Annotated in this window: 63 protein-coding genes, 2 tRNA genes, 1 other RNA gene and 1 pseudogene (1 of these 67 cut by a window edge); 9 read left to right on the forward strand and 58 right to left on the reverse strand. The window is 46.5% G+C overall.

Annotated elements, in window-relative coordinates; genetic code table 11:
* The 3 genes and pseudogenes from WBM30_RS05420 to WBM30_RS05430 form a co-directional block, all read right to left on the reverse strand.
* Positions 1-197 (reverse strand): annotated as a pseudogene (locus WBM30_RS05420) (PhoH family protein); the annotation flags it as partial.
* A 202-nt stretch (positions 198-399) separates the two neighbouring features.
* Positions 400-573, reverse strand: coding sequence for a 30S ribosomal protein S21 (gene rpsU / locus WBM30_RS05425; RefSeq protein WP_424899737.1), 174 nt, complete (start codon positions 571-573; stop codon positions 400-402).
* 182 nt (positions 574-755) lie between these two features.
* On the reverse strand, positions 756-1187 hold the full coding sequence (locus tag WBM30_RS05430) for a Fur family transcriptional regulator (protein ID WP_424899738.1): 432 nt from the start codon (positions 1185-1187) through the stop codon (positions 756-758).
* 92 nt (positions 1188-1279) lie between these two features.
* On the opposite strand from WBM30_RS05430, the gene WBM30_RS05435 reads away from it, so the two are divergent.
* Positions 1280-2116, forward strand: coding sequence for a pyruvate, water dikinase regulatory protein (locus WBM30_RS05435; RefSeq protein ID WP_424899739.1), 837 nt, complete (start codon positions 1280-1282; stop codon positions 2114-2116).
* A 73-nt stretch (positions 2117-2189) separates the two neighbouring features.
* Here the strand turns inward: WBM30_RS05435 and WBM30_RS05440 are convergent, their stop codons facing one another.
* The 5 genes from WBM30_RS05440 to hisS form a co-directional block, all read right to left on the reverse strand.
* On the reverse strand, positions 2190-3038 hold the full coding sequence (locus WBM30_RS05440; protein ID WP_424899740.1) for a TPM domain-containing protein: 849 nt from the start codon (positions 3036-3038) through the stop codon (positions 2190-2192).
* 28 nt (positions 3039-3066) lie between these two features.
* Positions 3067-3648 (reverse strand): LemA family protein, encoded by a 582-nt coding sequence (locus tag WBM30_RS05445; protein WP_424899741.1) that lies wholly within the window; start codon positions 3646-3648, stop codon positions 3067-3069.
* 86 nt (positions 3649-3734) lie between these two features.
* On the reverse strand, positions 3735-4628 hold the full coding sequence (locus WBM30_RS05450) for a deoxyribonuclease IV (protein ID WP_424899742.1): 894 nt from the start codon (positions 4626-4628) through the stop codon (positions 3735-3737).
* Positions 4629-4782: 154 nt separating this feature from the next.
* Complete coding sequence (gene aspS / locus WBM30_RS05455; RefSeq protein WP_424899743.1) at positions 4783-6549, reverse strand: aspartate--tRNA ligase; 1767 nt, start codon at positions 6547-6549, stop codon at positions 4783-4785.
* A gap of 24 nt (positions 6550-6573) precedes the next feature.
* Entirely contained in the window at positions 6574-7896 is a 1323-nt protein-coding gene (hisS, locus tag WBM30_RS05460) for a histidine--tRNA ligase (RefSeq protein WP_424899744.1), read from the reverse strand.
* Between the two features lie 567 nt (positions 7897-8463).
* On the opposite strand from hisS, the gene WBM30_RS05465 reads away from it, so the two are divergent.
* Entirely contained in the window at positions 8464-9780 is a 1317-nt protein-coding gene (locus WBM30_RS05465; RefSeq protein WP_424899745.1) for an N-acetylmuramoyl-L-alanine amidase, read from the forward strand.
* Positions 9781-9840: 60 nt separating this feature from the next.
* Here WBM30_RS05465 and dtd read toward each other — a convergent pair whose 3' ends face one another.
* From dtd to WBM30_RS05495, 6 genes are all read right to left on the reverse strand, one after another.
* Positions 9841-10287: a D-aminoacyl-tRNA deacylase gene (dtd, locus tag WBM30_RS05470; protein ID WP_424899746.1), complete on the reverse strand. Its 447-nt coding sequence runs from the start codon at positions 10285-10287 to the stop codon at positions 9841-9843.
* Positions 10288-10309: 22 nt separating this feature from the next.
* On the reverse strand, positions 10310-12520 hold the full coding sequence (locus tag WBM30_RS05475) for a RelA/SpoT family protein (RefSeq protein ID WP_424899747.1): 2211 nt from the start codon (positions 12518-12520) through the stop codon (positions 10310-10312).
* Positions 12521-12794: 274 nt separating this feature from the next.
* On the reverse strand, positions 12795-13460 hold the full coding sequence (deoC, locus tag WBM30_RS05480) for a deoxyribose-phosphate aldolase (RefSeq protein ID WP_424899748.1): 666 nt from the start codon (positions 13458-13460) through the stop codon (positions 12795-12797).
* Positions 13453-14229 (reverse strand): 16S rRNA (uracil(1498)-N(3))-methyltransferase, encoded by a 777-nt coding sequence (locus tag WBM30_RS05485; protein ID WP_424899750.1) that lies wholly within the window; start codon positions 14227-14229, stop codon positions 13453-13455. The genes deoC and WBM30_RS05485 overlap by 8 nt, the downstream gene beginning before the upstream one ends.
* A gap of 3 nt (positions 14230-14232) precedes the next feature.
* Positions 14233-15183, reverse strand: coding sequence for a 50S ribosomal protein L11 methyltransferase (gene prmA / locus WBM30_RS05490; RefSeq protein ID WP_424899751.1), 951 nt, complete (start codon positions 15181-15183; stop codon positions 14233-14235).
* 21 nt (positions 15184-15204) lie between these two features.
* Entirely contained in the window at positions 15205-15687 is a 483-nt protein-coding gene (locus WBM30_RS05495; protein WP_424899752.1) for a DUF3013 family protein, read from the reverse strand.
* Positions 15688-15912: 225 nt separating this feature from the next.
* Here WBM30_RS05495 and WBM30_RS05500 point away from each other — a divergent pair, with 225 nt between their 5' ends.
* The 4 genes from WBM30_RS05500 (at position 15913) to WBM30_RS05515 (ending at position 18477) form a co-directional block, all read left to right on the forward strand.
* Positions 15913-16287, forward strand: a complete 375-nt coding sequence (locus WBM30_RS05500) for a hypothetical protein (protein WP_424899753.1) — start codon at positions 15913-15915, stop codon at positions 16285-16287.
* Between the two features lie 169 nt (positions 16288-16456).
* Complete coding sequence (gene gpsB / locus WBM30_RS05505; RefSeq protein ID WP_068559682.1) at positions 16457-16798, forward strand: cell division regulator GpsB; 342 nt, start codon at positions 16457-16459, stop codon at positions 16796-16798.
* Positions 16799-16816: 18 nt separating this feature from the next.
* Positions 16817-17182, forward strand: an RNA gene (gene rnpB / locus WBM30_RS05510) — RNase P RNA component class B.
* 122 nt (positions 17183-17304) lie between these two features.
* Complete coding sequence (locus tag WBM30_RS05515; protein WP_424899754.1) at positions 17305-18477, forward strand: THUMP domain-containing class I SAM-dependent RNA methyltransferase; 1173 nt, start codon at positions 17305-17307, stop codon at positions 18475-18477.
* Between the two features lie 104 nt (positions 18478-18581).
* Here WBM30_RS05515 and WBM30_RS05520 read toward each other — a convergent pair whose 3' ends face one another.
* From WBM30_RS05520 to WBM30_RS05530, 3 genes are all read right to left on the reverse strand, one after another.
* The gene (locus WBM30_RS05520) at positions 18582-19616 is read right to left on the reverse strand and encodes an alcohol dehydrogenase catalytic domain-containing protein (RefSeq protein ID WP_424899755.1); all 1035 of its coding nucleotides are present in this window, start codon (positions 19614-19616) and stop codon (positions 18582-18584) included.
* 142 nt (positions 19617-19758) lie between these two features.
* The gene (locus WBM30_RS05525) at positions 19759-20757 is read right to left on the reverse strand and encodes an aldo/keto reductase (protein ID WP_424899756.1); all 999 of its coding nucleotides are present in this window, start codon (positions 20755-20757) and stop codon (positions 19759-19761) included.
* Between the two features lie 41 nt (positions 20758-20798).
* On the reverse strand, positions 20799-21407 hold the full coding sequence (locus WBM30_RS05530; RefSeq protein ID WP_424899757.1) for an NAD(P)H-binding protein: 609 nt from the start codon (positions 21405-21407) through the stop codon (positions 20799-20801).
* A 252-nt stretch (positions 21408-21659) separates the two neighbouring features.
* Here WBM30_RS05530 and WBM30_RS05535 point away from each other — a divergent pair, with 252 nt between their 5' ends.
* Complete coding sequence (locus tag WBM30_RS05535) at positions 21660-22493, forward strand: SDR family oxidoreductase (protein WP_424899758.1); 834 nt, start codon at positions 21660-21662, stop codon at positions 22491-22493.
* A 136-nt stretch (positions 22494-22629) separates the two neighbouring features.
* Here WBM30_RS05535 and WBM30_RS05540 read toward each other — a convergent pair whose 3' ends face one another.
* The 18 genes from WBM30_RS05540 to WBM30_RS05625 all read right to left on the reverse strand — a co-directional run bounded on the left by WBM30_RS05540 (position 22630) and on the right by WBM30_RS05625 (position 36915).
* The gene (locus WBM30_RS05540; protein ID WP_424899759.1) at positions 22630-23607 is read right to left on the reverse strand and encodes an aldo/keto reductase; all 978 of its coding nucleotides are present in this window, start codon (positions 23605-23607) and stop codon (positions 22630-22632) included.
* A gap of 83 nt (positions 23608-23690) precedes the next feature.
* The gene (locus tag WBM30_RS05545) at positions 23691-24533 is read right to left on the reverse strand and encodes an aldo/keto reductase (protein WP_424899760.1); all 843 of its coding nucleotides are present in this window, start codon (positions 24531-24533) and stop codon (positions 23691-23693) included.
* A 227-nt stretch (positions 24534-24760) separates the two neighbouring features.
* Entirely contained in the window at positions 24761-25171 is a 411-nt protein-coding gene (locus WBM30_RS05550; protein WP_424899761.1) for a ribonuclease HI family protein, read from the reverse strand.
* An 80-nt stretch (positions 25172-25251) separates the two neighbouring features.
* Positions 25252-25464, reverse strand: a complete 213-nt coding sequence (locus WBM30_RS05555) for a cold-shock protein (RefSeq protein WP_424899762.1) — start codon at positions 25462-25464, stop codon at positions 25252-25254.
* 114 nt (positions 25465-25578) lie between these two features.
* The gene (locus WBM30_RS05560; RefSeq protein WP_424899763.1) at positions 25579-26508 is read right to left on the reverse strand and encodes a hypothetical protein; all 930 of its coding nucleotides are present in this window, start codon (positions 26506-26508) and stop codon (positions 25579-25581) included.
* Between the two features lie 159 nt (positions 26509-26667).
* Positions 26668-27450 carry an acetyl-CoA carboxylase carboxyl transferase subunit alpha gene (gene accA / locus WBM30_RS05565; protein WP_424899764.1) on the reverse strand — a complete coding sequence of 261 codons (783 nt, stop codon included), beginning with the start codon at positions 27448-27450 and terminating at the stop codon, positions 26668-26670.
* Positions 27447-28322 carry an acetyl-CoA carboxylase, carboxyltransferase subunit beta gene (gene accD, locus WBM30_RS05570; protein WP_107995160.1) on the reverse strand — a complete coding sequence of 292 codons (876 nt, stop codon included), beginning with the start codon at positions 28320-28322 and terminating at the stop codon, positions 27447-27449. Before accD ends, accA begins: the two co-directional genes overlap by 4 nt.
* A gap of 36 nt (positions 28323-28358) precedes the next feature.
* Positions 28359-29735: an acetyl-CoA carboxylase biotin carboxylase subunit gene (locus tag WBM30_RS05575; RefSeq protein ID WP_424899765.1), complete on the reverse strand. Its 1377-nt coding sequence runs from the start codon at positions 29733-29735 to the stop codon at positions 28359-28361.
* 1 nt (position 29736) lies between these two features.
* Positions 29737-30168 (reverse strand): 3-hydroxyacyl-ACP dehydratase FabZ, encoded by a 432-nt coding sequence (gene fabZ / locus WBM30_RS05580; protein ID WP_086984727.1) that lies wholly within the window; start codon positions 30166-30168, stop codon positions 29737-29739.
* An 18-nt stretch (positions 30169-30186) separates the two neighbouring features.
* On the reverse strand, positions 30187-30648 hold the full coding sequence (accB, locus tag WBM30_RS05585) for an acetyl-CoA carboxylase biotin carboxyl carrier protein (RefSeq protein ID WP_424899766.1): 462 nt from the start codon (positions 30646-30648) through the stop codon (positions 30187-30189).
* A gap of 3 nt (positions 30649-30651) precedes the next feature.
* Entirely contained in the window at positions 30652-31887 is a 1236-nt protein-coding gene (gene fabF, locus WBM30_RS05590) for a beta-ketoacyl-ACP synthase II (protein WP_424899767.1), read from the reverse strand.
* A 15-nt stretch (positions 31888-31902) separates the two neighbouring features.
* Positions 31903-32634, reverse strand: a complete 732-nt coding sequence (fabG, locus tag WBM30_RS05595) for a 3-oxoacyl-[acyl-carrier-protein] reductase (RefSeq protein WP_424899768.1) — start codon at positions 32632-32634, stop codon at positions 31903-31905.
* Between the two features lie 29 nt (positions 32635-32663).
* On the reverse strand, positions 32664-33590 hold the full coding sequence (fabD, locus tag WBM30_RS05600; protein ID WP_424899769.1) for an ACP S-malonyltransferase: 927 nt from the start codon (positions 33588-33590) through the stop codon (positions 32664-32666).
* 21 nt (positions 33591-33611) lie between these two features.
* The gene (fabK, locus tag WBM30_RS05605; RefSeq protein WP_424899771.1) at positions 33612-34571 is read right to left on the reverse strand and encodes an enoyl-[acyl-carrier-protein] reductase FabK; all 960 of its coding nucleotides are present in this window, start codon (positions 34569-34571) and stop codon (positions 33612-33614) included.
* Positions 34572-34596: 25 nt separating this feature from the next.
* Positions 34597-34824 carry an acyl carrier protein gene (locus WBM30_RS05610; protein ID WP_086984721.1) on the reverse strand — a complete coding sequence of 76 codons (228 nt, stop codon included), beginning with the start codon at positions 34822-34824 and terminating at the stop codon, positions 34597-34599.
* A gap of 24 nt (positions 34825-34848) precedes the next feature.
* Positions 34849-35832 carry a beta-ketoacyl-ACP synthase III gene (locus WBM30_RS05615; RefSeq protein ID WP_424899772.1) on the reverse strand — a complete coding sequence of 328 codons (984 nt, stop codon included), beginning with the start codon at positions 35830-35832 and terminating at the stop codon, positions 34849-34851.
* Positions 35832-36293, reverse strand: a complete 462-nt coding sequence (locus WBM30_RS05620) for a MarR family winged helix-turn-helix transcriptional regulator (RefSeq protein ID WP_176974100.1) — start codon at positions 36291-36293, stop codon at positions 35832-35834. Before WBM30_RS05620 ends, WBM30_RS05615 begins: the two co-directional genes overlap by 1 nt.
* Before the next feature lie 283 nt (positions 36294-36576).
* Entirely contained in the window at positions 36577-36915 is a 339-nt protein-coding gene (locus WBM30_RS05625) for a DUF2187 domain-containing protein (RefSeq protein WP_424899806.1), read from the reverse strand.
* A gap of 238 nt (positions 36916-37153) precedes the next feature.
* Between WBM30_RS05625 and WBM30_RS05630 the strand changes: the two genes are divergently transcribed.
* Positions 37154-37456 carry a hypothetical protein gene (locus WBM30_RS05630; RefSeq protein ID WP_424899773.1) on the forward strand — a complete coding sequence of 101 codons (303 nt, stop codon included), beginning with the start codon at positions 37154-37156 and terminating at the stop codon, positions 37454-37456.
* Positions 37457-37540: 84 nt separating this feature from the next.
* Here the strand turns inward: WBM30_RS05630 and WBM30_RS05635 are convergent.
* The 23 genes from WBM30_RS05635 to comGA all read right to left on the reverse strand — a co-directional run bounded on the left by WBM30_RS05635 (position 37541) and on the right by comGA (position 55262).
* Positions 37541-37614: transfer RNA gene (locus WBM30_RS05635), tRNA-Arg, on the reverse strand.
* A gap of 268 nt (positions 37615-37882) precedes the next feature.
* Positions 37883-37956: transfer RNA gene (locus WBM30_RS05640), tRNA-Arg, on the reverse strand.
* Positions 37957-38131: 175 nt separating this feature from the next.
* The gene (locus tag WBM30_RS05645) at positions 38132-39388 is read right to left on the reverse strand and encodes an aminotransferase class I/II-fold pyridoxal phosphate-dependent enzyme (RefSeq protein ID WP_424899774.1); all 1257 of its coding nucleotides are present in this window, start codon (positions 39386-39388) and stop codon (positions 38132-38134) included.
* Entirely contained in the window at positions 39372-40631 is a 1260-nt protein-coding gene (gene hflX, locus WBM30_RS05650) for a GTPase HflX (protein ID WP_424899775.1), read from the reverse strand. The genes WBM30_RS05645 and hflX overlap by 17 nt, the downstream gene beginning before the upstream one ends.
* Positions 40632-40668: 37 nt before the next feature.
* Positions 40669-41598 (reverse strand): tRNA (adenosine(37)-N6)-dimethylallyltransferase MiaA, encoded by a 930-nt coding sequence (gene miaA / locus WBM30_RS05655; protein ID WP_424899807.1) that lies wholly within the window; start codon positions 41596-41598, stop codon positions 40669-40671.
* A 13-nt stretch (positions 41599-41611) separates the two neighbouring features.
* Positions 41612-42403, reverse strand: coding sequence for a glycerophosphodiester phosphodiesterase (locus WBM30_RS05660; RefSeq protein WP_424899776.1), 792 nt, complete (start codon positions 42401-42403; stop codon positions 41612-41614).
* Between the two features lie 8 nt (positions 42404-42411).
* Positions 42412-44112: a DNA repair protein RecN gene (recN, locus tag WBM30_RS05665; protein ID WP_424899777.1), complete on the reverse strand. Its 1701-nt coding sequence runs from the start codon at positions 44110-44112 to the stop codon at positions 42412-42414.
* Between the two features lie 35 nt (positions 44113-44147).
* On the reverse strand, positions 44148-44990 hold the full coding sequence (locus tag WBM30_RS05670) for a TlyA family RNA methyltransferase (protein WP_424899778.1): 843 nt from the start codon (positions 44988-44990) through the stop codon (positions 44148-44150).
* Positions 44991-45002: 12 nt separating this feature from the next.
* Entirely contained in the window at positions 45003-45896 is an 894-nt protein-coding gene (locus tag WBM30_RS05675) for a polyprenyl synthetase family protein (protein ID WP_424899779.1), read from the reverse strand.
* A 5-nt stretch (positions 45897-45901) separates the two neighbouring features.
* The gene (locus WBM30_RS05680) at positions 45902-46147 is read right to left on the reverse strand and encodes an exodeoxyribonuclease VII small subunit (RefSeq protein WP_424899780.1); all 246 of its coding nucleotides are present in this window, start codon (positions 46145-46147) and stop codon (positions 45902-45904) included.
* On the reverse strand, positions 46147-47481 hold the full coding sequence (xseA, locus tag WBM30_RS05685; protein ID WP_424899781.1) for an exodeoxyribonuclease VII large subunit: 1335 nt from the start codon (positions 47479-47481) through the stop codon (positions 46147-46149). The genes WBM30_RS05680 and xseA overlap by 1 nt, the downstream gene beginning before the upstream one ends.
* Before the next feature lie 16 nt (positions 47482-47497).
* Entirely contained in the window at positions 47498-48337 is an 840-nt protein-coding gene (gene folD / locus WBM30_RS05690) for a bifunctional methylenetetrahydrofolate dehydrogenase/methenyltetrahydrofolate cyclohydrolase FolD (RefSeq protein WP_424899782.1), read from the reverse strand.
* Between the two features lie 126 nt (positions 48338-48463).
* Positions 48464-48919, reverse strand: coding sequence for a transcription antitermination factor NusB (gene nusB, locus WBM30_RS05695; protein WP_424899783.1), 456 nt, complete (start codon positions 48917-48919; stop codon positions 48464-48466).
* Complete coding sequence (locus WBM30_RS05700) at positions 48916-49341, reverse strand: Asp23/Gls24 family envelope stress response protein (protein WP_086984690.1); 426 nt, start codon at positions 49339-49341, stop codon at positions 48916-48918. The genes nusB and WBM30_RS05700 overlap by 4 nt, the downstream gene beginning before the upstream one ends.
* Before the next feature lie 26 nt (positions 49342-49367).
* Complete coding sequence (gene efp, locus WBM30_RS05705; protein ID WP_086984689.1) at positions 49368-49925, reverse strand: elongation factor P; 558 nt, start codon at positions 49923-49925, stop codon at positions 49368-49370.
* A 68-nt stretch (positions 49926-49993) separates the two neighbouring features.
* Complete coding sequence (locus tag WBM30_RS05710; protein ID WP_424899784.1) at positions 49994-51055, reverse strand: M24 family metallopeptidase; 1062 nt, start codon at positions 51053-51055, stop codon at positions 49994-49996.
* A 248-nt stretch (positions 51056-51303) separates the two neighbouring features.
* On the reverse strand, positions 51304-51624 hold the full coding sequence (locus WBM30_RS05715; RefSeq protein WP_424899785.1) for a hypothetical protein: 321 nt from the start codon (positions 51622-51624) through the stop codon (positions 51304-51306).
* Between the two features lie 34 nt (positions 51625-51658).
* Positions 51659-52126 (reverse strand): competence type IV pilus minor pilin ComGF, encoded by a 468-nt coding sequence (comGF, locus tag WBM30_RS05720; protein WP_424899786.1) that lies wholly within the window; start codon positions 52124-52126, stop codon positions 51659-51661.
* Positions 52095-52436, reverse strand: coding sequence for a hypothetical protein (locus WBM30_RS05725; protein ID WP_424899787.1), 342 nt, complete (start codon positions 52434-52436; stop codon positions 52095-52097). Before WBM30_RS05725 ends, comGF begins: the two co-directional genes overlap by 32 nt.
* A complete protein-coding gene (locus WBM30_RS05730) occupies positions 52411-52854 on the reverse strand; it encodes a prepilin-type N-terminal cleavage/methylation domain-containing protein (protein WP_424899788.1) in 444 nt (147 codons plus the stop codon). The genes WBM30_RS05725 and WBM30_RS05730 overlap by 26 nt, the downstream gene beginning before the upstream one ends.
* A 20-nt stretch (positions 52855-52874) precedes the next feature.
* Positions 52875-53195 carry a competence type IV pilus major pilin ComGC gene (gene comGC, locus WBM30_RS05735; protein WP_424899789.1) on the reverse strand — a complete coding sequence of 107 codons (321 nt, stop codon included), beginning with the start codon at positions 53193-53195 and terminating at the stop codon, positions 52875-52877.
* Positions 53195-54289, reverse strand: coding sequence for a competence type IV pilus assembly protein ComGB (gene comGB / locus WBM30_RS05740; protein ID WP_424899791.1), 1095 nt, complete (start codon positions 54287-54289; stop codon positions 53195-53197). The genes comGC and comGB overlap by 1 nt, the downstream gene beginning before the upstream one ends.
* Complete coding sequence (gene comGA / locus WBM30_RS05745; protein WP_424899792.1) at positions 54219-55262, reverse strand: competence type IV pilus ATPase ComGA; 1044 nt, start codon at positions 55260-55262, stop codon at positions 54219-54221. Before comGA ends, comGB begins: the two co-directional genes overlap by 71 nt.
* Before the next feature lie 166 nt (positions 55263-55428).
* Here comGA and WBM30_RS05750 point away from each other — a divergent pair, with 166 nt between their 5' ends.
* A protein-coding gene (locus WBM30_RS05750; RefSeq protein WP_424899793.1) for a YitT family protein crosses the window boundary here: on the forward strand, positions 55429-56119 show its 5' portion. 200 nt of this gene lie beyond the right edge of the window; the window shows 691 of its 891 coding nt (coding positions 1-691); it begins with the start codon at positions 55429-55431; its stop codon lies beyond the right edge, outside the window.

Consider the following 56119-nt stretch of genomic DNA (forward strand, 5'->3'; position numbering starts at 1 on the left):
TGCTTCAACAGGGAACGGGCCTTGTCGACAGCCGGCTCTTCGCCACTGATTTCGATTTTCATGCCGCGGCTTGTAATGGTCACATGCAAAGCATCTTCCAGCATCTTCAGATGCTTATCCTGTGATCCAAATAATTGAGGCAAAACGGATGCGTCCATCACTTCAATTTTCTCTGTTTTATTCACTTTATCGGTCAAACAAGCTACACTCCTCTTTTTGGGAATTTTTTTCACTGCTTATTGCCAATAGTATAACATAAAGAGGCGTGGCTTATGAAAATATTTATCCCCTTGCGTTCAACACGACATTTCTGGACGACAAAAAAATGGAATGATACGGAGATCATCCCATTCTTTATTGATTAGTCTCTAAGAATTTTAGAAAGTAAGCATCCGGCTATTAGAATTTACGCTTTCTAGCAGCTTCAGATTTCTTCTTACGTTTCACACTTGGCTTTTCATAAAATTCATGTTTACGAGCGTCTTGCATAGTTCCAGTTTTTGAAACAGTACGTTTAAAGCGACGAAGAGCATCATCAAGAGATTCGTTTTTACGAACAACTGTTTTTGACATTAAATATTCCCTCCCTCCGAGCATTAAAAGTAACGTTTCCTTTTGAAAGTCAAGAAATCAAAATGAAATTGTTCTTTTGATATTATATCATAGGGGGAAGCAATTGCAACGTTTTATTGCAAAACTAAAAAGTGTATCATCCGACTGAGCGAAACCTGCACTCCATTGGGCACAGGGAAGCCCTATGCATTTGCCAAACATTTCTTGCAGATTCCAAATATTTCGAAGCGATGGGACGAAATTTGGCACCCTTCCAACTGTTGCTCAAAGAAATCCATCGGACACATCTGCAAAGCAATTGTCATCCCGCATTGTTGACAAATAAAGTGATGATGATGGTGCCCCTCGTGCAAACAAGTTATTCGGAACAACTTTTCGTTGTTCAATTCTGTTTCTTCCAAGATACCAACTTCCACAAAAGTATACAGGTTACGATATATCGTGTCATAGCTGAGTGTTGGATATTCATCCTGTAACGCATGCAGAACAGCTTTTGCAGACAGATAGCGGTTAGCTTCCACAAAAACCGTAATGATATCTTCTCTTTTTTGGGTATATTTATAACCTTGTTTCTTTAATTGCTGCAATGCAATGGTTACGGTATCTACCGGCATCATTTTCCCTCCCGACTCTATCAATTTCAAATTGACTATAGTATATTATTAGTGAGATTGCAATCATTAAGATTTAGAAAGGACGAAATTATATGGAGCAACCAGAGCAACATGACCTGCATTTTGTCATCATATCCGATTCGGTAGGAGACACCGCCAGAAAAGTCCTTCAGGCTGTCTTAGCACAATTCCCATCGATAACTGTTCATATGTATCATTATCCGTTCATTCGAAAAATGAAAGACTTGGAGCCTGTATTAGTAGAGGCCAAAGAGCTGAAAGCATTTGTCATCCATACTTTGGTCGTCGAGGATTTGAGTGAGTACACGGACAGTTTCTGCGCTGCAGAGGACTTGCCGTGCTATAATATATTGAGAGCAATGGTCAGGGATATCAGCGAAATGACCGGGCAGCAACCCATACGGAGCGCAGGCGCACTACATCGCTTGGATGATGAATACTTTAACCGGATCAGTGCCATCGAGTTTGCCGTCAAGTACGATGACGGGAAAGATCCAAAGGGTTTTTTGGATGCCGACTTGGTCCTTCTTGGCGTTTCCCGCACTTCAAAGACGCCGCTCTCCATGTTTTTGGCGAACAAGACCATTAAAGTCGCAAACCTGCCGATTATGCCGGAAGCTTCAGTGCCTGACGAAATTTGGCAAGTGGATCCTAAGAAAATCGTCGGATTGACCAATGATGCAGAGGTATTGAATAATTTCCGCAAAGAGCGGATGATTGCCTACGGGTTGTCACCGGAAACCATCTATTCGGACATGGACCGCATCCGGGCTGAGTTGGAATACGCCTATGAATTGTACAACAAATTGGGTTGCATCGTCATCAACGTCTCCAAACGTTCTATAGAAGAAACAGCCGCCATCATCATGAGCAGCATCGAAATTTCCGATACAACCATTATAACCTGACATAAAAAGAAGAGGACCCGGATTAAAATCCGGGTCCTCTTCTTTTTTTATATTCATTGCAGCAAGAGGTGCGTTAGAACCCTCTGCTGGATCCACCGCCTCCGGAAGAACCTCCACCTCCGAAGCCACCCCCTCCGCCAAATCCACCGCCACCGAAACCGCCTCCGCCGTATCCTCCACGATGATTGTTGCCGCGATAACCGCCTCCGCCTCCGCTAAGAAGCAACCACCACAACGGATTCATTCCACCACCACGTCCACCGCGACCGCCCCTGCCTCTGCCGCCAAAAAAGAAGGACAACAGCAAAAGGATGAACAGGAATTGGACGAGTGATGCGAAGAACGATGAATCGCCTTCCGCGTATTGCGTTGTATCGACTGGATAGCCGGAGAAAATCACTTCGTCATCATATTGGTATTCCTGATTGACGACAACTGCCGTCTCAGTAAAGATTTCTTTCAGACCGCCATCGAAATCATTGGCCGAAAGATACTCCAGATGATTGTCCAGAATTCTACCGGTTCTACTGTCCGTTAGGGCACCTTCCAGACCGTAACCGATTTCGAAGCGGATTTCCCTTTCCTCCAGAGCCAACAAAATCAGCACACCATTATCAGCATCCGCCTGGCCAATTTTCCACTTTTCGAACAGATCGACAGAATACTCCTCGATTGTCTCACCCTGCAGTGAATCGACCACTGCCACGACAACTTGGGGTTTTTCTTCGGTCAATTCATACTGCTCATTCACGCTCATGATGAATGTTTTTGTTTCTTCGGAGAGCGTACCGCTTGGATCATAGACATAAAATTCGGTTGTCGGATCAGGTAACTCTTGCGCGTTTTTGGATGGCGCGAACACCAGCGAAAAGAAGAATGCTCCCAAAACCAAAAGTAGTTGCCATCGTGCCTTTTTCCTCATTTGAAACAAAGCATCATCAACCCCTCAATTATTCGTCGTCTGTATTCAAGTCTACACTAGGTGCGGTTTCAGCGCCGCTAACCGCTTCAAAATAAGATTTTTCATCAAATCCGAAAAGTCCTGCCATGAGCGATCCAGGGAACCGTTTGACTTTGTTGTTATATTGTTGCACAGATTCGTTGTAACGATCCCTTTCGACAGAAATCCTATTTTCGGTGCCGGCCAACTCATCCATAAGAGCCGTCACTTGTTCGTTTGATTTCAGTTCCGGGTAGTTCTCTACAATTACCAACAGACGCGAGAATGCGGATTCCATTTCGTTGCTGGCTGCAACCTGTTCTTCAGTCGTCTGAGCACTGCCGATTCTTGCGCGGGCATCAGCGATTGCACCGAATACTTCCTGTTCTTGTTCCATAGCGCCTTTTACCGATTCCACCAAGTTGGGGATCAGATCATAACGTCTTTGTAGTTTGGTTTCCACATTCGCCCATTGTACATCGACATTACTTTCCTCCGTCACCAAACCATTATAAGAGCTGATCAATGGCACGCCCAACAGCAACACCGCAATAAACACTCCAATTAAGCCTTTCAACCAACCTTTCATCATTCCATCTCCTTTATTCTTTCATTTTGTGCTTACATACAATTATCCCTGGTTTAAGGCAAAAGCGCATCCATCCAAAGATGTATTTCTTACTGGTTCAGTATGTCCTCCAATAAACTCGGATTGAATATCTGCGACTTCAGCATATCCAATTCGAATCTGTAAGGCGCCTTCTTGTTCTTTTTGTCCTCGCCCACAAACGGCGTTTCCAATATTTTCGGCAAATCCTGCAGTTGCGGATGGTGAACAATTTTATTTAAGGTTTCGAAGCCGATGGTGCCGAACCCGATATTCGCATGTCTGTCTTTGTGGGCCCCTCTCTCGTTTTTCGAGTCGTTGACATGGATCATTTTCAAACGTTCCAGTCCGATGATGCGATCGAATTCTTCCAAAACACCGTCGAAGTCCTCTTTGACATTGTAGCCTGCATCATTCGTATGACATGTATCCAGCGTTACGGACAACTTGTCGTTATAGATTACGCCATCCATGATGGCAGCCAACTCCTCAAACGTCCGGCCGATCTCCGTGCCTTTTCCGGCCATAGTCTCCAACGCAATCTGCGCTGTCTGACTGGGCTCCAGCACTTCATTCAGGCCCTTGATGATCTGTTTGATGCCTATCTCGGAACCTGCACCGACATGCGAACCTGGATGCAGCGTAATCTGTTTTGCGCCCAGCGCTTGCGCCCGCACGATTTCATCGCGCAAAAATCCGATTGCGAATTCAAAATGATCCGGTTTGGTTGTATTTGCCAAGTTGATGATGTAGGGTGCATGGACGACCAGTTCAACCAGACCATGCTTCGCCATGTAGTCCATGCCTTCCGGAATATTCATTTCATCGACGCTTTTTCTCCGGGTATTCTGCGGAGCGCCTGTGTAGATCATAAACACTGAAGAACCGTACGATGCTGCCTCCTCTGCGGAACCCAACAGCATTTTTTTCCCACCCATAGAAACATGTGAACCTAGCTTTAACATATCTTCACCCTTTTATTATGTATTATCCTAAAAAGCATTTCCGTCTCATACAAAACAAGAGACGAAAAACAAGCCTTATGATACGATTATTGTATCATAAGGCTTGTTTCCCTTACCATCAGATGCTCTTTTTAGTGCAATTGTTAGTCCAAGGTTAGTCTAATGAAGCGATTTTCAGGCTCAATTCTTTCAACTGAGCTGCGCTTACTTCACTTGGAGCGTTCGTCATCGGATCGAAAGCTTTCCCGTTTTTAGGGAACGCAATCACTTCGCGGATGTTCGATTCGCCAGCCAACAACATGACCAAACGATCCAGCCCTAAAGCGATGCCGCCATGCGGTGGGAACCCGTAATCGAATGCATCCAACAAGAAACCAAACTCCGCTTCCGCATCTTCTTTGCTGAAGCCAAGTGCCGCAAACATCTGCTCCTGTACTTCCCTTGTGTAGATACGCAGAGATCCGCCGCCGATTTCATAACCGTTCAAGACGATATCATAGGCTTGCGCATAGACTTCTTCCGGATGATCGACTAATTTGGCAAGATCTTCATCGTTAGGACGAGTGAACGGATGGTGCATTGCAGTGTAGCGTTTTGCGTCCGCATCGTACTCAAGCAATGGCCAATTCACAACCCAAACGAAAGAAAATTGGGATTTGTCGATCAGATCAAGATCGCGGCCGAATTTCAGGCGCAGCTCTCCTAATGCTTGATAGACGATCTCTTTTTTATCAGCAACGAACACCAGCAAGTCGCCAGGCTCCGCATCCATCAGTCTGATCAATTCTTCGCTGTCTTCGGTGAAGAATTTCGCTACTGCGCCTTTCAGTCCATCCTCTTCGACTTTCATCCAAGCCATGCCTTTTGCGCCGTATTGTTTGGCGTATTCGATCAGGTTATCCATATCTTTGCGCGAATAGGCATCGGCTTTGCCTTTGACGTTCAAGCCGCGGACTTGGCCGCCGTTTTCGCGGGTCGCTTTGAATACGTTGAATGAAGAAGTTTTCGCAAATTCATTCATGTCGATCAGTTCCAATGCGAAACGGGTATCCGGCTTATCGCTGCCGAAACGGTTCATCGCTTCATCGTAGGAAATACGAGGGAATGGAGCCGGAATGTCTTTGCCCAACACGTCCTTCATGACTTTCTGAAGCATGGTTTCGGTGATTTCCTGGATCTCAGCTGCAGACAGGAAACTGGTTTCGATATCGATTTGGGTGAATTCCGGCTGTCTGTCGCCACGCAGATCTTCGTCGCGGAAGCAACGCACGATCTGGTAATAGCGGTCAAAGCCAGCGCCCATAAGCATCTGTTTGAACAGTTGCGGTGATTGCGGCAGTGCGTAAAATTCGCCTTGGTGGACACGTGATGGAACAATATAGTCACGCGCACCTTCTGGAGTCGATTTGGTCAAATAAGGTGTTTCGATGTCCATGAAATTCAAGCCATCCAAATAATTGCGGACAGTACGCGTCGTTTGGTGGCGAATTTTCATGTTGTTCATCATCTTGTCTCTTCTTAAATCGATGTAACGGTATTTCATGCGTAATTCATCCGATACGTTCAGATCGCCTTCGATATAGAACGGCGGCGTTTTCGCTTTCGCCAAAATCTCCACGGATTCCGCTTCGATTTCGATCGTGCCTGTGCCGATGTTCGGGTTGATCTGATTTGCTTCACGAAGAACTACCTTACCTTTGACCTGCAGGACATATTCCCCACGGATCGTTTCCGCAATGCGGAATGCTTCTTCGTTGAACTCTGTGTTGAAAACGACTTGGACGATACCTTCGCGGTCACGCAGATGGATGAAGATCAATCCACCTAAGTCTCTTCTTTTGTTAACCCAACCATTGGCAACAACAGTCTGTCCAACGGATGCTTCCGTCAATAATCCGCAATACTCTGTTCTTCTATCCATTTTCACTACCCTTTTCTGTATGTTCTAGTCTTCTTTTCCGAAAAATTCATTAAAAGCCGTCATATCGGCTGTCTGTGTTTTGTATACTTTATCAAAATCCGCGTAAATCTCGGTCAACGCCACTTTCTGCTCTTTGCCGGTCGACATCACTTTGAATTGTACTTGTTTGTTGTTCAATTCATCCTCGCCGATTGTCAGCACTACTTTGGCCCCGTTTTTCGTCGCGGTCTTGAATTGCGCTTTGGCTTTGCGGTCATGGAAGTCCCGATCAGCCGAATACCCTGCTTGGCGTGCATTTTGGACCAATTTCAAGGATTCGATGTTCGTAGCTTCTCCCAAACCGACTACATAGACATCCAACTCGGATAGTTTCGGTACATCGACTTGCTGATCCTTCATCAAAAGAATCAATCTTTCCAAGCCCATCCCGAAGCCAAACCCTGGCACTTCCGGTCCGCCGATTTCCTGAACTAAGCCGTCATAGCGGCCACCGCCGCAGATGGTCGTTTCCGCCCCGAAAACTGCGGATGCACTCATGATTTCAAAGATGGTATCCTGATAATAATCGAGTCCGCGAACCATATTGCTGTTGATCGTGAAGGGGATTTCCAATGCCAGCAGCATTCCCTGGACCGATTCAAAATGCTTCTTCGAATCTTCCGAAAGGAACTCCAAGATGCTCGGTGCCTGGGCGACGATTTCCTTGTCGCGTTTGTCTTTGCTGTCCAACACGCGCAACGGATTCTTGTGGAGACGGGTCTGGGAATCTTTGCTCAATTCATCATGGAAAGGTTCCAAATAGGCAATCAAGGCTTCGCGGTATCTGATCCGATCTTCCGTCTTGCCCAACGAATTGATGACCAATTTCAAATCGCTCAATTCCAATTCCTTCAATATATCCCATGCCAATGCCATCGTTTCGACATCGGTCGCTGGATTGATGCTTCCGAAAACTTCGACACCCAGTTGGTGGAATTGACGCATTCTTCCGCCTTGCGGTCTTTCGTAGCGGAACATCGGGCTGATGTAATAGACTTTCAGCGGTTTCGGATGTTCAGGACCGAACAGCTTGTTTTCGACGTAAGCCCGGACCACGGGAGCGGTTCCTTCCGGCTTCAATGCGATGTGTCGTTCGCCTTTATCGTAGAAGTCATACATTTCCTTCGATACGATATCACTCGTATCGCCGACCCCTCTTGAGAACAGTTCATAACTTTCGAACATTGGGGTACGGATTTCTGAAAATTGATAGTCATGCAATAAAATCCGGGCTGTTTCTTCCACATATTGCCATATTTCTGCTTCTTGCAAAAATATGTCGGCAGTCCCTTTTGGTTTTTGAATCATTTTTATAACCATTCCTTTCGCTTCATACTGTCTTCTGTCTGAAAAAAAGCAAAAAAATAGCCCTCTTTCCATCATGGAAAAGGACGATTAGTCAGACGTGGTGCCACCTTTATTCGAAAGCATAGCTTTCCTTTAACGAGTAACGTTCGTGGCGTAATAGCTTTTCACTATTAATCCTCCAACCTGTCTTTCGAATAAACGTTCGGGAGTGCTCTCAGCCGCGGCAATCCTCTCTGAATCAAACCAATCTATTCTACTTCGATCTTCACTGGACATTTATAATTTCCTTAACGATACAAGATAAGCACCGAATTGTCAATACTGTTTTCATCATATTTCCACTTTCCGGGCTAACGCAGCGGCACGCCTGCTACTGTGATGGTTTCAGGAACAATTGCAAATGCAGCGTTGGAAGGTTACGATGCGGTTCTGTCTTGTTCATAAAAGCAACACAACTATAATTTCTGAAAAGGCTTTGCAATGGATACCGTATCTTTGCTATAATGATAGAAGAATTGAACAATTTTTGTAAATTTTATGCATCCCAAACCAGAAAGGAGACAATCAGTGAAGACTATCGCAAAAAATAGACACCTGTTCTTCTTGGCGCTTGTTTTGCTATTTGTCGGATTGGGCTCCTTCGGTACGGTAGCATTAGCCAACTATACTACAGTCAGCATCTCCGCCAGCATTGTAAATGTTCGATCCGGTCCAGGATTGTCCTATGACATTATGACGCAAATTCAAGGCGGTTCCTCAGTCAATGTTCTGGCCAATAAGAACGAATGGTATAAAGTTAGGCTAGCGGACGGAAGAATCGGATGGGTGGCCAGTTGGCTGATCAACAACACCGAGATCGCGGCAACATCCGAATTACTGGCAACAATACTGGTGCCCTCTGCCAACGTTCGAAAAGAGAACAATGAAACATCCGAAGTTGTCGGAACGGCCAGTGAAGGCGAAAAATTCGCTCTGCTATATGAGGAGAACGGTTGGAGCCAAATCCAATACAACAATAAAGTCGCTTGGATTCTGTCTGAACTGATCGAAATTTCTCCTGGCAGCATCCAGTTGGCGCCGGAAACAGTCGATACTACAGCGGTTGTTGCAGACGACGCCAATCCAAAAGTCCTCATCACGATGGATGGCGTAAATGTCCGCAGCGGGCCTTCTACCGGCAGTGACATCCTGTTCATTGCCGAAAAAGATGAAGAGTACGAATTGATCAGCGAATCCGGTGATTTCTATAAGATCCTTTATGAGGGAAACAAGGAAGGCTACGTCGCCTCCTGGTTGGTGGAAACATCCGAGTCGCTCAATACGCCCATCACTGCGTCATCCACCACCACACTTGCCGAAGCGACCATCGTGATTGATCCGGGCCACGGAGGAGAAGATCCCGGTGCGGAAGGAACTTATATTTACGAGAAGGAAGTAACACTCAAAACCGCTGAAGCGGTGGCTGATAAATTACGCAGTGCCGGAGCCAACGTCATATTGACGCGCACCTCCGATGTCTATGTAACTTTGGAAGATCGGGCAGAAATGAGCAATGTCAACAATGCCGATATGTTCATCAGTCTACACTATGATTCCACCGCAAGCGGTACTTCCGCGACAGGCTTCACGACTTATTATTATGATGATGCAGATATTCCATTGGCAAATTTGGTCGATGATCACCTGACTGACACTTTGCCGTTTCAGGACAATGGCTCCAAATTCGGCGATTTCTTGGTCACACGCGAAAATGATCAACCTGCTTTGTTACTGGAACTCGGCTATATGAACAATGATTCCGACGTCAAGACCTTCAATTCCGATTATTATCGCTCGCTGGTGGCAGAAAGCATCTACCAAGCACTGACTGAATATTTCCAATAAAAAAGCATAAAAAACAGAGTCGGCAGCTTGAACCTCGAATGGTTCAAGTTGCCGACTCTGTTATTTGTTTTTGGAATCGATGAGGATGGTTACGGGTCCATCGTTGTTCAAACGGACAGACATGTGCGCACCGAACTTACCCGATGACACCTGAAAGCCTTCTGCGCTTAACAACTCATTGAACGCTTGATAAAGCGCCTCTCCGATTTCCGGAGGGGCTGCATTAGTGAAGCTTGGGCGATTCCCTTTTTTGGTATCAGCGAACAAAGTGAATTGGGATATCGAAAGGATGGCTCCAGACACATCCTTCAGGGAGCGGTTCATTTTACCTTCCTCGTCCTCGAAAACCCTGAGATTCGAAACTTTACGGACGAGATAGTGGACATCGTCTTGGGTGTCGTCCTTGCCAATGCCGACCAAAAGCATGAAGCCCTCACCGATTTCCCCGATAATTTCATCATCAACAGAGACGGATGCTTCCGTCACTTTCTGTACAACAACACGCATAACTGCCCTCGATTCATTTTGATTAGGATGTGACCCTTCTGACTGTGTAAACATCCGGAATATTTTTGATTTTATCTACGATTTTATCCAGTTGACTCAAATTTTGAATCCCGATTTTCAACGTAATGACAGCGATTTTATTACTGTCGACCTTGCCGTTTACGCTGCTGAGATTTTTGGTCATCGTATTGACGACATGCAGGATCTCGTTCAACAAACCTGAACGATTATAGCCCTCGACCGTCAATTCGGTTTCGTAATCGATATTGGAGGTGCCGTTATCTTCCCACTCGACATCGATCAACCGGTCGCCGTGCTCTCCGGATACCTGAACATTCGGGCAATCTTTACGATGGACCGAGATGCCGCGCCCTTTTGTGATGTAGCCAACGATTTCATCCCCTGGGACCGGATTGCAGCAGTGGCTGATGCGGATGAGCAGATTGTCCACTCCTTGAATGACAACGCCGCCTTCATGGCGGATCTTCATTTTAGGATTGTCTTTTTTCGTTTTTTGCTCGATTGTGTCCAACTGTTGTTCCGCTTTGTGCTTATCGCGTTCACGACGGGCTTTTTCGGTCAAGCGATTGGAGACGATGAATGCAGACAGTTCGCCGAAGCCGATTGCCGCATAGAGGTCATCTTCCGAATTCACATTAAAGCGATTCAACAAATCTTTGATCGCTAGTTTGGTCAGGAACTCTTTTGGCGAAAATTCCATTTCCGTCAATTGTTTTTCCAGCATATCCCGGCCTTTGATTACATGTTCATCGCGGTCCTGCAGCTTGAAGTAGCGTTTAATTTTATTTTTTGCCTTGCTTGTGGAAACCAGGTTGACCCAATCCCTGCTTGGACCGAATGAGTTAGGGGATGTCATCACTTCGATGATATCGCCATTCTGAAGCTTGTAATTCAAAGGGACTATCTTTCCGTTGACTTTCGCCCCAATGGTTTTGTGGCCGATTTCGGTATGGATATTATAGGCAAAATCCAACGGGCCGGCACCCGATGGCAATTCAACGACATCACCTTTCGGAGTGAAGACATAGACTTTGTCCTTGAAGATATCCTCCTTGACACTTTCGACGAACTCACTGGCGTTTTTGGAATCATCCTGTAAGTCGATCAGATCGCGGAACCAATCGATCTGATGGGGCATTTTATCCGGTTCGATTTTTTTGGTGATGCCCTCTTTGTATGCCCAGTGAGCCGCAACCCCATATTCCGCGACTTGGTGCATTTCGATTGTCCGGATTTGGATCTCAATGGGCGTTCCCTGCGTCCCGATGACGGTCGTGTGCAGCGACTGATACATATTCGCTTTAGGCATGGCGATATAGTCTTTAAATCTGCCTGGCATAGGTTTCCATTTTGTATGGATGGCACCCAAAACGGCATAGCAATCTTTAATCGAATGGACAATGACGCGGATAGCCAGCAGATCATAGATTTCCGTGAATTGCTTCTTTTGGTCCTTCATTTTTCGGTAGATGGAGTTGATGTGCTTTGGTCTGCCGTAGATATCTGCCTCAATCTCCAATTCATCGATTGAATCTTTGATTTTGTTGATCGTATCTTTGATGTACAGTTCCCGTTCATCGCGTTTGCTGTTCATCAGATGAACAATCCGGTAATATTGTTGCGGATTCAGATATCTGAGCGATGTATCCTCCAGTTCCCATTTGATCCGGTTCATCCCTAGGCGGTGGGCTAAGGGTGCGTAAATTTCCATTGTCTCATTGGAAATGATCCGTTGTTTTTCCGGCGTATGGAATTTGAGGGTGCGCATGTTGTGCAGTCTGTCCGCCAGCTTCACCATGATGATCCGCAGATCCTTTGCCATGGCCATCAACATCTTGCGGTGGTTTTCGGCCTGTTGTTCTTCATGGGACTTGTACTTGATCTTCCCCAATTTTGTGACGCCATCCACTAAGATGGCTACGGTTTTGGAGAATTCACGTTCGATATCCTGTAAAGTATATTCTGTATCCTCCACAACATCATGCAAAAATCCTGTTGCAATCGTTTCTGGATCCAATTCCAAATCTGCCAATATCGCGGCGACTTGGGTCGGATGAACAAAGTACTCTTCACCGGACTTCCGCATCTGTCCGCTGTGAGCATCCCTGGCAAAGTCGCAAGCTTTTTGGACAAATGCCACATGGGTTTCATTCATATATTCCGCGCATAGCTGCACAACCTCTTCAGGCGAATAGTTTTTGATTTTCGGCATGTTGTCACTCCTGACTCTTAAGATTATGTATTTATTTACTGCGATTCCGTCTGCAAACGGAAAAGATGCTGAATATATCCTATTCTGCACACAAAAAAGTGAATATATTTCCCTTTATTATACTTTAAATCGTAACGATGCGCCATCAACATTTATCCTCTGTTTTCAACCTCAAACCTCAAAAAACCTTGAAGGACCGCTTCATAAAAAAGAAGTCACTCAAGGTTTCTTTGATCATTCGATTATTCGGATGCAGATGGAGCATCCTATGCATTTATTTTGCCGCAAGCCAACCTTCGACGATTTTCTTACCGCTGGAAGTGCCCAAGCGCGTTGCTCCGGCTGCGATGAAGGCCAGTGCATCTTCATACGAGCGCACACCGCCGCTTGCTTTTACGTCCATCACAGGTCCGACTGTCTTGCGCATCAGTGCGATATCCTCTAATGTTGCGCCACCTGTTGAAAAACCGGTGGAAGTCTTGACGAAGTCGGCGCCCGCCTTTTGAGCCAGTTGGCAAGCGATGACTTTTTCATCATCGGTCAATAGGCACGTCTCTATGATGACCTTCAGGATTGCCTTGTCTTTGACGGCTTCGACCAAAGCTGCGATTTCATGTTCGACTGTTTGATAATTGCCATCCTTCAAAGCTCCGATATTGATGACCATATCCACTTCATCGGCACCGTTCTGCACCGCCTGTTTTGCTTCGAAAGTCTTCACTTCTGCCGTATTGGCGCCATGCGGAAAACCGACGACGGTGCAGACAAGCACATCCGAACCCGTCAGGAAGGCTTCTACTTTTTTTACCCAGAAGGGTTGTACACAGACGGATTTGAAGTCGTATTCCCTTGCTTCTTCGCAAAGAGCTTTGATTTCCTCTTCTATCGCATCTTGTCTTAATAAAGTGTGATCAATATATTTGTTTAATTTTTCAACCATTATTATCCGCTCCCTTTCTTAATTCCATTTCATAAGATACTGCCGCCAATGCATATAAGGGCGCTGTTTCAGCCCGCAAAATCCTCGGCCCTAAGGCACAGCTCTTATGGCCGGCTTGTCTGAATGCCGCCAGTTCTTCCAACGTTAATCCGCCTTCAGGCCCGAACACAAACAACAACGAATCGCCTGGTTCAAGATTTTCAAGCGTGTTCACCAAGATGCTGCCCTCACCGGCCTTTGCATCCTCTTCATAGGCAATCAACACTTTGCTGTATTTTTCCGCTTCCGCCAGCAACTCTTTGAGATTGTGGACAGGGTGCACAAAAGGCTCTTTTTGGCGGTGCGATTGCTCCGCTGCCTCTTTCGCAATTTTTTGCAAGCGTTGCTGTTTTTTCGTACTTTTGTCCGCTGTCCACTTTACAACCGCATTTTTTGCTGCGAATGGGATGAAGGCAGCCGCACCCAACTCTGTGCCCTTCTGTACGATGTATTCCAGCTTGTCGCCCTTCGGTAATCCGCAGGCAATCGCTATCTTGACCGGAAGTTCCGTGGAGCGGTCTTCATCGGCCACCCACTTCAAACTGACCGTGTCTGCTGATATGTCGGTGATTTCCGCAACAAACGAAATGCCCGAGTTATCGGCTAAATAAACTTGTTCCCCTTGCTTCATGCGCATCACATGCACCATATGGTGATGGAAATCATCCGACAAAATAATCGCCTGCATTTGGTAATCTTTTGCTAGAGGCGGAATGATGTATCGTTGCATGCTTCAATCCTCCACATTTTTAGTGCAGATCAGGCAAACCCAATCTTTCATTTGCTTTTCTTGCTCGATCTCAAAACCATTGCTGACCAAAGCTGCGATCAGCTCTTCTTTCTTCGAATCGATGATCCCCGAAAGGATGAAATAACCATCATCCTTGAGGTTGTTGTAAGCATCGGGAAGCAACAGCATCAGGATTTCCGCCAGTATATTCGCAACGATGATGTCCGCTTGCTGATCGGCAATCCCTACCAAAAGGTTGTTCTCTTTGACGATGACATCCGAAGCATAGGCATTATAAGCGATGTTCTCTTTGGAAACGCGTGTGGCGATTTCATCGATATCGTAGGCATAGACAGTGTCTGCGCCCATTGCCTTGGCCGCGATGCTCAAAACGCCCGACCCGGTTCCGACATCGATTACTTTTTCGCCGCCCCGCATCACTGCTTCAAGCGCTTCGATGGACAGACGCGTCGTTGGATGCGTGCCGGTACCGAAAGCCATCCCGGGATCCAATTGAATCAGCATTTCTTTTTCATCTTCAGGCGTGTATTCTTCCCAATAAGGTACAATCGTCAAAAAGCGCGTCAGTCGGATCGGATGGAAATATTCTTTCCAAGAATTTTCCCAATCCTCTTCTTTCACTTGGTTGATCTGCAGCTCATTCTTCCCGATCTTCAGATCAATTTTTTCCAGTTCCGCCAGTTGTTCTTTGATGAACAACACAGTATCCTGGAAACCCGCGTTGTTCGGATAATAAGCCATAATGTAGACGGCATGCCCTTCTTCAGGCAACGCACGTTCCTCCTTTATCTGGCCGAAACCATCATCCTGCAGATTGACAAAGTCCAATTCGTCATCTATCGCGACGCCTTTCGCACCGGCTTCCATCAATATATTTGATACAGCCTCAACTGCTTCGGTAGCAGTCACAACCTTCACTTCATTCCATTCCATTTGCAATCACCTTTCCTATCATCAAGGGTAACGATAATACGTTTCATCATATCTTCCTATTTCCTTCAGTGTTTCGATTGTCTGAACAAAATTCTGCTCATTCCAATGCAATTCGAAGCTGGAGTCGCCTTCGTTATTCAGAAAGTCCCTGAGCTTGCTGTTAGCCTCACCAACAGTCAAGCGTATGTTCTTGACCGCTGCTTCGGCCAATCCGCCTTGAATCCCTTTTTTCCGATCAAAGGGAATACCGGTCAAGTACTCCTCTGTTTTGATTTTTGAAGAAGCACGATCATAGAACAAAACAGAATCTTCAAAAATGAACCGATCTTCGTGATTCGAATGGCCAAAAATATCAGAAATACTGTTGTCTGGAGGATAACTGACTTCTAATAATAACACAATTTCGACTGTATGGAAGGGTTTATGCCACTCCAATCGCCATTCGCAAGGCAAGTGCTGTTCTTCCAATTCCTCATGGATTTTGTCGATCATACTTTTGTCCATTTTCTTCCTCCTCGTATCTTCGTTTCGGCCTTGCCTATGCGGCTGTGTATCGCCTCCAGATGATGCTCTCAATCCATTGTAGCAAAAAACGGGAAAAAGATATATTCCGGGCTATTCAGCAGCTGGTCATTTCCCGTAAAAGGGATAATGACTTGCATGGAAGGATTTCTATAAGGGTTAGTCTGTGATATATTTAGGATAGGCAAAAAGTTGGAGGGATATTTCATGACAAAACAATCAGAGATCAGACAATCCATCGATTACTTAGTGACGCGCATCGCCCGTGATTACCAAAAAGAAGAATACCAAGACAGCTTAAAAGTCCAGATTCCATTCGGTAGAAGGGCTGAAATACTGTTGGTTGATGATTACCTCACAGCGGATGAAAAGATCATTTTCGAAGATAGCATCGATCCGGCCACAAAAAGCGAACTCTTCAAAGAGGTCCTGCAATCCAAAACGGATAAAGTCTTCAAGAGTTTTCTGTTGGAAATATTCGGCAAGCAGCCTGTTCTTAATGAAAATTTATCCATCACGACAACCAACTCCGGAAACAAGCACTACATCATCATCAATTTTCAAGGAGCCATGCCCTATTAGGCTTTCCAATCACTTAGGTCTTTCCTGAACAGCCACGGTGACAATAAAAAATTAGGTTGAGTTTATGCGAAAAGCCTGATATGATGTTGATTAGAATATTTGCTTATTAATATTACGGTTTTATGTTATACTGTTTAGGTAACAAGGACAACTAACGAGGTGTGCAAATATGGCAGATAAAAATCTAACAACTAAAGATATTCTGCAAAAAGAATTCAAAAGCGCTATGAGAGGCTATAATGTTGCAGAAGTCGATGAATATCTGGATATGATCATAAGAGATTATGAGTCTTATCAAAAAGACCTTTCTTATCTTCAAAGCGAAAATGAACGCTTGATGAGCCGTGTGGATGAGTTGACGAAGCAAGCAGTTTTAGCTAAGCCGACCCAATCGAATGTATCATCAGTCGGCAGCGGTGTAACGAATTTTGATATTCTGAAACGCCTTTCCAACTTGGAGAAACATGTATTCGGTTCAAAACTGGATGAAACCAACGAAGAAGCAAACTAGCATCAAAAAACATTTGTAAATTTCGGGTAATTGCGGTCTCCTTTATGGAGGCTGAGGAAAGTCCATGCTCGCACAAGCTGAGATGCTTGTAGTGTTCGTGCTTAGCGAAACAATAAGCTAAGGCAATCGATAGATTGACGGCAGAAAAAAAGGCTAAGGGCTCTGCCTATGCCTGAGTATTCTTGAAAGTGCCACAGTGACGAAGCAGACGGGGAAACCTTTCTGGTGGAACGCGGTAAACCCCTCGAGCGAGCAACCCAAACTTTGGTAGGGGCACTCTTTCCAAGGAAATGAACGAGGGAAAGAGGCAGAAATGCAGATAGATAATTACCTCCGCCATCAGAGGCCTGGCTCCGATGGCGCGACAGAACATGGCTTACAGAAATTTACAAATCAGGTTTTTTTTCTTCAAAAAGAATATGATCGAGGATGGGACAAGCTAATTTTTGTCCCATTTTTCGTGCATTATCCGGCAATTTCTAAGGCAAAACTATAAGGAGTTATCAATGAAAACATATCAATTAATGGCTACGGCCGCAAGCGGCATCGAAGCCATCACCGGCACCGAGCTGAAAAAAATGGGCTACAACGTCCAGGTCGAGAACGGCAAAGCCTACTTCTCCGGTACGGAAGCGGACATCATCACTACCAACCTGTGGCTGCGCACTGCTGACCGCATCAAAATCGTGTTCGGCAAATTCGAAGCAAAAACTTTCGATGACCTTTTCGAGCAAACGAAAGCTTTACCATGGGAACAAATCCTACCGATGGATGCGGAATTCCCTGTTTCCGGCAAATCGCAAAAATCGACCTTGTACAGTGTCCCCGATTGCCAAGCGATCGTCAAAAAGGCCATCGTCAACCGCCTGAGCGAATATTACCACCGTCGTACCCGTTTGCCTGAATCCGGCGCGCTCTATCCGATTGAAGTGGCCATCAATAAAGATGAAGTAATCCTGACGATCGATACGAGCGGTTCTAGCCTTTTCAAACGCGGTTACCGTTCCGAAAAAGGTGGTGCACCCTTGAAGGAAAATATGGCAGCAGCTTTAGTGATGTTGACCAATTGGTTCCCTGACCGTCCCTTCTATGACCCGACTTGCGGTTCCGGCACGATTCCGATCGAAGCGGCTTTGATTGGGCTGAACATCGCTCCTGGATTGAAGCGCTCCTTCCCTTCCGAAGAATGGAACATTTTCGAAGAAGGTTTATGGGATCGCATCCGCAATGAAGCAAAAGCTGCTGCGAACTTCGATGTTAAATTGGATATCGGCGGTTCGGACATCGATCCGCATGTCATCGCCATCGCAAAGAGCAATGCCGAAAAAGCGGGCGTTGCGGAATATGTCACTTTCAAACAACTGGCTTTGGCCGACTTCACCACAACCAAGGAATACGGCACGATCGTCTGCAACCCGCCATACGGTGAACGCCTTTCTGATCAGGATGAGATCGAGATACTCTACAAAGAGATGGGCCAAGTTTTCCGTCCGATGAAGACATGGAGCAAATACATCCTGACAAGCGAATTGCTTTTCGAAGAATTCTACGGCGAAAGAGCCACGAAAAAACGCAAACTCTACAACGGCAGATTGCGTACCGATTTCTTCCAATATTGGGGAACGCGCCCGCCAAGAATCAAAAAAGAGCTTGACGTTAACGAAACCAAAGAAAAATAATTTTTGTAAATAAAAAAAGCAGTCTGAACGCCCCGCATCAGCGAGGGAGTTCAGACTGCTTTTTTTGGGATAGTATGCTTTTTTTGTGAACAGTACCCAGTTGATTAAGGTCTGATCAACACTTTCAACGCTTCGCGATTATCCATGGCTCTGTAGCCATCCGGGACACCATCCAGGTCGACTGTCACGTCGAAGACACGGCCAGGTTCGAGCGTGCCGTCAAGGATATCGGGTAAAAGCTCTTCCATGTAGGCACGTGTTGGTGCCGGCCCTCCGGTAAGCGTGATGTTGCGGCCGAAAAGACTTGCAAAGCCGACTGGTGCTTCGACATACTGGGGAACACCGACACGGCTGATGACTCCGCCGGCACGGACAGCACCCAGGCTCATCTCGTAAGCGGGCATCAGGCCGACGCATTCGAGTACGACGTGCGTGCCTTCCCCGTTAGTCAATTCCTTGACCTTCGCGATCCCCTCTTCACCTCGTTCAGCGATGACATCCGTTGCGCCGAAGTCAATCCCAAGATCGGTACGATCTTTGTGGCGGCCCATTAGGATGATCTTCTTGGCACCGAGTTTCTTCGCCGAAAGGACTGCCAGCAGGCCTACAGCACCGTCTCCGATGACCGTCACCGTCGTATTCTCGTTGACGCCGCCCATGACGGCCGCATGATAACCGGTTCCGTATACATCGGACAAAGTCAACAATGAAGGCAACAGAGGCGAATTTTCGTCAATGTCGTCGGGTAATTTAAACATGCTGCCTTGCGCTTGAGGCACCCGAACGTATTCCGCTTGGCAACCGGTCATGAAGCCGCCGTTCACGCAGGAAGTCATCAATCCTTCTTTACAAAACGCACAAGTGTTGTCGCCGTATGCGAAAGGAACAACGACCAAATCGCCTTTTTTGAATCCAGAAACTTCAGAACCCATTGCGTCGATTCTGCCGAGTACTTCATGCCCCATCGCTTCGCCTTCACCGTGCTCGTGCGCATGCATTTTGTGGTATGGATGCAAGTCACTGCCGCAGATGCAGGCAGCCACTACTTTCAGGATCACATCCGTAGGTTTCTGTATTTCAGGTACTGGCAATTCTTTCACGCGCACGTCGCCGGCCGCGTACATTATGTTTGCTTTCATTTATATCTCCGCCTTTTCTTGATAGTCACTTGCGCTTGCATAAACCAATGGTAACACTTAAAGTCCACATTAAGGCAAGGATTTTCTGAAAATATTTTATCGAGCCAAGATTATCTGCACTATATTGAAATAACTACTGGGTTTACTTTTGCCACACGCCAAATTTACCAAGCGTTTTTTCTTCCGAACGCCCTGTTGCCGGTTCCGGAGCAAGGGAAAGCGAACTGATTTCTGCCCGCAACTCGGGCGTCATCTCAAAATCGGCTGCTGCCAGGGAATCCTCCAATTGGGCCAGATTCCGGGCACCGATGATTGGAGCGGTAACTGCTGGGTGGTTTTTTGCCCAAGCAACGGCTAAGGTCGCGGGGCTGACCCCCAGTTTTTTTGCAAAAGCGGTAAAGCGATCGGCTAGCTCCAGGTCATGTTGATAACGCAAACGGTTCAGTTCGCTCTCGACGAGACGTCCGGAATCCGGTTGTTTGGTCGAGCCGTATTTCCCCGTCAGCAAGCCTGCCCCCAGAGGGCTGTAAGGGATGACCCCGATGTTCTTAGCTTCAGCCAATGGCAGCAATTCCACTTCGGATTGTCGTTTCGCCAAGTTGTACAAAGGCTCCATAATCTCGAAACGACTGAGCAATTCCCTTTCCGAAATGCCAAGCGCATCCATGATCTGCCACGCAGCCCAGTTGCTGACGCCGGAGTAAAGTATTTTCCCCTGTTTCTGCAGATCATCCAACGTGCGCAAAGTCAATTCGATATCGGTAGTCGGATCGAAATAATGCAGGATATAGAAATCGATATAGTCCGTATCCAAACGTTTCAGACTGGCGTCGATGCTGGTCAGGATATGTTTGCGGGATAGGCCGCGGTCATTGACGTTCGGTGTTTTCGAAGTCGGGAAGAAGACTTTGCTCGTGATCACCAGCTCCTCCCGTTGCCCCTTCATCAATTTCCCGAGAATTTCTTCGGATCGGCCGTGCGAATACATATCAGCTGTATCAAAAAAATTTATTCCTGCATCCAGACAGCGGTTGTACAATGCTTTTGACGTTTCCTCATCCGCATCGCCGCCAAAAGACATGGCTCCAAAACACAATTCAGAAACTTTGATGCCGGTTCTGCCAACAGTTGTATATTTCATTGATTATCATCCTCTCATAGTTGAATAATGGACCCCGCTGATCATTCCGGACGATTGATGCCGACACTTTCACGGACATAAAGATTCGGATCGACAGCAAGGCGAACGACTAGATCCGCAATGCTTTTTCTAGATACATCGTGACCGCCGAAAGACTCGCCCTTGACGGTAATTTCATAATCCGTATCGTCGCTGCTGTCGAACCAACCCGGACGGATGATCGTATAATCCAGACCGGACGCTTCAATGACGTCAGCCGCTTCACGGTACGTCTGCAACACCAGATTGGAGCGAAGATTGCCGGAAGAGCCTACTGAAGCCGGGATTTCGTTATAGATTCCCATTGAAGAAATAAAAATCAAACGGTTGACCCCAACGCGTTTCATAGATTCCACAACCGCCGCGGCCATTTTCCCCAGGTTCCCTGTCAAAGAAGCAAAGACAACATCCTGGCCTGAAATGACTTTGTCAAGGTCGGCTACATTCATCACATCACCCGCAACAGCAACTTCTCTCGTTGAATCGAATGGCTTGAGCCTGTCCGGACGCCGTGAGAAAAGCGTCAGTTCATCTTTTGTTTTTTCAAGGAACAGTTGTCTCGCCACGCGACCGACTGAACCGGTTGCACCGATAATCACTATTTTTGTCATCATTACCACCTCATATTTCTTGTTGATAGGAGTATGGTATCACTTGGAGTTCACTCCAAGTCAACCATGAACCGACATCTTTATTTTTCCGAGCACGGAATCCAGCCTCTGAATGGTTAATCCAGCACCGTAAATGTATAATTAAATTAATCCATCAGACGTACCGCATTATTTTTTTATAAACAAAGCGCTTGACTTGGAGTCCACTCCAAGAGCTATAGTCTGAATATAAATGAAATGGAGGTAAGCATGATGAGAAAAACATGGTTGATTACAGGCGTGAGCAGTGGCTTCGGCTACGAGCTGACCAGGCAGTTGTTGGATAAAGGCGATACAGTGGTCGGTACGGTGCGCAATAAATCCAAAATTTCTGATCTGATTGCGGAGTACCCGACGCTGTTTGATTGCCAAATCCTTGATGTGACGGATACTCCAGCGGTCCACCAAGTGGTGAAGGAAGCTTTTGAAAAACACGGAGCAATCGATGTCATCATCAATAATGCGGGCTATGGCCTGTTCGGTGCTGCTGAAGAGTTGAGCGACGAGCAAGTGGATCTCATCATCGCAACCAATCTGACCGGCTCCATCCAGATGATCCGTTCCGCACTTCCGTTCTTACGCAAACAAGGCCATGGCCGCATCATCCAAATATCATCCTATGGCGGACAAGTCGCGTTCCCCGGCAATTCCATGTACCATGCCACGAAATTCGGGATCGAAGGCTTCTGCGAATCCGTCGCCCAGGAAGTGGCACCCTTCAATATCGGCGTGACTATTGTAGAGCCAGGCGGTGCCCGAACCGAATTCCGCTACGGCAGCGCACAAGTCGCTGACCTGATGCCTGAGTACGACGGCAACCCGGCACACAGCTTTCTTGCGATGCTTGATTCAACAAAAGTACAGGCTCCCGGAAATCCTGCGGAAATGGCAAAACGAATCATCGAAAGCGTGGATATCACACCCGCCCCGCTTCGCATGGTCCTCGGCTCGCAAGCGCTCGCCAGCACCATTGCTACGCTTGAGAACCGCTTAGCCGATTTCCGGACGCAAACAGAATTGGCCGCCTCAACGGACTATAAGGAATAATCCCTATGGCCTAAAATAAGGCAACGACTAGTAAGCATAGGCGTTTGTATAATAAAAGTAAGCCCGACTGGATCTCCTGGCAGCAGGAATCCATTCGGGCTTATTTTATGTTCAATGATTTATGCACAAGTGCTTTTTAGTTGTGCCCCATTATGTGATGAGGGATGTATGGTTCTTCCAGAGATAGGATATCCTCCGCAGAAAGCTTAAAATCGAGAGCCGAAATGGCGCTGGTCAGATGGCTTTCCTTGGTGGCTCCGATGATCGGCGCTACGACTTGATCCTTCTGCAGCAGCCAAGCCAGAGCGACTTGAACCCTCTCGACACCATATTTTTCGGCAATCGCTGCAACCCGCTCCACGATGACACGGTCCTGCGCTTCGGTCGTATCATACTTATGCTTCGCCACCTGGTCCATTTCGAAGCGTTTCGTAGTGGCCGACCAATCACGGGTGAGCCTGCCTGAAGCCAACGGGCCGTATGGCGTCACGGCAATCTTTTGATCTGCGCACAACGGCAGCATTTCCCGCTCTTCCTCGCGGTACAAAAGATTCAAGTGATTCTGCATCGAAACAAATTTCGTCAGGCCGTTTTTTTCGGCAACAGCTTGAGCTTTGGCGAATTGCCACGCAAACATGGCGGACGCTCCGATATAGCGGGCTTTGCCGGATTTCACGACATCATGCAGAGCTTCCATCGTTTCCTCGATCGGTGTGTTGTAGTCCCAACGGTGGATGATGTAAAGGTCCACATAGTCCATGCCCAATCTTTCCAGACTGTGATCGATTTCAGTCAGGATCGCTTTGCGGGAAAGGCCCCCTCCGTTTGGCGCCTGGCGCATCTTCTGATGTACTTTAGTCGCCACAACGATCTCATCCCGGTTGGCGTAATCGTTCAAGGCTTTCCCGAGTATGCTTTCACTGGCTCCGTATGAGTAGATGTTTGCCGTATCGAAGAAATTGATTCCCAAATCCAACGCACTTTTTATGACTTTTCTGCTATCTTCTTCCAGTACCCAATTATGGAAGCCGCTGTTCGGATCGCCGAAACCCATGGCTCCCAAACAAATCCTTGAAACATCCATCCCTGTATTGCCGAATTTCACATAATCCATCATCATCTCTCCATTTCTTTAGGATAGGACCACTGCCGGTTGATCGCAGTCCATGCCTGTTTCATTAGTTCATCTGCCTGGCATTAACCGCGGTTCACCAGCATTTCGACCAACTTCGGATCATAGTGCGAGAAGAAGGCGCTCTCTTTTTTGTCCAAGCCTTTGATCGTTTCCATATCCTTTTCAGTAAGGCTAAAGTCAAAGACATCCAAATTTTGGATCATCCGCTCTTTATGCGTCGTTTTCGGAATCACCACGACGTCACGCTGCAACAAATAGCGCAGCGCAACTTGAGCCGTCGTTTTGTTGTATTTGTCGCCGATCATTTGTAACGTTTCATTCGTGAACAGTTCATTTCTGCCTTCAGCAAAAGGACCCCAGGATTCGATTTGTGTGCCGTATTTTTTCATGATTTCATGCGCATCCAGCTGCTGATTGAATACATGGGTCTCCACTTGGTTGACGGCCGGTACGACATTTGTGAAACGAACCAAATCGATGTACCGGTCAGGATAAAAGTTGCTCACGCCGATGGCACGGATTTTGCCTTGCTCATACAGTTCTTCCATGGCGCGGTAAGTCCCGTAATAATCACCGAAGGGCTGATGTACCAGAACCAAATCCAGATAGTCCAATTGAAGTTTCTGCAGCGATTCTGTAATCGAAGCTTTGGCTTTCTCATAGCCGGCATTCGATATCCAGACTTTTGTCGTAATGAATAGTTCTTCGCGTGCAATACCGCTTTTTTTGATTGCATTGCCGACCGCTTCTTCGTTCCCATATGCTTGGGCGGTATCGATCGAGCGGTAGCCTACCTCGATCGCATCCAGCACACAGCGTTCGCATTCTGCGGCATCAGGTATCTGATACACGCCATAGCCCAAAATTGGCATCTTGACACCATTATTTAAAGTTACATATTCCATCAATATTTTCCTCCAGTTCAAATTTGATGACATAGAAATTCACTATGTTGCTGAAAGTATACTCCTTGAAGTGGACTCCAAGTCAAGCATAATCTATGACTCGTATATACTTAAAAGCGACTGACGGCTAACAAAAAAGCCATCCCCGTTTCAAATAAGAATGGAGAGAGCCTTTATTGTGTGATAAAAAATGCTTTTTTGGATTCCGGAAGACAGCCCATCCAGAATCATTTTTTCTTTTTGGTGAGCTGATAGAGTGCTTTTTTTGCGAGATTATCGGCTCCCTTGTTTTCCTTTTCCGGAATCCATTCCAAGTAAAAATTGGTGAATACAGCCAAATCCTGCAAGGCCTCCTCCAGATACAGTTTGTGTTCCGCTTTTTTTGTATATCTTTTTCTGATCGAGTCGGCAACGAGTTTACTGTCGGTGTAACAAAAAACGAGCTGATCCTGTTTGTTGCGTGCCTTCAGATGACGTAATCCGTACAGGAGCGCTTCGAATTCTGCCCGATGATTATCCATTCTGGCCTCTAAAGGCAAACCTATCTGCTCTTGTACCCCGTCCTCAACGATTAAAATTCCGATGGCAGCATATCCCTCTTTTCCGGTAGCTGCCCCATCCACAAATAATTTTATCACCTGATCCACATCCTAAAAAACAAAGGTGAAAGAAAATCCGGAACGGATTCCCTTCACCTTTGCGGTTTACTGTACTTTTTTTATGATTCTGCCAAGACCAACACATTAGTAGCCTGTGGTCCCCTGACGCCTTCTGCGATATCGAACTGAACGCGTTGCCCTTCTTCAAGTCTTTTGAAGCCTTCTCCAGCTATACCGGTAAAATGTACGAAAATGTCGTCATCCTGTTCATCGAGTTCAATAAAACCATACCCTTTATCATTATTGAACCACTTTACTTTGCCAAATTCCATTGTACATCCTCCTTCAACACTCATTTCTTTGGAACTGCTTTCACAAAGAAGGGTTACCCTCATTATAGAGAGGAAACCCTATAGAGTCAATTATTCTGATAGCCTCGTTGGCACTTATTCGAAAAATCCAAAAAAATCGGCCAGCTTATTTTCCAATTGTTCAATTTCATCGCGGATGTTCTTTTCGCTTGGTTCGTCCGTTGATTCGGCCCCGTTGTAAATGCGGTAGAGCACCTCCAACCATTCCGTCACGTCTGGGATCGTCCTGTCTTCGAACGGATAAAGAAGCGATAATTGCATGAAGAAGGCATTTTCCATTGTATCTGCCATAGTCGGATTTTTATTGGCAATTTCTTCCTGGATGTACGCCATTCCTTCTTTGTACGTTTTCGAGTCGATTAACGGGACCACTCCAGCTAGGTCCACTTTTTCCTCGGACCCTTCCAATCTGATAGTTACCGTTGGATGGAGCCCGCGCGCAAGAAATTGATGAATGATCTCTGTTTTGAGCATCCGGTGGAGATTATTATTCATGAGCAGGCGTTGCGCTATCTTGCCGAATTGGTCATCCTCCAATTCCTTCAATTGTTGCGCGTAAACTTGTTGCTTGTGGAACGGTTGCGTATCGATGGTTTTTTCGGCCTGGAGGATTTCCGAACTTTTTTTCAGCTTCTTCTCCAAATTCTTCAGTTCAACTTTTTCGACTTCAGCCTCCAATTGCTCCAAAGCGAATTGATGCTCCATCGACAGACCAAAAGTATTTTTGCGTGCGTTGATTTGTTCGCGGGCCATTTCGAATGCTCCGGAATGCAGCAAGCCTTTTAAGTATAGGAAATCGATGTCATCCACCGAAATGGCGGATGCAATATCCGGGCGCATTTCGGTTATCATTTCCAGACTCTTCTCTGCTTGATCGGTCTCCTGCAGCAACATGAGATACAGCGGCAGGATATCGTCCGCCTTTTTGATGGCAACAGCCTTGCCAATCCATTCTTCCGCAAGCTGCAGATTTCCCTCTTCAAATGCCAATAGTCCTTTTTTCAAGTATCCCTCGTAATTTAGTGGAAAAATAATTTTTTCTCCCATTTCCATCACCCCAATCTAAGCTGATTTTACTGTTAGGTCATTATATCATAAAAGCGAACGCGAAAAAAACCGCCCGCACAACTGCTGTTGTGCGGGCGGTACATAGCTGTTCTTGAATCAATAATTACGGAATCGTTTTTGGCGTTGCTCGACCAATTCTGCTGGAGTCAGTTGCTTCAGCTCTTTCAGCTTGGCACTTAATTCCCGCTTCAGTTCCAGCATCACATCATCCGATTTACGGGCCACTTTCCTGCGGGTTTCCATAATGATTTTGTCAATGACGTCCAATGAAAAAAGATCATCAGGCGTCAGCTTCATTACTTTGGCTGCTTCATCGGATCGCGAGGAATCTTTCCATAAAATGGAGGCAAAGCCTTCCGGGGACAGGACAGAATACATGGTATTCTCCAACATCCAAACCTCGTTGCCCATTGCCAACGCCAATGCACCGCCGCTGCCGCCCTCGCCGATGAAGATAGCGATGAAAGGAACCGTCAGTTGACTCATCACTAAAAGCGATTCAGCGATTGCTTCACCGATGCCTCGGTCCTCAGAATCGACATCGCAAAAAGCGCCTGAGGTATTGATGAAAGTAACGATCGGACGATTGAATTTCTCCGCCTGCTTCATCAAGCGAATTGCTTTACGATAGCCTTCCGGATGCGGTGACCCGAAATTCCGATAGACATTTTCGGTCACATCATGGCCCTTTTGGGTTCCGATGACGGTTACCGGCATGTCATCCAGCAATGCAATCCCACCGACGATAGCAGGGTCGTCACCGAACTTTCTGTCACCGTGAAATTCAACAAAACCATCACAGATGGCATGGATCATTTCTGTCGCTGTCAGACGGGAGATACTTCTTGCAGAGGTGATAATTTCTTTGACATCCTTCACTGCACTTCACCCGCCTTTTCTGCTGGAGCATGCAACAGCAATAGATGCTGCAATGCTCTTTTCAAATCTTTTCTGGCAACAATTTTATCGATAAAGCCGTTTTCCAGCACCTTTTCTGCTGTCTGGAAACCTTCAGGCAATTTCGCTTTGATTGTCTGTTCGATGACGCGCTTGCCGGCGAAACCGACAGTCGCCCCTGTTTCAGCCAGGATAATATCCCCTTGCATCGCAAAGCTGGCCGTTACGCCCCCAGTCGTCGGATCGGTCAAGACTGTGATGTACAATAGCCCTGCTTTACTGTGATTGGAGACTGCAACGCTGACTTTCGCCATCTGCATCAAGGACATGATGCCCTCTTGCATTCTGGCGCCGCCCGAAGCAGTGAAGACAATGATCGGGAGCTTTTCTGACGTTGCGCGTTCAAACGCGAGCGTCAGCTTCTCACCGACAACTTTCCCCATGCTTGCCATTATAAAGTTCGAATCCATCACACACAAAGCAACTTTATGCTTATTGATGAATGCCGCGCCGGTTACAACCGCCTCGTCAAGTCCCGTTTTTTCTTTGGCAATCTTCAGTTTGTTCTCATATCCCGGAAAAGCCAATGGATTTTCTTCGGGCATGAGCGCGTTCCATTCATCAAAAGAACCTTCATCAACGATATTGGAAATGCGTTCATATGCCGAAATCCTGAAATTATAGGCACAATGCGGGCATACTTTATCTTTCCCCAAATCCTTGCTGTAGATCGTCTTTTGACAATTCGGGCATTTTTCCCATAAGCCTTCAGGAACGATCGGTTTCTGATCGTCTGTTTTTGAAGCGGGAACTTGAGCTATCGGAATGTAAGGACGCTTACGAAATAATTTCATTTCCTCACCTCTAGTGTGACTTCTTGACTAATTGATTTATACACTTTCCTCTTCTTCAGGTGCCCACGTTTTCAGGAACACATTCTGAAGATATTCCGTATCGTAATCTCCGGAAATGAAATTAGGATCCTGCAGAATATCTTCCTGGAAGAATTGGTTCGTGTCGACTCCTTCGATGACCAGTTCCTGAAGCGCACGCCTCATTTTGGCGATTGCTTCGCTTCTGTCGTCGCCTTTTGTGATGATTTTGGCGATCATCGAGTCATAGAATGGCGGAATCACATATCCACCATACATGGCGCTTTCCACACGCAGTCCATTCCCGCCGCTAGGCAAGAACAGGTAGTCGATTTTCCCGGATGAAGGTCGGAAGCCCAAAGCCGGATTTTCAGCGTTGATACGGCACTCTATCGTGTGACCGGTGATGGCTACATCATCTTGCGTAAAGGACAAAGGCTCACCGCTCGCGATGCGCAATTGTTCTTTGACGATATCGATGCCAGTAGCCATTTCGGTCACCGGATGCTCCACTTGGATTCGCGTGTTCATTTCCATGAAATAGAAACGTTGTTCGGCATCAACAAGGAACTCGATTGTGCCTGCGTTCGTGTAGCCGACATGTTTAGCTGCTCGGATGGCGACGTCTCCCATAGCTTTGCGTGTCGCTTCGGTGATGAAGGTGGACGGGCTCTCTTCCAGCACTTTCTGATGATTGCGCTGAAGGGAGCAGTCTCGTTCACCCAGATGGACAACATTTCCGAATGAATCCCCTAAAATCTGCACTTCAATATGACGAGCCGGTGTGATGATCTTTTCAAGATACATGCGGTCGTCTCCGAAGGCTGCTTTAGCTTCCGCTTTCGCCTGGCTGAAGGCTGCCTCCAAACCGTTTTCTTGGTAGACTTTCCGCATCCCTTTACCGCCACCACCAGCGGCAGCTTTCAGGATGACCGGATAACCAATCTTCTCAGCTTGCGCCACGGCCTCTTCATACGAAGAGATATAGCCTTCGCTTCCCGGAGTGACAGGCACGCCTGCTGCGATCATCGTTTTACGGGCATTTGCTTTGTTGCCCATCAGGTCGATGATGGTGGAAGAAGGTCCGATGAATCGGATATTCATTTCTTCGCACATAGTGGCGAATGCACTGTTTTCCGAGAGGAAACCAAAGCCTGGGTGAATGGCTTGGGCACCTGTAACGACTGCCGCACTCAAAATGCTTGTCATATTCAAATAGGAATCGCTCGCTTTTGCAGGACCGATACAAATTGCCTGAGTGGCAAGTTGGGTATGCAACGCTTCGCGATCAGCTTCAGAATAGACCGCTACCGTCTGGATTCCTAACTCATGACAAGCCCGAATGATCCTGACAGCAATTTCTCCTCTGTTTGCGATCAATACCTTCGTAAACATATTATCTACCAATGATGAAGGTCATTTCAACTTCACAAACTTTTTTGTCTCCGACAAAAGCTTGTCCGTAACCGATACCCGCAAATTTCTTCAATTTGATGATATCCACTTGAAGACGCAAAACGTCGCCAGGAACAACTTTTTGACGGAATTTGACTTTATTCAATCCGCCCAGGTAAGCTGTTTGTCCCTCGAAATCCGGTAATGTCAACAATGGGATAGATCCTGCTTGAGCCAATGCTTCAACGATCAATACACCGGGCATTACTGGTTCGCCTGGGAAATGTCCTTGGAAGAATGGTTCGTTGATTGTTACGTTTTTGTAGCAGACGATGTGTTCGCCTGGTGTCAACTCTTCAACTTTGTCGATGAAGAAAATTGGGTAGCGGTTCGGGATGATAGCCATAACTTCTTGTGCGCTTAATAAACTCATTTTAATAGTCTCCTTTTTTTAGACGATGCGGAATAATGGTTGGTTGTATTCAACGATTTGTTCATTTTCAACCAACACTTCAACGATTTCCCCATCGAATTCGCTTTTGATTTCATTCATCAGTTTCATTGCTTCCACCAAGCAGACTACATCGCCTTTAGCGATGATTTGGCCTTTAGTGGCATAAGGTTTCGCATCCGGAGTCGGTGAAAGGTAAACAACGCCGACAATCGGAGAAGTAATGATCTGTCCTTCTTTTTTCGCAGTCGCTTCAGAAACGGCTTCTTTGATGTTTTGGACCGGAGCAGTCGCTGCTGGAGTTGGAGCTGCTGCCGGAACGCTGTCGCTTGACTGTTGGTTCGATTGGACCGACTTGTTCTTGGACAACAAAAGTTGAAAGTCGCCTGTCTGATAATGCAACTCAGTCAAGGTCGATTCATCGATCAAGGAAATGAGGCTCTTTACATCTTCAATATTCACGTATTAAGCCTCCCATTTTTTGAAACATAGTACGGCATTGTGGCCGCCGAAGCCCAAAGAGTTGCTCAATGTGTAAGTAACTTCTTTTTCACGACCGACATTCGGGATGTAATCCAAATCGCAGCCTTCATCAGCCACTTGGAACCCGATTGTTGGCGGCAGGAAGTCGTCTTGAATGGCTTTAACGCAGACAACAGCTTCAATACCGCCGGCAGCGCCCAATAGATGCCCAGTCATGCTCTTCGTGCTAGAGATAGCAACGTTGTATGCTTCTTCGCCGAAAGCGTATTTGATGGCAGCTGTTTCGCCTGAGTCATTTGCTGCTGTGCTTGTTCCGTGAGCGTTGATGTAATCAACTTGCTCCGGAGTGATGCCCGCTTCTTTCATAGCTTGAAGCATCGCCTTGCCAGCTCCGCTGCCATCAGCTGAAGGAGCCGTCATATGGTAAGCATCACAAGTGACACCGTATCCGACAACTTCAGCCAAGATGTTTGCACCGCGTTCCAATGCGTGATCAAGATTTTCAAGCATCAAGATGCCTGCTCCCTCACCCATTACAAAACCATTTCTTTCTTTATCGAAAGGAATGGAAGCGCGATCCGGATCAGTGCTTGTGGATAATGCTGTCAGTGCCGCAAAACCAGCAATGCCGATTTCGCAGACAGTTGCTTCAGCCCCCCCTGCAAGCATCAGGTCTGCATAACCATGTTTGATGCTGCGGAACGCTTCTCCGATTGAGTTTGTCGCGGAAGCACAAGCAGTAACGATGTCCATGCTTGGTCCTTTAGCGCCGAATTTGATGGCGGTATTTCCTGCTGCCATGTTTCCGATCGCCATCGGTACGAACATAGGTGGTACGCGTTTCGGTCCTTTTTCATGCATTTTGATGATACCGGATTCCATGGTGATGAAGCCGCCGACACCAGACCCGATAGTAACACCAAAGCGATCGGCATCGATTTTCTCCATGTCGATTCCGCTTTCTTTCACGGCTTGAGCTGAGGCTGCTACCGCATATTGCGAAAACAGATCCATACGCTTGTATTCTTTGCGGTCCATATATAAGGTCGCATCGAAGTCTTTCACTTCACCTGCGACAGAAATGCCCGTTTCGGATGCATCAAAATTAGTGATGGCAGCAATGCCGTTTTTACCATTTTTGATGCCGTCCCAATATTCAGTGACTGTATTTCCTAATGGTGTGATAGCACCCATACCTGTAATAACCACGCGATTCATATTTATCCTCCTGTCTTACATGTACATGCCGCCATTGACACTGATGGTCTGGCCGGTAATGTAAGTATTCTCACTTAAAAAGACAGCGGTGTTAGCCACTTCTTCGGCTGTTCCAAATCGTTTCAATGGGATTTGCGTCAACATTTGTTCCTGAATTTTTTCTGAAAGAACATCCGTCATTTCCGTTTCGATGAATCCTGGAGCAATGGCATTACACGTAATGCCTCTTGTCGCAGCTTCACGGGCGACAGATTTCGTCAATCCGATGATTCCGGCTTTGCTGGCAGCATAGTTGGCCTGCCCGATATTTCCGGTTTCACCGGCGATGCTTGACAGGTTGATGATGCTTCCTGCTCTTTGCTTCAACATAAGCGGCAAAGCATGGCGGATCATATTGAAAGTACCCTTCAGATTCACTTGATAAGTGGCATCGAAGTCTTCTTCATCCATACGCATGATCAATTTGTCGCGGGTGATCCCTGCATTGTTAACCAAAACATCAACGGAGCCGAAAAGTTCTTTGGCTTGGCTGACGATTTCTTTGGCAGTCTGAAAATCGCTGACATCGCCTAAGAGTGTTTTGACAGTGACGCCGTAAGATTCCAGATGCGCGACTTTTTCTTCAGCAATCGGTTTGCGTGCATTCAGAACAATATTGGCTCCACGTTTCGCATACGCTTCAGCGATGGCTTCCCCGATTCCTCTTGAACTACCAGTGACGATGACCGTCTTTCCTTTTAAATCCAAGACTATCCCTCATTTCTTGTCAGATTTCTTTATTTTTGTAATGCTTCAAGGGTCTTGGTGAGGGATTTCAAATCCTCCACATTGTACACAGCGACCTCTTTGTTGATTTTTTTGATGAATTTGCTTAAAGTCGTGCCTGGGCCGACTTCCACGAAGGTGTCCACACCCAATTCAACCAGCTTGCGGACGCTGTCTTCCCATAATACCGGCGATTCAATCTGACGCACCAACAGACCCTTGATGGCATCCCTTGTTACGATGGTCGCTTCGGTATTGCCGACGACAGGAATCTTCGGTTCATCCACATTCACCTCAGCCAAAGCAACTTCCAACTTTTCCGCTGCAGGATGCAGCAGAGCTGTATGGAAAGGACCGCTGACGTTCAAAGGGATGATGCGTTTCACGCCTTTGGACTCAAGGATTTCGATGGCTTTATTGACGCCTTCGATTTCCCCGCCGATGACGATCTGCGTCGGCATATTATAGTTGGCAGGCGCGACATAAGCTGTCTCGCTTGCTTCCCGGCAAGATTCTTCGATCACAGAGCGTTCCGCATTCATGACGGCGGCCATTTTGCCACGGCCTGCAGGAACTGCCTCGCTCATGTATTTGCCGCGTTTCGCTACGAGCGAAATAGCCTCATTAAAAGAAAAAGCATTGGCTTTCACCAGTGCTGTATATTCTCCGAGGCTCAATCCTGCAACAAAATCTGGCTGAATTCCCTTTTCAGCTAGTAATTGATCAAGGGCGTAGCTAACCGTTAAGATTGCTGGTTGTGTATATTCAGTTAAATGAAGCTTATCATTCTCTTGGAAACATAATTCTGCAACATTGTACCCAAGCGTTGCTGAAGCTTCATCAAAAACAGTGCGCACAACGGCATACTCGTTATAAAGTTCTTGACCCATTCCGAAATATTGCGCACCTTGACCACTATAGACAAAAGCTGTTGCCATTATTTCACCTCTATAAATTTGTTACTCAGCCCACAATTTTGCTTGGGCCAAGATAACTTCTTTGCATTCCGTCATATACTCTTGTATGATATCGTGACACGTTTGTTCCTTCGAAATCAAGCCGGCAATTTGCCCGGCCATCATCGAACCGTAGTCTTTATCACCATCGACAGTCGCTCTTCTCAGAGCGCCTTTGCCCATTTCTTCAAGTTTTGCAAAGTCCGGATTTTCCTTGCTCGTCTCTTCTTTCTCGACTTGCAGATATTCTCTGGTCAACTTGTTGCGCAACACACGAACAGGATGTCCGGTAATCTGACCGGTAATGACTGTGTCGATGTCTTTCGCTTTTAGGATGGCATTCTTGAAATTTTGATGTGCATTGGATTCTTTGGCAACTACAAAACGGGTCCCGACTTGAACAGCAGATGCTCCCAACATGAAAGCAGCTGCCATTCCGCGTCCGTCACCAATACCGCCGGCTGCGATGACTGGAATCGATACGGCATCGACAACCTGAGGAACCAGGGCAATTGTCGTTGTTCTTCCGATGTGACCACCGGATTCCATACCTTCGACAACGACAGCGTCTGCGCCGTCTTTTTCCATTCTTCTCGCTAAAGCAACGGAAGCCACAACCGGGATGACTGTGATGCCTGCTTCTTTGAATTGGCTCATATAGCGGGCTGGACTTCCGGCACCGGTTGTGACAACCTTAACGCCAGAAGCAATCACTGCTTCAACAACAGCATCGACCTGCGGATTCAAAAGCATGATGTTTACGCCAAAAGGTTTATTCGTCAATGCTTTCATTTTGGAAATTTTTTCTTTCGCTACATCCACACTATCATGTCCAGTCCCTATAAGACCAAGCCCACCAGCATTGGAAACGGCACTTGCCAAATCAGCATCCGCTACCCACGCCATTGCTCCTTGAATGATTGGATATTGGATGCCTAATAATTCACATAATTCTGACTTCATACAAGGCCTACTTTCCTTTTACTGCTTATTCTGCTAGTTGAGCGTCAACGTATTTAACTAAATCTTCAACAGTGTTGATGCCTTCGTCTGATTCGATTTTGATGTCAAATTCGTCTTCGATGTCATTGATGATTTGGAATAAGTCCAGGCTGTCAGCATCCAAGTCTTCTCTGAAGTTAGTTAATAATTGTACTTCTGATTCTTCCTTGTCCAATTGGTCCACGATGATTGCTTTGATTTTTTCGAATGTCATAATAAATTCCTCCAAATATTTTTTTTAGTTTAATGATACTACGATGGCTCCCCAAGTGAGGCCGCCACCAAATCCTGTCATCAGCACCTTATCTTTGGTGCCGAGTTGAATTTCCTTGGTTTGAACAAGCTGATCCAACAGTATCGGAATGCTTGCTGCTGAGGTGTTGCCCGTTTCCGCAATGTTTGTGGCAAACAATGAAAATGGCAATTTCACTTTTTTACTGATTGCCTCCAATAAGCGCACATTCGCTTGATGAGCCAAAATCTTCTTCAGATCGCCGTCAGAAAGATTTCCTTTCTCCATCACTTCGCGTATGACACTTGGCACACTGCGGATTGCAAAATCGAAGATGGCTCTGCCATCCATCGTAAGGAAAGCTTGGTCCTCCTGAGAGGAGTCTCCATACGGGTTTTCTACTTTCATCGTGTTCGCCACTAATGCCATATGGCGTCCACCATCAGAATGGATCGCTTCTGCAACGAAGCAATCATCTTCCGTTCGTTCCAACAACACGCCGCCTGCGCCATCCCCAAACAGGACAGCCGTAGAACGGTCTTCCCAGTTAACGACTTTGGACATTGTCTCAGCACCGATGATCATGCCATATTGATATAGATTGCTCTGCATCATATGGAGACCTGTGGACAATGCGAAGACAAAACCGGAACATGCTGCATTGATGTCGAAACAGAAAGCATTTACTGCACCTATCTTTTCTTGCACTAAGCAAGCGGTCGATGGGCTAAGAGCATCCGGCGTCATTGTAGCTACTATAATGAAGTCCAGTTGGTCTGCAGTGATGTTGCCGTTTTGCAAAATTCTGAGAGCCGCTTTGCTTGACAGATCGGAAGTATTTTCATCCTTCGAAATGTGTCTGCTGCGGATGCCTGTCCTTTTGCTGATCCACTCATCACTCGTGTCCATGATTTTAGACAGATCATCGTTCGTGATGATCTGTTCAGGAAGATAGTGACCTGTTGCGCTAATTTTTGAACCCAATTCCATCAACCCTGTTCCTTGATATTTTGAACTAACCCAAATAAGAAACCGTGAAGATTGTTTAGGCCTTTCAGCAAAACTTTCACTTCCTGATCTTCCATATCGCGAATGGTATTCTTTACCATCTCTCTATGGAACTTATCATGAAGACGATACAGTAAGCGTCCTTTTTTGGTTAATCCTAGTTTTACGACTCTGCGGTCTTTCTCCATCCGAATGCGTTCGACATACCCCTTTTTTACCAGAGCGTTTATGGCCACCGTTAAAGTTCCCGCAGTTATGTTCAATTTTTTTGCTACTTCTGAAGTTGTATGAGCTTGATACATGCCGATTGCCTCGACTGTATGCATCTCCTTGATGGATAGATCAGAAAATGTACTGACACGCAATGCACCCTCTTCGATATCCAACACTTCATTGAAGACAGCTACGAGATATGAGTTAATTTTATCTATGGAATGATCCAAAGATAGCTCTCCTCCTTTCGATGCCCAATCAAACCACATTTGTTTGAAGGTCAAAATAGTTTGATGTTCAAACCTTTCGACTTTCAAACTATATAAAATTTTATACAACCTGTCAAGCATTTCGATAATAATTTTCTCTTATATCTTCCGGTATAACAAGATTCATTGATTCCTTACTACTTTAAAACGGTTACGGTAAACTGCAGTATAAATAGCCCGCTTGGTACGACCTGCTACGACAAAAAGAAGCGACAACGAGCGCCGCTTCTTTTGCATATATGTATTAATCAACTTTAACAAACTCTTCAATGTCTTTGAAATTCACAATCGTTTTATCTTCACAGATATCCTTCATCGTGCCCGAGGATAAATCCCAATAGATTTCAACGACGGCGCTATTTGTCAATAATTTTCGGATTACCCCTACCATTTCCTGCTTGCGGAATGTAAATTTTATTTCATCACCGATTTCAGGACGTATAGATTCCTTGATGGCATCAACGACCTCCAAAGCCTGCTCATACGACACGCCAAGCAAATTCGCAATACGTGAATTGCTCGTACCTTTACGTAATTCGGTCTCAATCATGGTTTTCGTTTCGTTAGTAATATTTCGTACCATTTCCATTATCGCCTCACTTTTAAGAACCAGGAACTGCAACAGACTTACAAGTAGTAGTATACCACACTTTTCATAATTTAGCCTAAATTTCCACTTATTGCCTTTAACATCGACATATAACTTTCAAATTATTGATTTGGGTCCGCAATTTCATTTCAAAAATGTATTAATTATCTGCTTGCTATGAGGTATAATGGGGATGTGAAGAGTTTAACATTCTGTTTAGGAGGGATTTATGATGTTGAATGACCTTATTACGATACTGAAATATGAATACACAGTTCATCCAGGTGAATATTTCAATGTGGATACCTACTGGGTGAAGAGCATGTCTGAAGTGAAGACTGTCATCATTGACCAAGACCATGTATTCACGAAAATGGTCAGTTTCTACCCGAAAAATTTTGTCATTTATTTGGAGCAGTTCCCAGATCAAAGCATCTACCGTACAAATTTCCCATTGAAGAAAATCGACAACAGCGACTCGCATGAAGTTGTTTTCGATGAAACTGCAAAAAACGTTTTTGAATACCTGGATTGATTTCTCGAAACCTGGAATCATTCCCAGAGAAAAAGCCCGCTGCAAGGAATAGATCCTTGCGGCGGGCTTTATTTTTGTTTGATACGTCTCAAGAGAGATTCGAACTCCCGACCGTTCGCTTAGAAGGCGAATGCTCTATCCTGCTGAGCTATTGAGACAAAGTTGATATTCGGCAAACCAAGTTTGAATCTATTTCAAACCGGTGTCACAAGAAATGATTATACAGCAAACCATTTAAATTGTCACTATGATTTTGATTTTTTACCAAAAAATATTTCACACTCGCAATAAACGGATAATTGCGCTGCGGTTTCTATCTGCCGACCAGTCCATAAGGCTGTCATGAGAAAAAAAACGTCGCATCCGCTTCTTCACGGATGCAACCGATTCTCTGTTATGGACTTATGATCCTGAAAACAGATATGACGTCTCAAGAGAGATTCGAACTCCCGACCGTTCGCTTAGAAGGCGAATGCTCTATCCGGCTGAGCTATTGAGACAAAATTTTGAGCCGTCTGAATGACTCACAACATTTAATAGTATAGGCGGAAATCAGCTTAAAGTCAACACTTTTTCTCAGTAAGGTTTTGAGGTATTACATGATTGGTAGTTCTTTATTCCCAAAAGTGTGATTTCTGGGCTGAATGTGCGTGCTGTTCAGCCCGGAATCACAAATTATTCTGCGAAAAACGTATCCTTCACTGCTGCCGTGACTGCCAATTTAACATGTTCATAGGTCAGGCCGCCTTGCACGTAAAGCAAATAAGGTGGTCTGATTGGACCATCTGCCGTCAATTCCAAGCTTGCGCCCTGAATGAAGGTTCCGGCAGCCATGATGACATCATCCTCGTAACCAGGCATATAGGCCGGAATCGGTTTGACTGCTGCGTTCACGGGGGAATATTTCTGTATCGTTTGAGCAAAGGCGATCATAGCTTCCTTGCTCGGCAGTGCGACCATTTGAATCAAATCAGTGCGCGGGCTGTCCCATGCAGGGGTGGAAGATACGCCGCATTCTTCCAAGAGTCCAGCAGTATAGACAGCACCCTTCACCGCTTCACCGACAACATGGGGCGCCAAAAACAAACCTTGATACATTTCCAGAAGGCTGTACAAGGAAGCACCGGCTTCACGTCCGATCCCCGGAGTTGTCAGACGGTAGGCGCACCGTTCAATCAGGTCTTCACGGCCGGCGAGGTACCCGCCCATTTTTACGATGCCGCCACCCGGGTTTTTGATGAGAGAGCCGGCAATCAAATCGGCTCCAACTTCGATTGGCTCTAGCGTTTCGACAAATTCCCCATAGCAATTGTCGACAAAAAAGACGGCTTCTGGCCCCACATGCGGTCGGATTGCCGCAATCATCTCTTTTATCTCATTTATCGTAAAGGAGGGTCTGGCGGCATAGCCGCGGGAGCGTTGAATCGCAATCATTTTTGTTTTGGGACTGACTTTCTCAAGAACCGTCGGAATATCGACTTTGCCGTCTGCACGCAGATCGATATGCTGATAAGCGATATTATACTCCTTTAAAGAACCGATTCCGTTCCCGGTCAGACCGACAATATCCAGAAGGGTATCGTATGGCGTTCCGGTCACATACATCAATTCATCCCCGGGCCGCAACACTCCGAAGAGCGCAGTCGAGATCGCATGTGTTCCGGAAATGATTTGCGGTCTGACCAAAGCAGCTTCAGCCTGAAAAACCTCCGCATAGACTTTTTCCAGCGTATCGCGGCCATCATCGTCATAGCCATAGCCTGTGCTCGGGTTAAAGTGGTAATCGCTGACGCGGTGCTTTCGGAAGGCTTCCAACACTTTGCCTTGATTAAATAAAGCCTTTTCCTGTATCCCTTTAAAAACGGGCTGGATTTTGTTGTCAACTTTTTCGACTAACCCGGCCAGCCTTGCTTCTTTATTCGTCACTTGCATCCGTTGCTTTGTCCCCTAACCATTTTGAATTGCTTTTAGCGTACCCTCTTAAGCGGTATGCGTTTGTTTCTTCTATATATTCGATGGATTCCACAAAGGTCTCTTGCTGCATTTTATTCATCGTGCGGGCTTCAGGACCGCTTGCATCAAGGTCTTTTGTATACGGAACCAACATTTTTGCGATTTCATCCCAGATGAAGTCCTTCAATCGGTTGATGTCATCATCATCAAGTGCTGAAATAACGATATTCGGAAAGAGGCGCGGCTGGAAATCCGGACCGGCAAGATCGCGTTTGTTGTAGATCGTTAACATCGGTGTCTTATCCATATCCAAATCCTTCAATAGATCCAATACGGTTTTTTCATGTTCATCTATGAAGGAGGTCGAAGAATCGACCACGTGCAAAAATACATCCATATTGCGGCTCTCTTCCAATGTTGAATGGAAAGCATGGATCAACTGTGTCGGAAGATCCTGGATGAAGCCTACGGTATCGGTTATCGTAGCCTGGAATTGATTCGGCAACGTCAGCTTTCTTGTCAACGGATCCAGAGTTGCGAACAACTTATCCTCCTCCAGAGTTGCTGCGTCGGTCAAACGATTGATGACAGTCGATTTCCCTGCATTCGTGTAACCAATTAAGCCGATCTGGAACACTTCGCTGGCATGGCGTTTTTCTCTTGCTCTTTGGCGGTGCAACTCTGTTTCTTCCAAGGTCTTCTTGATTTCCTGCATCTGGCTGTGGATGTGTCTGCGGTCGGTCTCGAGTTTTGTCTCACCTGGTCCTCTTGTTCCGATTCCCCCGCCCAGACGGGATAAATTGACGCCTTGGCCCATCAAACGCGGCAACAGATAACTCAACTGCGCTAAGGCTACCTGAAGTTTCCCTTCTTTACTGCGGGCGCGCATCGCAAAGATGTCCAATATCAGTTGAACGCGATCGATGACTTTACAATCGACACTCTCTTGGATGTTGCGTACGTGTTTTGAAGAGAGTTCTTGCTGGAAAATGACGGTATCCGCCTCCAGCTCTGCACACAAATTCACTAGCTCTTCGACTTTGCCTTTTCCGATGACCGTCCGGGAATCTTTGCGGTCCCTCTTTTGGGTCAATACGCCGACAACTTCCCCTAACGCGGTTTCGGTCAATTCCGCCAGTTCTCTCAGTTGATATTCAAAGGCTTCATCTGTTTGAGTCGTCTGCACGTTAACCAGAATAACTTTTTCTTTCTTATTTTCCATAAAATTTCCAACTTTCTTTTTTCGTTCTTTTCAAAGCTTAGGCTAAGAACGACTCGACTGAATCTTCGATTTTTTTCATCTCTTGATTGTTCTGAACTAGATCAAACCAATGGATGCCGCTCATTCTGTTCCGGAACCAAGTCAACTGCCTTTTGGCATAGCGCCTTGAATTTTGTTTCAGCAGTTCTGTGGCTTCTTCGAATGTGACATCACCATTGAAATAAGCGAACCATTCTTTGTATCCGATGCCTCTTGTCGCTTGCGTCTTGGCCGGCAGCCGTTTGTCAAAAAGAGCTTTTGCTTCTTCGACCAGTCCACCTGCCACCATCAGATCAACACGCTGGTTGATGCGCTCGTAAAGAACGCTTCGCTCAGTGTCAAGACCGATCAGCAGCGCATCATAATGAGGAGCTGCTTCCCGATCGGTCTGATCCGAGAAGCGTTTCCCGCTGAAGTGGATCACTTCCAAAGCCCGGATCACCCTTCGGCTGTTGTTCGGGTGAATCTGTTCGGCAGCTTTGGGGTCCTTATCCTGCAATTGGTTCCATATGTGCATGGCATCAGTCCGTTCCAGCTCAGCTTCCAGTTGTTTCCGGTAGTGAGGATCTTCGGCAGCCACCCCGCCGAACTGCATATCGAACAAAAGTCCTTCTATATAAAGTCCCGATCCTCCGACCACAATCGGAAGCTTGCCTCTTGCCAGGATCGCCTCGATGGCTTGTCCCGCGTCCCGTTTAAAGTCAGATGCAGTGTAATCCTGCTCTACAGGAACGATATCCAACAGATGATGCGGGATGCCCTCCGCTTCTTCCTCGGTCACTTTAGCGGTCCCAATGTCCAAGCCTGTGTACACCTGCATGGAGTCCCCATTGATGATTTCACCGTTGTATTTTTTTGCCAACCGGATACTCAGCGCGGTTTTCCCGACTGCTGTCGGACCGACAATGACCATGATTTTAGCTAACATTTCTTTTGTTTTTTCAGACACCTTGAATCACCTTTCTCATTTGCAGTGCGCGTTCCGGATAATCGGTGATGATCGAATCGATATTTTTGCGCAGACAGACCTGCATTTCGACTTTCCGGTTCACCGTCCAAACCCGAAGCGGGATTTTGGATTGTTCGAAAGGCGGAAGACTGCGCAGAATCGAGAATTTCGGATGCCAACCCTCTACAGGGATGCCTTCGCCCAGGTCCATTTGTTGCTTCCCTTTTTTGCTGAAAAGCAGAGCAATTTTCGAGTCCTCGCGCAACGCCTTGATTTTTTTCAAGGTCTCATAGTGGAAACTGGAGTAGATGACCGAAAAATGGGCAAGATAAGGCTCTGCCAGAGCAAGCACCTTTTCTTCGATTGAGGGATATTGGAACACATCCGTCTTCAATTCAACATTAAGGACCCCTGTAAAACGATTCTCCTCCAAAAGGATCAACACCTCTTGGAGTGTCGGGATGCGAGCATTGCTGTATTGCGGATCGAACCAGCTGCCGGAATCCAATTTTTTCAATTGTTCCAAAGTCATCTCTTTGACATAGCCTTTTCCGGATGTCGTGCGGTCCACGGTCTCGTCATGGATTACCACGACCTCACCATCTTTAGTCAGATGGACGTCCAATTCTATGCCGTCGCATGCAACTTTTAGCGCTTCCTGAAAAGCCTCCAGCGTATTTTCTGGTCGGGTCCCGCGACTGCCCCTGTGCGCGATGATTTTAGTGTATGCCAATCTCCCCAGTCCTTCCGGTCTGCTCTTCTTCTCTTCAGCGCAGTTCTTCATTCAAGCTTTCAAGCTTTATTTTTTTCGGTATCGGCCAACTCCAGCAATTCTTTTGCGTGGGCCAGTGAGAGTTCCGTGATATCGGTACCCGCCAACATGCGTGCGACTTCGTTGATGCGTTCAGGCCCGAACAGCGATTTGACATGTGTCTTTGTCCGTTCGGCGATGATCTCTTTTTCGATATAGAGATGCTGATCCGCCATCGCTGCCACTTGCGGAAGATGCGTGATGCAGAGCACTTGTGAATAACTGGCCACCAAGTGGATCTTATTGGCGATTGCTTGCGCTACCCTGCCCGAAACGCCTGTATCCACTTCATCAAAGATGATGCTGGTGATGCCCTGCGTTTTGGTGAAAATGGCTTTCATCGCCAACATCATCCGCGAAAGTTCGCCGCCGCTGGCAACCTTGGCCAACGCTTTCAGTGGTTCGCCGACGTTCGTCGCGATATAGAATTCCACGTGGTCCAGCCCGTTATCGGTAATCGCAATCTTCCCTGGCTGTGCATGGAAAACTGTCTTGAAAAGGACCTTTTCCATGTACAGTTCCTTTAACTGCAGTTGGATCTGTTCTTCCAGAATGACTGCAGCTTTTTCGCGGAGGACTGTCAGTTGTTTACCGATGGCCAGAATCTCTTCTTTTGCCTTGTTATAGTCCCCGTTGAGTTTCTCTAGGTAGGTTTCCCGGTTTTCGATCAGATCGAGTTCTTGGGAAATTTTTTCGTAATGCCCCAGAACTTCGCTGATTGTGTTTCCGTATTTCCGCTTCAACTGGCGGATCAATTCCAATCGGTTCTCGATCTCGTTCAAGCGTCCTTCATCATAGGATAATTGTTCGATCTCCGACAAGATGTCACCGGCGCATTCCTGCAGCTGGTAATACGCTGCCGAGACGGAGGATGCGATTGTCTGGTAGGCCGGATTGATGTCCTGCACTTTTTCCAACGCCGCCATGCCGAGACCGATTTTGTCGATGCCGTTTTCTTCGCTGTTCTGCATTGAATCGTACGCACTCGTCAAAGCTTGCATGACTTTTTGATAATTGACAAGCAGGTTCCGTTCTTCTTCCAGCTTTTCATCCTCTGCAGGGTCTTTCAACTGCGCTTGCTCGATTTCCTGGATTTGGAAAGTCAACAAGTCGATTCTTTGGACTGTTTCTTTCTCGTCTGTCTTCAATTTGATCAATTGCTTGCGTGTATCCATATATGTGGCATAAGTATCGAGATATGTCATTTTGACTTCTCTCAGTTCATTCCCGGCGAACTGATCCAGCAGGTCGATATGTTTTTGCGGATCCATCAATTCTTGGTGCTCGTTCTGCCCGTGGATATCGATCAGCGTTTCGCCGACTTCGCGCAGAGTCGCAACCGTTACGATTGTGCCGTTGACGCGGGAAATGTTTTTGCCGTTCCGGGAAAGTTCTCGCTGCAGCAGAACTTGGTTCCCGTCCGCTTCGATTCCATACGATTCCAGCACAGCCACTGTCTTGGCGTTTTCGGGAATACTGAAAAGCCCTTGGATGACCGTTTTGTTTTCGCCGTATCGAATCAAATCGTTGGATCCTCTTCCGCCAGCCAACAGACCGACGGCATCAATGATGATGGATTTCCCGGCTCCAGTTTCCCCCGTCAGCACCGTCATCCCCTCATCAAAACTCACTTGAAGATTTTCAATTATCGCAAAATTTTTAATGGACAACTCTTGTAACATTCCGCATTCCCCTTCGCAACAGTTCCTTGATACACCTATTTATCGGAAATTGAGATCGATTTGCTTTTCAGTTGCAGATAAGCCTCTTTAACCACTTGTGGGCTGTCGATTTCTGGAGAGACGATACCCGGCGCATGATCATTGGCCTGTAAATGGACCAAAAATTCGATGTTTCCTGTTCCTCCAGTGATAGGAGAAAAGCTCAGATTTTTCACATCGAATCCGGTCAGGGAAGCAAACTCCAAGATATCCCTTAACACTTCATTATGAACTGCAGGGTCACTAACGATGCCTTTTTTGCCGATTTTCCCTCTTCCAGCTTCGAACTGCGGTTTGATCAGTGCAACGACGTCTCCGCCGACTACGATGATTTGCTTCAGAACCGGCAAAATCAGTTTCAGTGAAATGAAAGATACATCAATGGAAGCCATCTCCGGCTGTCCTTTTTCAAAATCCTGCAATTTGCTATAACGGAAATTCACCCGCTCCATAACCTCAACCCGTTCATCCTGACGTAATTTCCAATCTAATTGATTGTAGCCGACATCCAACGCATAACAAAGCTTCGCCCCATTCTGCAGCGCGACATCTGTAAAACCCCCTGTTGAACTGCCGATATCCAAAAAGATTTTGTCCTTGGGATCCACTTGGAATAAAGCGATGGCTTTTTCAAGTTTCAAACCGCCACGGCTCACGTATTTCAATGTTTCTCCCTTTATGTGGAGGGTTTTCTCGACGGAAATCTTTTCGCCTGGTTTATCGTAACGCTGGTTGTTTTCGTCATAGATTTGCCCGGCCATGATCAATCTTTTGGCTTTTTCACGGGAATCTGTCAAGCCTTGTTGTACAACAAGTAAATCCAATCTTTCTTTTTCCATGGTAATCTCCCGTTATATTCTGACGTAATCCAATAATTGTCGGAATACATCTATTTTATCCTCCGCATCGCCATTGGACAGTGCCACTCGGTCCAGACAGTCTTCCGCTTGGCGGATGACGCCGGTCAGTTCCCGGATGGCTCCGGTGACTCCCAATAAGGATGGGTATGTATTTTTGTTCAATGCTGCATCGTGATGGATGGTTTTGCCTGTCTCGGCTTCATCCAAAACGACATCCTTCAGATCATTGTGGATCTGGTAAGCCAAACCCAAATGACGGGAGAAATCTTCCATTTCGGTTGAGAATGGTTCATCCGCCTCCGCAATGAGGCATCCTGCTGTAACAGCGTACCTTATCAATGCGCCTGTCTTTTTATCGTGCACTTGTTTCAATTCTTCTATTGTGAGTGCCTTCGTTTCGCCCTCAACATCATCCATCTGCCCGGCAATCATTCCGTTCGGCCCAGCGGCTTTCGCCAGTAAGCCGATCAGTCTGACTTTTTTGTCTGCCGAAATAGTGGCAGATTCAGCAAGGATCTCGAAGGAAGCCGTCAACAACGCGTCACCCGCAAGGATTGCGGTGGATTCTCCGAAAACTTTATGGGAAGTCAAGCGTCCCCGTCTGTAATCATCATCATCCATAGCCGGCAAATCATCATGGATCAAGGAATAAGTATGGACATATTCCAAAGCGGCTGCGGCTGCGAAGCCATCCGAAATTTCACTGTTTGCCAACGAAAGGGTCGCCAACACTAAAAGAGGGCGAATTCTTTTTCCGCCCCCCATTAAAGAATACGCCATCGCTTTGTGCAGATTTTTTTGCGAAGGCACACGTGCATCCAATTCCGAGTAGAGAAAAGCATCGAATCGAGGCATCCATTCCGATTGAAATTCGCTAAGATTCATGCTTGTCATTCTCCTTCGATTTGGATTGCCGGCTCTTCAAAATTCGCTTCCGAACCATCCGGATTGACGATTTTCGTCAACGTCTTTTCAGCATTGTTCAAAGTGTCTTGGCAATACTTGCTGAGATCCATCCCGACCTTGAATTGCTCCAATGCCTCTTCCAATGGGACATCCCCTGCTTCCAGTCTTGTTACAATAGCTTCTAATTGGTTCATCGCTTCTTCAAAACTTACTTTCTTTTCGGCCTTCATCATTTTTCCTCCACCACATGTTTTACTTCTGCTTCGACATAACCGTCCGAAAAATTCACCTTCAATTTATCGCCGCTGTGCAACTCTTTGACGGATGCGACTACGTTTCCGCCCCTTGTCGTGTAAGTGTACCCGCGCGACATGATCTTCAATGGACTCAACAAGTCCAACGACTGCATAGCCGATGTCATGCGCATCCCTTTCTGTAACAGGTAGCGATCCATGGCCCTTTTCAGTTCATCGGTGAGCTGTTGTCTGCGATTGCTTGCCAGCTGCACGTCCCTTGCAGGATTGCGGTTTTCAAGGCGCAATTGCAGCCGTTGCAGCTCATTGGAGCGCAAATGGATCTGCTGCTGCATCTGATTGGCCAGGCGTTGTTGCACCTGATCCGCTTTGATGGCATAACCTTCATACATCCGCTCCGGTTGTCTGAAGATATAGGATTGCATGGCGCGATTCAATCGCTGTTGTTGCATCGTGTGCAGATGCCGCATCTTTTGATAGAGCCTGTTGTCGATCTGATGGATATAACGGATGACATCGCTCAACACCGGCACAGACAACTCCGCCGCTGCTGTTGGAGTAGCGGCGCGGACATCCGCAACAAAGTCGGCTAATGTCGTATCCGTTTCATGCCCTACGGAAGAGATGACCGGGGCACTCATGGCCGCTATTTGACGGACGACTGTTTCCTCATTGAAGGACCAAAGATCCTCGATGGAGCCGCCACCCCTTGCGACGATGACCACATCAAAATCACCTTTTTGCTCAATTGCTTGAAGATTCTTTATGATGTTGGCAGCGGAATCCTTTCCTTGCACAATGGTCGGATAGAGCACAAGCTGGACGATCGGGTATCTTCTTTTCACAGTCGTCATGATGTCCCGGATGACCGCACCGCTTGGGCTAGTCACAATGGCGATGCGTTTCGGAAATAGTGGGAGCTTTTTCTTCGGCAGGGAAAACAACCCTTCACGCGCTAATTTCTCCTTCAGTTCCGAGAACGCTTGGTACAAAGCACCTACGCCATCGGGTTCCATATGCTCGACCATGATATTGTAGGTTCCGCCCGATTCGTAGACGTTCACCCGTCCGATGAGCATGACCTTCATCCCTTCCTTGGGCTTGAAGGCCAACTTGTCGAATCTTCCTTTGTACATCACTGCTGAGATGACGGCATGGTCATCCTTCAGGCTGAAGTATTGATGGCCCGGACGCGGACGATAATTGGATATTTCACCAGTAAGGTACACACGCTCGAGATAAGGATCGGCATCAAATTTTCTTTTGATGTATTTGGTTAAAGCGGTGACGCTGAGATAGACAGGTTCCAACTTTGTGCCTCCTTGATTATTTTGCTTTATCGATTGTTTGTTGCAACAGCATCGTGATGGTCATCGGACCGACACCGCCAGGAACTGGTGTGATATGGCTTGCGATGCCCATTGCACCAGCCGTGTCCACGTCGCCGATCAATTTGCCTTCTGCACTGCGGTTCATCCCTACATCGATGACGACTGCGCCCTCTTTGATGAAATCAGCAGTGACGAAATGGCCTCTGCCGATCGCCGCAACCAGGATATCGGCTTCTTTAGCCAATTCTTTCAGGTTTTTAGTGCGGGAATGAGCGATCGTGACTGTCGCGTTTTTGTTCATAAGCATGATGGACATCGGTTTGCCGACGATATTGCTTCGGCCGATCACTAATGCTTTTTTACCTTCAAGTTCGATGTTGTATTCTTCCAAAATCTTCATGATGCCGTACGGTGTGCAAGGCAAAGCTGATTCATTGCCCAGGAAGAAGTTGCCGACATTCATCGGATGGAAACCATCCACATCCTTCTCATAACGGATGGCGCGCAAAACTTTTTGTTCATCTATGTGTTTCGGCAAAGGCAACTGTACCAGAATGCCGTGCATGCTTTCATCTTGGTTCTGCTTTTCAACTTCTGCCAGAAGATCTGCTTCAGAAATATCTGCCGCAAGACGAACGACACGCGAATTCATACCCATTGCTGCGGATTGCTTCTCTTTATTGCGGACATAGACTTGGCTCGCTTTATCCTCGCCGACCAAAATGACGCAAAGACCCGGGGTTTTCCCTTCTGCTGTCAATGCTGCTACCTGTTCTTTCATCTGATCCTGCATTTTTTTTGCTAAGCCTTTTCCATCCATGATAATCGTTTCCATTAATCAATCTCCTTTTCCTTGGTGTTACCGTCTATTTTAACATATTATCTTTGATTACGGTTAGAAAAGCGGGCTTGGTATGTCCGAATTCATCGACAAAAAAAGAAAAACCCTTATGCCTAAGCATTAAGGATTTTCCGTTTTAGGAATGAGGTTCGACAATACGCCATTGATGAATTTGCTCGATTGTTCATCGCAATAAAGCTTTGAAATTTCGATTGCTTCATTCAACGCTACCCTTTGAGGTACTTGTTCCGTATCTCCCAACAGCATCTCATAAGCAGCAATCTGCATGATCAAAGCGTCTGCTTTGGCCAATCTGCCCACAGTCCAGTTCTTCAGATACGGTTGGATTGCTTCATCGATCACCGCTTGATTGTCCAACACGCCACGCACTAATGTGACCAAATAAGGATAATCCTGAATTTCGACATCCTCTTCGCTGTTCCATTCCTCTGAATCGCTCAAAACCGCTTGTTTGATGGCTTCTTCAGGGGTCAATTCTTCATTCGTTTTCAATTGAAAAAGGGCTTGAAGCGCCTTTTCCCGGATTTCTCTTCTGGTTAAATGGGAAGCGCTCACGCATTCTCCCCCAATTCTGTATCCAAATCAAGATAGGCATTATCTTCGGATTTCGGTGCAACAAGGCCGACCACGTGGACGTTCACTTGCGACACTTCGAGATTGCTCATGTAAAGGACTTGTTCCTTTACTTTTTCTTGCATATCCAAAGCGACTTTCGGCACGGAAGTCCCGTATTTGATGTAACAGTACACATCAATCGCCAAACCATTTTCATCGACTGTCAAATGTACCCCTTTGTTATGGGCAGTGCGTCCCAATAATTCATTGACGCCGGTCTTGAAAGACCCTTGCATCGCATAAACACCTTCTACTTCATTCGCCGCAATACCCGCGATCACTTCAATCACTTCAGGAGCAATTTCAATCTCTCCCAGCGGAGCCGGACCGTTTGCTAAAGGAATGTTTGTTTCTTCCATCATCTGTCATTCTCCTTTCTTGGGAAACATTATGCGCGGGATACGTAAGAACCGTCCGTTGTGTTGACGATAAGCATATCATCCGCATTCACGAAGAATGGTACGTTGACCATCAATCCAGTCTCCATTTTAGCCGGTTTTGAACCGCCAGAAGCTGTATCGCCCTTGATACCTGGCTCAGTTTCTTCCACTCGCAGAATTACTGTATTCGGAAGATCGACACCGATTGTTTCTGTTTCGTACATCAGGATGTTGACTTCCATGTTTTCTTTCAGATAGTTCAATTCATATTCGATTTGGCTTGCATTCAATTCGATTTGTTCATAGTTTTCAGTATCCATGAAAACGTAAGCACCGGCACTCTCGTACAGAAATTGCATTTTGCGGTTCGCGATATGCGCTTTTCCGACTTTTTCACCCGCACGGAAAGTTTTTTCCTGTACAGCTCCTGTACGAAGATTTTTCAATTTTGAACGGACGAAAGCCGCACCTTTACCTGGCTTTACGTGTTGGAAATCGACAACTTTCCATAACCCTCCATCAATTTCGATCGTTAGGCCTGTCTTAAAATCATTTACTGAAATCATTAATAATTCCTCCTGTGGCAACTCATTTGAAATAAGTTTACCATTAATTTAGTTCGGATTCTATTTTTTTATAAAATAATCAATTCTTTTGGAGAATGTATCAAAATCTCGTTGCCGCCATCCTTGATAACAAGATCATCTTCAATCCGGACGCCGCCAAGACCGGCGAGATAAATGCCCGGTTCATTTGTGATGACATTTCCTGGTACAAGCACTTTTCCAGCTTTTTGCGATGTATTCGGTCCCTCGTGTACCTCCAAACCGATACCGTGCCCATTGGAGTGGCCGAAAGCTTCCCCGTAGCCTTGTTCCGAAATATAATCGCGTGCGATACTATCGACTTCGATGCCTGTCATGCCCGCTTTGGCCGTTGCATTCACGCGCAATTGAGCGGCTAGAACGATATCATAGATTTCCTTCAACTTTTCATGTGGTTGGCCCACTGAAATAGTGCGGGTCATATCCGAAACATAGCCATTGTAATAACAACCGAAATCCAGCGTCACGAAGTCGCCTTTTTCGATCAACTTGGGACTGGCAACACCATGCGGCATAGCGGAACGTATGCCACTGGCGACAATCGTTTCGAACGAAACGCCACTCGCGCCCAATTCGCGCATGTGGAAATCCAAACGGTTAGCGATCTCTATTTCCGAAACTCCCGGACGGATGTGCTCAAGGATGAAAAGGAAACCGGCGTCCGCAATTTCACAAGCCCGTCTGATAGTCTGAATTTCTGCTTCGTCTTTGACTTCACGCAATTCTTCGATGATGCCTGAAGCAGAAAGTAGATCACACGTCAGCAGGTCCTCCAAATCCTCAACACTGCGGAAAGACAGGATGGCGTCTTCGAAACCTAGAGACGAAAGGCCCTTTTCCTCCACAATCTTCTTCACTTCATCAAATATCGGCCCTTTATTCTGAATAATCTGAAACCCCTGCGCCTGTGAAGCAGCTTGCTGGGTATAACGGAAGTCGGTCACAAAAAAAGCTTCCTCTTGAGTGATGACCGCCAAACCGGTCGTACCCGTAAAATTGGAAACATAACGTAAGTTATATTGACTTGTCACCAGCATTGCATCCATCTTTTTCGCTTTGATGGCAGCCTGCAATTTTGAGACTCTACTCATTTCACATACTTCCTTCCAAAAAAATATCCTGTTTGTTTACAAACATACCTATCCAGTATATCAAAAAAGAGCTCGCATAGATAGAGGAAATATCGACCTCGCGCATGACAGCGTAGATCCACAGCAATTCCCAAAACAGTTAGCACGCAAAAAACGCACAAACAAGCCGGCGGGTTATCGGCTTGTTTGTACATCTCGATATAATGCATGACTTCTCGTTCGCTGTAAAGCAGGACTATCCCTGCTTATCACTCCGGAGACAGGATTTCCAACACCAATGTCTCGCTGTAGGCATTTTGCAGTGTCACGGTCGCAGTGACTTTTCCCGTCGCATCCGCTACGCAGTGCACGATTCCTTCTTCGAAAGACAGGACGGCTGGTACGGTCGGATTTTCCGGAGTCGATGCTTCATTTCGATGCTTCAGCCAATAGTCGGTGTAGGACAACAAAGTTTGCGCTTTGTAGTGGTTTTCCGTCAATCTGTACAGATAGAGCTGATTCTCATATACCCGGATAATCCCGAAAAGCATCATTTGTGAAAGGAACAGGTAGAAAATGGTGATCGGCAAAATGGAGCCGTCTTTTCTCCGTGAACGATCACTCTTAAATGGGTACCTTCGGTAAGATGAGATGCGCGCTGCGCATCTGGTTGTCCGAAAGCGTAGCCTGGATAGAAATCCCTTCATTGGTCACCTCGTATTTCAGCGCTTTGACATGCAGCAACATCGGATGATAGCCTTCCCCATTTTTGTAACGGAGGACTTTATTGACCCGGAATTCATAGGTGTAGGTAGCCGGATCGGCCTGATTTTGTGATTTGGTGCGGATGGTCGTGCTGGTCTTTTGCACCAGCAACTCATCCTCCAACTCATGCTCGAGTTGAATCAGGAAAAGATGCCATTCCGCGTCCTGGGTCTTCTCCATCTGGATATCCGCAGTGCGGATCACCTCCATGCCTCCCATCAACAGCAGGAGCACCATCGTATTGACTGTCAGTGCTAATGCCGCTTCCAACAGAGTGAATCCGGCTTGCGATTGTTTATGGACTTTCCGCTTGGATTTCTTCGGCACGCACCGTCACCCTTTCTGCCCCATCATCTCCGCTTACTGTCAGCTGTGAGGTTTCCGGATTCCAAGTAGTGGTGAACAGAATCCCTCCAGAAGCCTGACTTCCGATTTGGCTGCCTCCCTCGGCGATGACCTGCATCTGGTCCTGCGCGACCCGCCAGTAGGCAACTTCAGCTCCCGCCGCTTTTAAAGTCGTAAAAAATTGAGCGGAATGTGGAAGCAACACATATAGCGAGATGCTGACCATAGCCAAGGCGATCAGACTTTCGAAAAGCATATAACCGCTGTTATCGTTTAGCTTTGTTGACTTCATAACGACCGCTCCCCAATTGGATTGTGATGGCATAACGATATCGGGCCGTTTCCATGATGATGGTGTTCGGCTGCAGATACCCGCTGCCCCCTTTGATGAATCCGGTGTAACCTTGGATCACCCTAGCCCCTTCAGGCAAAAGCAGCTTACGGTTGATGTAACGATCCGACCCGGCACCGTCTTTGAAAACAGCATAATGCGTTGCCCCAATCGGTCGCACGACATCCATATTGACGCCGTTCCCGGTGATGACCGCATAACTCTGAGCCGTGTGCAGTTCCGTCAGGAAATCGTCCAAAAACAGATTGAACGCGAATTCATCCGTTGCAGTTTCCAGTTGCGGGGTCAGCAGCAAAATCATGGATGCGATCATCAACACCAACAGGCTCTCCAATAATGTAAATCCGCTTTTATACATTATTCATGCCTTCATTTAAATCATTCGATTTTGGAAACATTTCCGCCTGTAATTGTCAGTTTGGCGGTTGCTTGGGTGACTTGATTGTCGCTTAGGTAACCACCAGTCTTGAGTTCAGCGAAATTGGCAGCTTCCGTCCCTGTATCCAGTTCATACATGTCAGCCTGTGTTTGCACGACGACCGCCAGAGCGTCCGTGCCTTTAGTCTCGACGCTTTTCTTCGTGTTCGCCACATTCGGGATAATCATTAGCATCAGCACAGAGATGATGAATAGAACCAGGACCATTTCCATCAAAGTGAAACCTTGTTTATTTTTTAGTGTTTTTTTGATCGACTTCATTAATACATTCCTCCTAATGAGCTTAGCATCGGCATCAACAATATTAGATAGATCGCCATCACGATAACGGCGACCATGAGAAACAATACAGGCTGCAGCCAGCTGATTTTCTGTTCGATGTCCGCAATCAGCAGCCGGAAGCATTCTTCGCTGTACATGCTCAACTTGATTGGCAATTGACTAGTGAGCTCGCCGTGATAGATGATCCATCCCATCTCCTCTTTGAAGATGGGATAACGCTTGATGATTGTCGTCAGGCTGTCGCCCTGCATCAGCCCTTCCTCCACCAATCCGGATATTTCCTTCATCCAGGCAGTCCCTTCATCGCCGCGCATCAGCGAAACGATTTGGTTCAACTGCATGCCGTTGCGGAAGAAATAAGCGTATTCGCGGCTGAAGAAAAAGGAATAGTAGAGTTGGACCCATTTGCTGAAGAGCGGAATCCTGCAGAACAACAACGACTTTTGAAAAGCTGACTTCTTCTTCAAATAACTTTTTGCCAACAGGAACAAACTGGCGCTTAAAGCTAAATTTCCCAATATAATGAGCGGGAGGTTCTCCAGGTAAATCAGGATGATGCGGACCATCACGCCGGAACCTTCTTCCGAGGGCACCAGCATCGTTTCCAAACTGGGAAGCAGGACCTGCCGGATTGCTATCAGCATCACGTTCGAGAACACCAGCAAAAATAACGGGTAGATTAAGACATTTCTGATCTTATGCAGCTGTTTGTCCTTTTCCGTCAGGAAATCTGAACAAAACAGCAAAGTTTCCGTCAATTTCCCGTGAAGGAAGGAAAGCCGCAGCTGCGAAACGACTTGCTCTGAAAAACCGCATTCAGCCATTGCGTCCGCAAGATTGATGCCTGTTTCCAGTTTGGCCAGCATGCGCTGGATATCGTCCACGCGCTTCGGCTGCATCATCTTCAGAAAAGCAAGCCCTTCGGACAACGAAAAGCCTTCCTTCAGCAATTCACCCAAGCGCCTAAGAAAATAAGCCTGCTCTTTTGCCTGCCAACATTTTTCATACGAGACTCTCCAGGTAATTTTTTTCCGTAATGTATCCACATGCATAGGCTTTGCGCAATTTATCATTCAGTGTGACAAACCGCTTTCCGTCCTCCTTGTTCTGCAGATGATTCTGCAGTTGGTTGCCTGCCAATATTTCGTAGATGGCTGCTGACTTTTCATTTACCTGATAATGGGAACAGTGAATCGTGCACTTACCGGAGCATAACGGACAATATTTTGCAATCAGACGTTGGGAGACGACAGCGAGCAGCGTCTGTTTCATTTGTTCGGAAGAAATCGCTAGTTCACGCAGCCTTTCCAATACCCCAAACGACTCTTTGGCATGGATTGTCGCGATCACCAAGTGCCCAGTCAATGCGCTTCTCACAACCATTTTGGCTGTTTCCTCATCCCGGATTTCGCCTATTACGAGAATGTCCGGATGATGGCGCAGGCACTGGCGGATGAGCAAGTCGTATGTGATGCCCGCAGCTTCGTTCACTTCAGCCTGCAGAAACAGCGGTTCTTCAATTTCGACCGGATCTTCCATCGTAATGATCTGCAGCGGTTCATCGGCGTATTTCCTGCGCAGCAAATGATAGATGGTGGTCGTTTTGCCGGAGCCGGTGGGTCCCGAAAACAGTACCAGCCCGCTCTTGTGGTCCAACAGTTCGAGCAACTCCGCCTCCTGGGCCGGGAAAAAGGCGTGCAAACCCGGCTCTGAACCCGGATTGGCATACAGCATGCGGATTACAAGCGACTCTTGGTAGCGGAAATTGGCGATAGTGGACAGCCTAAGTTCTATTTTTTTGCCGTTTAGCCGATACCTGACAGCTCCGGATTGCGGTTTCCGCCTTTCACCCACATTCATGTTCGAAAGGAATTTGAAATAAGAAATCAGTCGTTCACCCTTTTCGATGGAATACACCGATACTTTCGACAATCCGGTACTCACTCGGAAAAAGAGTTCATAGTGGTCTTCGTAAGGGAGCAGATGGATGTCGGAAACACCCAACCGCATCGCATCGGCCAACAGGCTCTCTGCTTTTTCTTCCATATCATCACCTCATTTCTATTTTGCCGTCACTTATAGCTTCTGCAAAATCTTCAAGTCCGCTCTTTATCCAACGAGAAACTTAGTATAAAATATGTTATATTGGCGTGGACAGCGGTCTCATACGCAAAAAATTAGGGGACCATTCAATGCAAGGGAGATGAATTGTTTGAAAAAGAACGTTACTGGATCGATTTTTTTGATTGCGATCGGAACATTTCTGTTCGCGGTGGGCATCAATATGTTTTCCGTTGCGAACCATCTTGGCGAAGGCGGCGTCACCGGCATTAGTTTGTTGGCCTTCTATACGATGAATATCCCGGTAGCCATCACTAGTTTCGGTTTGAACGCCATCATCCTGGTCATCGGATTCCGCTTTTTGGAAAAATCGACCATGAGGCTGACGCTTCTTGCCACGTTGTTGATGTCGGTTTTTCTGTATCTGACGGCGGCGTGGCGCTATCCGATGGAAACAATCATTTTGGCGCCGCTCTGCTCCGGATTTTTGGTAGGTAGCGGTTTAGGGCTTGTGATGCAGGCGGGCGGTTCCACGGCCGGGACCGATATCATCGCCTTGATTTTCAATAAATATCTTGGCTGGAGCACCAGTGTCGCACTGGTCGTATTGGACCTATTTGTGGTCGGACCATCCATTTTCGTTATCGGGCTGGAGAATGTCGTTTTGACTGTCGTGCATCTCTATGTGCAAACGAAAGTGCTGGATTTCATTCTGGAAGGATTCAATCCGAAAAAACAGGTCCTTATCATTTCGGAGCGGCATCAGGAAATCGCTGAGGCAATCGACAAAAAAATTGGCCGCGGAATGACCTTTTTGGAAGGTGAAGGCTATTACTCCAAAA

It is taken from the genome of Trichococcus sp. (genome assembly GCF_049684335.1).
Lineage (GTDB): Bacteria > Bacillota > Bacilli > Lactobacillales > Aerococcaceae > Trichococcus.

Bases quoted from the DNA above. Each gene is read 5' to 3' on its own strand.
- WBM30_RS05545 (WP_424899760.1), bottom strand. From the start codon at position 24,533: ATGGAATATGTAACTTTAAATAATGGTGTCAAGATGCCAATTTTGGGC.
- rpsU (WP_424899737.1), bottom strand. From the start codon at position 573: ATGTCAAAAACAGTTGTTCGTAAAAACGAATCTCTTGATGATGCTCTT.
- WBM30_RS05660 (WP_424899776.1), bottom strand. From the start codon at position 42,403: ATGAAGAACTGCGCTGAAGAGAAGAAGAGCAGACCGGAAGGACTGGGG.
- WBM30_RS05445 (WP_424899741.1), bottom strand. From the start codon at position 3,648: ATGATGAAAGGTTGGTTGAAAGGCTTAATTGGAGTGTTTATTGCGGTG.
- WBM30_RS05610 (WP_086984721.1), bottom strand. From the start codon at position 34,824: ATGACATTCGAAAAAATCAAAGCAATCATCGTGGACCAATTGGACAAG.
- fabK (WP_424899771.1), bottom strand. From the start codon at position 34,571: ATGAAGTCAGAATTATGTGAATTATTAGGCATCCAATATCCAATCATT.
- comGC (WP_424899789.1), bottom strand. From the start codon at position 53,195: ATGAAGTCGATCAAAAAAACACTAAAAAATAAACAAGGTTTCACTTTG.
- recN (WP_424899777.1), bottom strand. From the start codon at position 44,112: ATGTTACAAGAGTTGTCCATTAAAAATTTTGCGATAATTGAAAATCTT.
- prmA (WP_424899751.1), bottom strand. From the start codon at position 15,183: ATGGAATGGAATGAAGTGAAGGTTGTGACTGCTACCGAAGCAGTTGAG.
- efp (WP_086984689.1), bottom strand. From the start codon at position 49,925: ATGATTTCAGTAAATGATTTTAAGACAGGCCTAACGATCGAAATTGAT.
- WBM30_RS05645 (WP_424899774.1), bottom strand. From the start codon at position 39,388: ATGCAAGTGACGAATAAAGAAGCAAGGCTGGCCGGGTTAGTCGAAAAA.
- WBM30_RS05520 (WP_424899755.1), bottom strand. From the start codon at position 19,616: ATGAAAGCAAACATAATGTACGCGGCCGGCGACGTGCGCGTGAAAGAA.
- WBM30_RS05450 (WP_424899742.1), bottom strand. From the start codon at position 4,628: ATGTTAAAGCTAGGTTCACATGTTTCTATGGGTGGGAAAAAAATGCTG.
- WBM30_RS05725 (WP_424899787.1), bottom strand. From the start codon at position 52,436: ATGAAGTCAACAAAGCTAAACGATAACAGCGGTTATATGCTTTTCGAA.
- WBM30_RS05730 (WP_424899788.1), bottom strand. From the start codon at position 52,854: ATGTATAAAAGCGGATTTACATTATTGGAGAGCCTGTTGGTGTTGATG.
- fabD (WP_424899769.1), bottom strand. From the start codon at position 33,590: ATGGCAACAGCTTTTGTCTATAGTGGTCAAGGTGCGCAATATTTCGGA.
- WBM30_RS05500 (WP_424899753.1), top strand. From the start codon at position 15,913: ATGACAAAACAATCAGAGATCAGACAATCCATCGATTACTTAGTGACG.
- hflX (WP_424899775.1), bottom strand. From the start codon at position 40,631: ATGGAAAATAAGAAAGAAAAAGTTATTCTGGTTAACGTGCAGACGACT.
- dtd (WP_424899746.1), bottom strand. From the start codon at position 10,287: ATGCGTGTTGTTGTACAGAAAGTGACGGAAGCATCCGTCTCTGTTGAT.
- comGB (WP_424899791.1), bottom strand. From the start codon at position 54,289: ATGATAAATTGCGCAAAGCCTATGCATGTGGATACATTACGGAAAAAA.
- WBM30_RS05435 (WP_424899739.1), top strand. From the start codon at position 1,280: ATGGAGCAACCAGAGCAACATGACCTGCATTTTGTCATCATATCCGAT.
- WBM30_RS05535 (WP_424899758.1), top strand. From the start codon at position 21,660: ATGAGAAAAACATGGTTGATTACAGGCGTGAGCAGTGGCTTCGGCTAC.
- WBM30_RS05515 (WP_424899754.1), top strand. From the start codon at position 17,305: ATGAAAACATATCAATTAATGGCTACGGCCGCAAGCGGCATCGAAGCC.
- gpsB (WP_068559682.1), top strand. From the start codon at position 16,457: ATGGCAGATAAAAATCTAACAACTAAAGATATTCTGCAAAAAGAATTC.
- WBM30_RS05700 (WP_086984690.1), bottom strand. From the start codon at position 49,341: ATGATGGAAGAAACAAACATTCCTTTAGCAAACGGTCCGGCTCCGCTG.
- WBM30_RS05575 (WP_424899765.1), bottom strand. From the start codon at position 29,735: ATGTTTACGAAGGTATTGATCGCAAACAGAGGAGAAATTGCTGTCAGG.
- WBM30_RS05495 (WP_424899752.1), bottom strand. From the start codon at position 15,687: ATGGACAAAAGTATGATCGACAAAATCCATGAGGAATTGGAAGAACAG.
- miaA (WP_424899807.1), bottom strand. From the start codon at position 41,598: ATGTTAGCTAAAATCATGGTCATTGTCGGTCCGACAGCAGTCGGGAAA.
- WBM30_RS05710 (WP_424899784.1), bottom strand. From the start codon at position 51,055: ATGAGTAGAGTCTCAAAATTGCAGGCTGCCATCAAAGCGAAAAAGATG.
- accD (WP_107995160.1), bottom strand. From the start codon at position 28,322: ATGAAATTATTTCGTAAGCGTCCTTACATTCCGATAGCTCAAGTTCCC.
- deoC (WP_424899748.1), bottom strand. From the start codon at position 13,460: ATGGTTGAAAAATTAAACAAATATATTGATCACACTTTATTAAGACAA.
- WBM30_RS05680 (WP_424899780.1), bottom strand. From the start codon at position 46,147: ATGAAGGCCGAAAAGAAAGTAAGTTTTGAAGAAGCGATGAACCAATTA.
- WBM30_RS05530 (WP_424899757.1), bottom strand. From the start codon at position 21,407: ATGACAAAAATAGTGATTATCGGTGCAACCGGTTCAGTCGGTCGCGTG.
- fabF (WP_424899767.1), bottom strand. From the start codon at position 31,887: ATGAATCGCGTGGTTATTACAGGTATGGGTGCTATCACACCATTAGGA.
- WBM30_RS05485 (WP_424899750.1), bottom strand. From the start codon at position 14,229: ATGCAACGATACATCATTCCGCCTCTAGCAAAAGATTACCAAATGCAG.
- WBM30_RS05525 (WP_424899756.1), bottom strand. From the start codon at position 20,757: ATGAAATATACAACTGTTGGCAGAACCGGCATCAAAGTTTCTGAATTG.
- WBM30_RS05440 (WP_424899740.1), bottom strand. From the start codon at position 3,038: ATGAGGAAAAAGGCACGATGGCAACTACTTTTGGTTTTGGGAGCATTC.
- folD (WP_424899782.1), bottom strand. From the start codon at position 48,337: ATGGAAACGATTATCATGGATGGAAAAGGCTTAGCAAAAAAAATGCAG.
- hisS (WP_424899744.1), bottom strand. From the start codon at position 7,896: ATGATTCAAAAACCAAAAGGGACTGCCGACATATTTTTGCAAGAAGCA.
- comGA (WP_424899792.1), bottom strand. From the start codon at position 55,262: ATGGAAGAAAAAGCAGAGAGCCTGTTGGCCGATGCGATGCGGTTGGGT.
- WBM30_RS05670 (WP_424899778.1), bottom strand. From the start codon at position 44,990: ATGGAAAAAGAAAGATTGGATTTACTTGTTGTACAACAAGGCTTGACA.
- fabZ (WP_086984727.1), bottom strand. From the start codon at position 30,168: ATGAGTTTATTAAGCGCACAAGAAGTTATGGCTATCATCCCGAACCGC.
- aspS (WP_424899743.1), bottom strand. From the start codon at position 6,549: ATGGATAGAAGAACAGAGTATTGCGGATTATTGACGGAAGCATCCGTT.
- WBM30_RS05555 (WP_424899762.1), bottom strand. From the start codon at position 25,464: ATGGAATTTGGCAAAGTAAAGTGGTTCAATAATGATAAAGGGTATGGT.
- WBM30_RS05540 (WP_424899759.1), bottom strand. From the start codon at position 23,607: ATGGATTATGTGAAATTCGGCAATACAGGGATGGATGTTTCAAGGATT.
- WBM30_RS05475 (WP_424899747.1), bottom strand. From the start codon at position 12,520: ATGCCGAAAATCAAAAACTATTCGCCTGAAGAGGTTGTGCAGCTATGC.
- WBM30_RS05615 (WP_424899772.1), bottom strand. From the start codon at position 35,832: ATGGAATTGGGTTCAAAAATTAGCGCAACAGGTCACTATCTTCCTGAA.
- WBM30_RS05625 (WP_424899806.1), bottom strand. From the start codon at position 36,915: ATGGTACGAAATATTACTAACGAAACGAAAACCATGATTGAGACCGAA.
- WBM30_RS05675 (WP_424899779.1), bottom strand. From the start codon at position 45,896: ATGAATCTTAGCGAATTTCAATCGGAATGGATGCCTCGATTCGATGCT.
- WBM30_RS05630 (WP_424899773.1), top strand. From the start codon at position 37,154: ATGTTGAATGACCTTATTACGATACTGAAATATGAATACACAGTTCAT.
- WBM30_RS05430 (WP_424899738.1), bottom strand. From the start codon at position 1,187: ATGCCGGTAGATACCGTAACCATTGCATTGCAGCAATTAAAGAAACAA.